At 42.7% G+C, this 57,671-nt stretch carries 51 protein-coding genes, 2 tRNA genes and 4 pseudogenes (2 of these 57 cut by a window edge); 27 read left to right on the top strand and 30 right to left on the bottom strand.

The genetic code is table 11. The features are described 5' to 3' along the window. The 11 genes from FTU42_RS10780 to FTU42_RS10730 all read right to left on the bottom strand — a co-directional run. On the bottom strand, positions 1-9 hold the start of the coding sequence (locus FTU42_RS10780) for a DUF2846 domain-containing protein (protein WP_180072504.1). Its footprint begins 477 nt before the window's first position; 9 of the gene's 486 nt are visible here — the first part of the coding sequence; the start codon lies at positions 7-9; the stop codon falls past the left edge of the window. A gap of 134 nt (positions 10-143) precedes the next feature. Beyond that, entirely contained in the window at positions 144-563 is a 420-nt protein-coding gene (locus tag FTU42_RS10775) for a F0F1 ATP synthase subunit epsilon (protein WP_180083383.1), read from the bottom strand. 26 nt (positions 564-589) lie between these two features. After that, on the bottom strand, positions 590-1,984 hold the full coding sequence (atpD, locus tag FTU42_RS10770; RefSeq protein WP_004280997.1) for a F0F1 ATP synthase subunit beta: 1,395 nt from the start codon (positions 1,982-1,984) through the stop codon (positions 590-592). Positions 1,985-2,010: 26 nt separating this feature from the next. Continuing rightward, a complete protein-coding gene (atpG, locus tag FTU42_RS10765; RefSeq protein WP_004280996.1) occupies positions 2,011-2,880 on the bottom strand; it encodes a F0F1 ATP synthase subunit gamma in 870 nt (289 codons plus the stop codon). 89 nt (positions 2,881-2,969) lie between these two features. Then, entirely contained in the window at positions 2,970-4,514 is a 1,545-nt protein-coding gene (gene atpA / locus FTU42_RS10760) for a F0F1 ATP synthase subunit alpha (protein WP_074383695.1), read from the bottom strand. 43 nt (positions 4,515-4,557) lie between these two features. Continuing rightward, positions 4,558-5,094, bottom strand: coding sequence for a F0F1 ATP synthase subunit delta (locus FTU42_RS10755; protein WP_005173826.1), 537 nt, complete (start codon positions 5,092-5,094; stop codon positions 4,558-4,560). Between the two features lie 12 nt (positions 5,095-5,106). After that, positions 5,107-5,577, bottom strand: coding sequence for a F0F1 ATP synthase subunit B (locus FTU42_RS10750; protein WP_005173825.1), 471 nt, complete (start codon positions 5,575-5,577; stop codon positions 5,107-5,109). A gap of 39 nt (positions 5,578-5,616) precedes the next feature. Next, positions 5,617-5,862 carry a F0F1 ATP synthase subunit C gene (gene atpE, locus FTU42_RS10745; RefSeq protein ID WP_000424060.1) on the bottom strand — a complete coding sequence of 82 codons (246 nt, stop codon included), beginning with the start codon at positions 5,860-5,862 and terminating at the stop codon, positions 5,617-5,619. 85 nt (positions 5,863-5,947) lie between these two features. Then, complete coding sequence (gene atpB, locus FTU42_RS10740) at positions 5,948-6,823, bottom strand: F0F1 ATP synthase subunit A (protein ID WP_005094552.1); 876 nt, start codon at positions 6,821-6,823, stop codon at positions 5,948-5,950. Positions 6,824-6,933: 110 nt separating this feature from the next. Further along, positions 6,934-7,326, bottom strand: a complete 393-nt coding sequence (locus FTU42_RS10735) for an ATP synthase subunit I (RefSeq protein WP_005173819.1) — start codon at positions 7,324-7,326, stop codon at positions 6,934-6,936. A gap of 174 nt (positions 7,327-7,500) precedes the next feature. Beyond that, positions 7,501-8,337 carry a metal ABC transporter solute-binding protein, Zn/Mn family gene (locus tag FTU42_RS10730; RefSeq protein WP_100329707.1) on the bottom strand — a complete coding sequence of 279 codons (837 nt, stop codon included), beginning with the start codon at positions 8,335-8,337 and terminating at the stop codon, positions 7,501-7,503. Between the two features lie 146 nt (positions 8,338-8,483). Between FTU42_RS10730 and FTU42_RS10725 the strand changes: the two genes are divergently transcribed. Genes FTU42_RS10725 through FTU42_RS10710 form a run of 4 tightly spaced genes read left to right on the top strand, consistent with a single transcriptional unit; the run spans position 8,484 to position 11,035 of the window. After that, positions 8,484-8,981 carry a transcriptional repressor gene (locus FTU42_RS10725; RefSeq protein ID WP_005173814.1) on the top strand — a complete coding sequence of 166 codons (498 nt, stop codon included), beginning with the start codon at positions 8,484-8,486 and terminating at the stop codon, positions 8,979-8,981. Then, positions 8,963-9,745 (top strand): zinc ABC transporter ATP-binding protein ZnuC, encoded by a 783-nt coding sequence (gene znuC, locus FTU42_RS10720; RefSeq protein ID WP_005173813.1) that lies wholly within the window; start codon positions 8,963-8,965, stop codon positions 9,743-9,745. Before FTU42_RS10725 ends, znuC begins: the two co-directional genes overlap by 19 nt. A 3-nt stretch (positions 9,746-9,748) precedes the next feature. Beyond that, the gene (gene znuB / locus FTU42_RS10715) at positions 9,749-10,549 is read left to right on the top strand and encodes a zinc ABC transporter permease subunit ZnuB (protein WP_100329705.1); all 801 of its coding nucleotides are present in this window, start codon (positions 9,749-9,751) and stop codon (positions 10,547-10,549) included. Positions 10,550-10,552: 3 nt separating this feature from the next. Next, a complete protein-coding gene (locus tag FTU42_RS10710) occupies positions 10,553-11,035 on the top strand; it encodes a DUF523 domain-containing protein (protein WP_180083382.1) in 483 nt (160 codons plus the stop codon). A gap of 328 nt (positions 11,036-11,363) precedes the next feature. Here FTU42_RS10710 and FTU42_RS10705 read toward each other — a convergent pair whose 3' ends face one another. Continuing rightward, positions 11,364-11,984 (bottom strand): LysE family transporter, encoded by a 621-nt coding sequence (locus FTU42_RS10705; RefSeq protein ID WP_180083381.1) that lies wholly within the window; start codon positions 11,982-11,984, stop codon positions 11,364-11,366. Between the two features lie 161 nt (positions 11,985-12,145). Between FTU42_RS10705 and FTU42_RS10700 the strand changes: the two genes are divergently transcribed. Further along, positions 12,146-13,066 (top strand): Dyp-type peroxidase, encoded by a 921-nt coding sequence (locus FTU42_RS10700; RefSeq protein ID WP_100329703.1) that lies wholly within the window; start codon positions 12,146-12,148, stop codon positions 13,064-13,066. A 44-nt stretch (positions 13,067-13,110) separates the two neighbouring features. Here FTU42_RS10700 and FTU42_RS10695 read toward each other — a convergent pair whose 3' ends face one another. From FTU42_RS10695 to FTU42_RS10685, 3 genes are read right to left on the bottom strand one after another with little or no spacing between them, the layout of a single operon-like run. Beyond that, on the bottom strand, positions 13,111-13,797 hold the full coding sequence (locus FTU42_RS10695; protein ID WP_100358038.1) for a hypothetical protein: 687 nt from the start codon (positions 13,795-13,797) through the stop codon (positions 13,111-13,113). 14 nt (positions 13,798-13,811) lie between these two features. After that, a complete protein-coding gene (locus FTU42_RS10690; RefSeq protein WP_180083380.1) occupies positions 13,812-15,812 on the bottom strand; it encodes a peptidoglycan DD-metalloendopeptidase family protein in 2,001 nt (666 codons plus the stop codon). Positions 15,813-15,829: 17 nt separating this feature from the next. Then, a complete protein-coding gene (locus FTU42_RS10685) occupies positions 15,830-18,667 on the bottom strand; it encodes a type VI secretion system Vgr family protein (RefSeq protein WP_180083379.1) in 2,838 nt (945 codons plus the stop codon). Positions 18,668-18,912: 245 nt separating this feature from the next. Here FTU42_RS10685 and FTU42_RS10680 point away from each other — a divergent pair, with 245 nt between their 5' ends. Both FTU42_RS10680 and FTU42_RS10675 read left to right on the top strand, forming a co-directional pair. Beyond that, entirely contained in the window at positions 18,913-20,067 is a 1,155-nt protein-coding gene (locus tag FTU42_RS10680) for a methionine aminotransferase (protein ID WP_180083378.1), read from the top strand. A gap of 128 nt (positions 20,068-20,195) precedes the next feature. Further along, complete coding sequence (locus FTU42_RS10675; protein WP_180072489.1) at positions 20,196-21,560, top strand: MATE family efflux transporter; 1,365 nt, start codon at positions 20,196-20,198, stop codon at positions 21,558-21,560. A 97-nt stretch (positions 21,561-21,657) separates the two neighbouring features. On the opposite strand, the gene FTU42_RS10670 is transcribed toward FTU42_RS10675, so the two are convergent. Further along, a complete protein-coding gene (locus FTU42_RS10670) occupies positions 21,658-22,506 on the bottom strand; it encodes an SDR family oxidoreductase (RefSeq protein WP_074383703.1) in 849 nt (282 codons plus the stop codon). A 223-nt stretch (positions 22,507-22,729) separates the two neighbouring features. Between FTU42_RS10670 and FTU42_RS10665 the strand changes: the two genes are divergently transcribed. The 3 genes from FTU42_RS10665 (at position 22,730) to phoR (ending at position 25,751) form a co-directional block, all read left to right on the top strand. Then, positions 22,730-23,407, top strand: a complete 678-nt coding sequence (locus tag FTU42_RS10665) for a TetR/AcrR family transcriptional regulator (protein WP_180083377.1) — start codon at positions 22,730-22,732, stop codon at positions 23,405-23,407. Between the two features lie 249 nt (positions 23,408-23,656). After that, on the top strand, positions 23,657-24,367 hold the full coding sequence (gene phoB / locus FTU42_RS10660; protein WP_005094589.1) for a phosphate regulon transcriptional regulator PhoB: 711 nt from the start codon (positions 23,657-23,659) through the stop codon (positions 24,365-24,367). 25 nt (positions 24,368-24,392) lie between these two features. Then, a complete protein-coding gene (phoR, locus tag FTU42_RS10655; protein WP_005094591.1) occupies positions 24,393-25,751 on the top strand; it encodes a phosphate regulon sensor histidine kinase PhoR in 1,359 nt (452 codons plus the stop codon). A gap of 39 nt (positions 25,752-25,790) precedes the next feature. Here phoR and FTU42_RS10650 read toward each other — a convergent pair whose 3' ends face one another. Next, positions 25,791-26,441 carry a glutathione S-transferase family protein gene (locus FTU42_RS10650; protein ID WP_180083376.1) on the bottom strand — a complete coding sequence of 217 codons (651 nt, stop codon included), beginning with the start codon at positions 26,439-26,441 and terminating at the stop codon, positions 25,791-25,793. Positions 26,442-26,600: 159 nt separating this feature from the next. After that, positions 26,601-27,548, bottom strand: coding sequence for a pirin family protein (locus FTU42_RS10645; RefSeq protein WP_179999847.1), 948 nt, complete (start codon positions 27,546-27,548; stop codon positions 26,601-26,603). 511 nt (positions 27,549-28,059) lie between these two features. Between FTU42_RS10645 and FTU42_RS10640 the strand changes: the two genes are divergently transcribed. Further along, positions 28,060-29,397, top strand: coding sequence for a GGDEF domain-containing protein (locus FTU42_RS10640; RefSeq protein WP_180083375.1), 1,338 nt, complete (start codon positions 28,060-28,062; stop codon positions 29,395-29,397). 481 nt (positions 29,398-29,878) lie between these two features. Here the strand turns inward: FTU42_RS10640 and guaA are convergent, their stop codons facing one another. Together guaA and FTU42_RS10630 are read right to left on the bottom strand one after the other, a co-directional pair. Then, the gene (gene guaA, locus FTU42_RS10635) at positions 29,879-31,447 is read right to left on the bottom strand and encodes a glutamine-hydrolyzing GMP synthase (RefSeq protein WP_005094597.1); all 1,569 of its coding nucleotides are present in this window, start codon (positions 31,445-31,447) and stop codon (positions 29,879-29,881) included. A gap of 191 nt (positions 31,448-31,638) precedes the next feature. After that, a complete protein-coding gene (locus tag FTU42_RS10630) occupies positions 31,639-32,001 on the bottom strand; it encodes a NirD/YgiW/YdeI family stress tolerance protein (protein ID WP_005173783.1) in 363 nt (120 codons plus the stop codon). A 271-nt stretch (positions 32,002-32,272) separates the two neighbouring features. Here FTU42_RS10630 and FTU42_RS10625 point away from each other — a divergent pair, with 271 nt between their 5' ends. Continuing rightward, positions 32,273-32,911 carry a DedA family protein gene (locus FTU42_RS10625; RefSeq protein WP_074383709.1) on the top strand — a complete coding sequence of 213 codons (639 nt, stop codon included), beginning with the start codon at positions 32,273-32,275 and terminating at the stop codon, positions 32,909-32,911. A 21-nt stretch (positions 32,912-32,932) separates the two neighbouring features. On the opposite strand, the gene FTU42_RS10620 is transcribed toward FTU42_RS10625, so the two are convergent. The 5 genes from FTU42_RS10620 to FTU42_RS10600 form a co-directional block, all read right to left on the bottom strand. Next, positions 32,933-33,526 carry a hypothetical protein gene (locus FTU42_RS10620; RefSeq protein ID WP_005094603.1) on the bottom strand — a complete coding sequence of 198 codons (594 nt, stop codon included), beginning with the start codon at positions 33,524-33,526 and terminating at the stop codon, positions 32,933-32,935. A gap of 194 nt (positions 33,527-33,720) precedes the next feature. After that, entirely contained in the window at positions 33,721-34,113 is a 393-nt protein-coding gene (locus FTU42_RS10615; RefSeq protein ID WP_180083374.1) for a hypothetical protein, read from the bottom strand. Between the two features lie 13 nt (positions 34,114-34,126). Next, positions 34,127-34,963, bottom strand: a complete 837-nt coding sequence (locus FTU42_RS10610) for a ParA family protein (protein ID WP_100355408.1) — start codon at positions 34,961-34,963, stop codon at positions 34,127-34,129. Between the two features lie 95 nt (positions 34,964-35,058). After that, positions 35,059-35,451 (bottom strand): SirB2 family protein, encoded by a 393-nt coding sequence (locus FTU42_RS10605; protein WP_180083373.1) that lies wholly within the window; start codon positions 35,449-35,451, stop codon positions 35,059-35,061. A 9-nt stretch (positions 35,452-35,460) separates the two neighbouring features. Continuing rightward, the gene (locus tag FTU42_RS10600; protein WP_005094610.1) at positions 35,461-35,769 is read right to left on the bottom strand and encodes a BolA family transcriptional regulator; all 309 of its coding nucleotides are present in this window, start codon (positions 35,767-35,769) and stop codon (positions 35,461-35,463) included. A 233-nt stretch (positions 35,770-36,002) separates the two neighbouring features. Between FTU42_RS10600 and FTU42_RS10595 the strand changes: the two genes are divergently transcribed. The 5 genes and pseudogenes from FTU42_RS10595 (at position 36,003) to FTU42_RS10575 (ending at position 38,225) form a co-directional block, all read left to right on the top strand. Then, positions 36,003-36,075, top strand: a tRNA-Gly gene (locus FTU42_RS10595). 48 nt (positions 36,076-36,123) lie between these two features. Beyond that, positions 36,124-36,199, top strand: a tRNA-Gly gene (locus FTU42_RS10590). Between the two features lie 155 nt (positions 36,200-36,354). Further along, a pseudogene (locus FTU42_RS10585) lies at positions 36,355-37,512 on the top strand (site-specific integrase); the annotation flags it as partial. Between the two features lie 128 nt (positions 37,513-37,640). Beyond that, positions 37,641-38,003 (top strand): MbcA/ParS/Xre antitoxin family protein, encoded by a 363-nt coding sequence (locus tag FTU42_RS10580; RefSeq protein WP_180083372.1) that lies wholly within the window; start codon positions 37,641-37,643, stop codon positions 38,001-38,003. Next, positions 37,963-38,225 (top strand): annotated as a pseudogene (locus FTU42_RS10575) (helix-turn-helix domain-containing protein). Before FTU42_RS10580 ends, FTU42_RS10575 begins: the two are co-directional and overlap by 41 nt. 267 nt (positions 38,226-38,492) lie before the next feature. On the opposite strand, the gene acnA reads toward FTU42_RS10575, so the two are convergent. Continuing rightward, positions 38,493-41,249 carry an aconitate hydratase AcnA gene (gene acnA, locus FTU42_RS10570; protein WP_180083371.1) on the bottom strand — a complete coding sequence of 919 codons (2,757 nt, stop codon included), beginning with the start codon at positions 41,247-41,249 and terminating at the stop codon, positions 38,493-38,495. 354 nt (positions 41,250-41,603) lie between these two features. On the opposite strand from acnA, the gene FTU42_RS10565 reads away from it, so the two are divergent. Continuing rightward, the gene (locus FTU42_RS10565) at positions 41,604-41,912 is read left to right on the top strand and encodes a helix-turn-helix transcriptional regulator (RefSeq protein WP_005173768.1); all 309 of its coding nucleotides are present in this window, start codon (positions 41,604-41,606) and stop codon (positions 41,910-41,912) included. Between the two features lie 48 nt (positions 41,913-41,960). Here FTU42_RS10565 and FTU42_RS10560 read toward each other — a convergent pair whose 3' ends face one another. Beyond that, entirely contained in the window at positions 41,961-43,052 is a 1,092-nt protein-coding gene (locus FTU42_RS10560) for an ATP-binding protein (RefSeq protein ID WP_074383713.1), read from the bottom strand. A 346-nt stretch (positions 43,053-43,398) separates the two neighbouring features. On the opposite strand from FTU42_RS10560, the pseudogene FTU42_RS14915 reads away from it, so the two are divergent. After that, positions 43,399-43,536, top strand: a pseudogene (locus FTU42_RS14915) (type II toxin-antitoxin system HipA family toxin); the annotation flags it as partial. A 166-nt stretch (positions 43,537-43,702) separates the two neighbouring features. After that, positions 43,703-43,939: a VF530 family DNA-binding protein gene (locus FTU42_RS10555; protein WP_005173763.1), complete on the top strand. Its 237-nt coding sequence runs from the start codon at positions 43,703-43,705 to the stop codon at positions 43,937-43,939. A 497-nt stretch (positions 43,940-44,436) separates the two neighbouring features. On the opposite strand, the gene FTU42_RS10550 is transcribed toward FTU42_RS10555, so the two are convergent. From FTU42_RS10550 to FTU42_RS10545, 3 genes and pseudogenes are all read right to left on the bottom strand, one after another. After that, the gene (locus FTU42_RS10550; protein ID WP_180083370.1) at positions 44,437-47,784 is read right to left on the bottom strand and encodes a DEAD/DEAH box helicase; all 3,348 of its coding nucleotides are present in this window, start codon (positions 47,782-47,784) and stop codon (positions 44,437-44,439) included. A 279-nt stretch (positions 47,785-48,063) separates the two neighbouring features. After that, a pseudogene (locus FTU42_RS14985) lies at positions 48,064-48,368 on the bottom strand (hypothetical protein); the annotation flags it as partial. A 656-nt stretch (positions 48,369-49,024) separates the two neighbouring features. Continuing rightward, positions 49,025-50,725 (bottom strand): NAD-dependent malic enzyme, encoded by a 1,701-nt coding sequence (locus FTU42_RS10545; RefSeq protein WP_005094687.1) that lies wholly within the window; start codon positions 50,723-50,725, stop codon positions 49,025-49,027. A gap of 366 nt (positions 50,726-51,091) precedes the next feature. Here FTU42_RS10545 and FTU42_RS10540 point away from each other — a divergent pair, with 366 nt between their 5' ends. The 7 genes from FTU42_RS10540 to thiL all read left to right on the top strand — a co-directional run. Beyond that, the gene (locus FTU42_RS10540) at positions 51,092-52,054 is read left to right on the top strand and encodes an alpha/beta hydrolase (protein WP_180083369.1); all 963 of its coding nucleotides are present in this window, start codon (positions 51,092-51,094) and stop codon (positions 52,052-52,054) included. Between the two features lie 347 nt (positions 52,055-52,401). Further along, entirely contained in the window at positions 52,402-53,913 is a 1,512-nt protein-coding gene (locus FTU42_RS10535) for an aldehyde dehydrogenase family protein (protein WP_180083368.1), read from the top strand. 155 nt (positions 53,914-54,068) lie between these two features. Further along, a complete protein-coding gene (locus FTU42_RS10530; protein ID WP_180083367.1) occupies positions 54,069-54,650 on the top strand; it encodes a hypothetical protein in 582 nt (193 codons plus the stop codon). Between the two features lie 306 nt (positions 54,651-54,956). Then, positions 54,957-56,072, top strand: a complete 1,116-nt coding sequence (ribBA, locus tag FTU42_RS10525) for a bifunctional 3,4-dihydroxy-2-butanone-4-phosphate synthase/GTP cyclohydrolase II (RefSeq protein ID WP_180083366.1) — start codon at positions 54,957-54,959, stop codon at positions 56,070-56,072. 18 nt (positions 56,073-56,090) lie between these two features. Beyond that, entirely contained in the window at positions 56,091-56,561 is a 471-nt protein-coding gene (gene ribE / locus FTU42_RS10520) for a 6,7-dimethyl-8-ribityllumazine synthase (RefSeq protein WP_004280926.1), read from the top strand. A 4-nt stretch (positions 56,562-56,565) separates the two neighbouring features. Further along, on the top strand, positions 56,566-57,015 hold the full coding sequence (gene nusB / locus FTU42_RS10515; RefSeq protein ID WP_004728813.1) for a transcription antitermination factor NusB: 450 nt from the start codon (positions 56,566-56,568) through the stop codon (positions 57,013-57,015). Positions 57,016-57,033: 18 nt separating this feature from the next. Further along, a protein-coding gene (thiL, locus tag FTU42_RS10510; RefSeq protein WP_074383718.1) for a thiamine-phosphate kinase crosses the window boundary here: on the top strand, positions 57,034-57,671 show its 5' portion. 280 nt of this gene lie beyond the right edge of the window; only the first 638 of its 918 coding nucleotides appear in the window; the start codon lies at positions 57,034-57,036; its stop codon lies beyond the right edge, outside the window.

Below are 57,671 nucleotides of genomic sequence, written 5' to 3'. Positions count from 1 at the left end.
ATTTGACACCCCGGAATCCCCTTATTTATTTTTAAGAAACCGAAATATAACAAAAATATAAATTATTTCCTAATAAAGGATATTAATTTTTACGCATAAAAAAACCACCCTTTCGGGTGGTTTTTTCAATCTCAAACCGTCTCTTACTGAGCGCGGTTTTTGATTTTGCGGATCGTTTCCAGCTGAGCAGCAGTTTCTGCAAGAGCAGCCAAAGCAGCAGCAGCGTCCAAATCGCCCTTTTGATTCGCTAGCAATTGTTCAGCGTGTTTACGCGCTTCAATAATTGCCGCTTCATCCAAGTTGTCGGCACGGATTGCAGTATCTGCAAGAACCGTAACAACATGCGGTTGAACTTCTAGAACACCACCAGATACATAGATCAACTCTTCTGTACCGTTTTCCAAAATAACGCGGATCGCGCCAGGTTGGAGCAAAGTTACCAGCGGAGCGTGACCAGGCATAATACCTAACTCACCGCCAGCACCTTTAGCAATTAGCATAGTTACAGTGCCTGAGTACAAAGACTCTTGAACACTTACAACGTCACATTGCATAGTCGCCATGAGAATCTCCTAAATTAGGGAACTAATTAAAGTTTCTCAGCTTTAGCAATCACTTCGTCAATACCACCAACCATGTAGAACGCTTGTTCTGGGATGTGATCGTATTCACCAGCTAGAAGACCTTTAAAGCCACGAATCGTTTCTTTAAGAGATACTAATTTACCAGGAGCACCAGTAAATACTTCAGCTACGTGGAACGGTTGAGAGAAGAAACGCTGGATTTTACGCGCACGGTAAACAACCAGTTTATCTTCTTCAGCAAGCTCGTCCATACCAAGAATCGCGATGATGTCTTTAAGCTCTTTATAACGTTGCAATACGTTCTGTACAGAACGTGCAATTTCATAATGCTCTTGACCAACAACTAACGGATCTAATTGGCGTGAAGTTGAGTCTAGTGGATCGATCGCTGGGTAAATACCAGAAGATGCGATGTCACGGCTCAATACAACAGTTGCGTCTAAGTGAGCAAACGTTGTAGCAGGCGATGGATCTGTCAAGTCATCGGCAGGTACGTATACCGCTTGGATTGACGTAATAGAACCAGACTTAGTCGATGTAATACGTTCTTGAAGAACACCCATCTCTTCTGCAAGTGTAGGCTGGTAACCTACTGCAGATGGCATACGACCTAGAAGTGCTGATACTTCAGTACCCGCTAGTGTATAACGATAAATGTTATCTACGAACAATAGTACGTCACGGCCTTTACCGTTTTCGTCTTTCTCGTCACGGAAATATTCAGCCATAGTAAGACCAGTCAACGCTACGCGTAAACGGTTACCTGGTGGCTCGTTCATCTGACCGTAGACCATTGCTACTTTGTCTAGAACGTTAGAATCTTTCATTTCGTGATAGAAGTCATTACCTTCACGAGTACGCTCACCAACACCAGCAAACACAGATAAACCTGAGTGAGCTTTCGCGATGTTGTTGATCAATTCCATCATGTTTACAGTTTTACCAACACCGGCACCACCGAACAGACCAACTTTACCACCTTTAGCGAACGGGCATAGCAAGTCGATGACTTTAATACCAGTTTCTAAAAGGTCAGTAGAAGCTGCTTGTTCTGCATAAGAAGGTGCAGAGCGGTGAATTGGTAAACGCGCTTCAGTCGCAACAGGACCAGCTTCGTCGATCGGGCGACCAAGAACGTCCATGATACGGCCTAGAGTCGCTGTACCTACAGGTACAGAAATCGGCGCACCAGTGTTAACTACGTTCAAACCACGCTTAAGGCCTTCAGTAGAACCCATTGCAATAGTACGAACTACGCCATCACCAAGCTGTTGCTGAACTTCTAAAGTAGTTTCAGTACCATCTACCTGGAGAGCGTCATAGATCTTAGGAACGCTGTTGCGTTCAAACTCGACGTCGATAACCGCGCCGATGATCTGAATGATACGACCGCTATTCATTGCTGTCTCCTCAATTCAAAATAATGTTAAACGGCAGCGGCACCACCAACGATCTCAGAAATTTCCTGAGTAATCGCGGCTTGACGCAGCTTGTTATAAATAAGTTGCAGGCTCTTAATGATCTCGCCTGCGTTGTCTGTCGCTGCTTTCATAGCGACCATACGTGCAGACTGCTCACATGCGATGTTTTCAATCACACCTTGATACACCACAGACTCGATATAGCGAACCAACAAGCCATTTAAAAGCTCTTCAGCTTCAGGCTCGTAGATATAATCCCAACCGTATTGACGGTTAAGAGTCTTGTCTTCTTCAGCAGCAGCCAAAGGAACAAGTTGTTCGATCTTTTGATTTTGAGTCATGGCATTGACAAAGCCGTTTGACACTAGATAAATACGATCTAACTCGCCTTTATCATAAGCATCCAACATCACCTGTACAGAACCAGATAACTGCTCAAGACTTGGAGTATCACCGACTTGCGTCGTCGCCCCAAGCACTTTACCGCCGTAGTTTTTAAAAAACGAAACCGCTTTTTGACCAATTAAAGCAAATTGAACTTCAATTGACTGCTCTTGTTGCTGTTGAACGTGTTTAACCACTTTTTTGAACAGGTTAATGTTCAAACCACCAGCAAGGCCACGATCTGATGACACAATAATATAGCCAACGCGCTTAACTGGGCGTTCAACCATATAACGGTGTTTGTATTCAGGATTCGCTTGGACCAAATGAGCAATTACACGGTGCATATTTTCGGCATACGGACGGCCTTGAGCCATGCGCTCTTGCGCACGACGCATCTTAGAAGCTGCTACCATTTGCATCGCTCGAGTAATCTTCTGCGTGCTCTTGATACTAGCTACTTTGGCGCGAATTTCTTTTAAATTTGCCATACGCTTAACCTAGTATTCGAAAGCCCTTGCGAGCCCTCGAAGGTTGATTCCGTGAACCAAACCAACACTAAATTCAACTAAGGTTGAACTTAGTAAGTTTGAGTCGCTTTAAAGCTTTCAATACCTGCTTTGATTGCAGCTTCGATGTCTTTGTTGTAATCACCAGAGGCATCGATTTGTTGCATTAACGCAGCATGTTCTGAACGGAAGTAAGAAATCAACGCAGCATCAAAGTCTACGATTTTCTTAACGTCTACGTCAGCCATGTAGCCTTCGTTAGATGCATAAATTGAAACAGCCTGGTCAGCAATTGAGTATGGAGCATATTGTTTTTGCTTCATTAACTCAGTTACACGTTGACCATGTTCAAGTTGCTTACGAGTTGCTTCGTCAAGATCAGAAGCGAACTGAGCAAATGCTGCCAATTCACGGTATTGCGCCAAAGCAGTACGGATACCACCAGACAATTTCTTGATGATCTTGGTTTGCGCTGAACCACCAACACGAGATACAGAGATACCCGCGTTCACAGCAGGACGAATACCTGCGTTGAATAATGATGTTTCAAGGAAGATCTGACCATCAGTAATCGAAATTACGTTGGTTGGTACGAATGCAGATACGTCACCCGCTTGAGTTTCAATAATCGGCAATGCAGTTAATGAACCAGTTTGGCCTTTAACTTCACCGTTAGTGAATTTCTCAACGTAGTCAGCAGATACACGAGAAGCACGTTCAAGTAGACGTGAATGTAGATAGAACACGTCACCTGGATACGCTTCACGACCTGGTGGACGGCGTAAAAGCAATGAAATTTGACGATACGCAACAGCTTGTTTAGACAAGTCATCATAAATGATTAACGCGTCTTCACCACGGTCACGGTAGTATTCACCCATTGTACAGCCAGAGTACGGAGCCAAATACAGCATTGCTGCTGGATCAGATGCACCTGCTGCGACAACAGTGGTATACGCCATAGCGCCAGTTTCTTCTAGCTTGCGTACTACGTTAGCGATAGTCGATTGTTTTTGACCGATGGCTACGTATACACATTTAATGCCAGAGTTTTTCTGAGCGATGATCGCGTCGATCGCCATTGCTGTTTTACCAGTTTGACGGTCACCAATGATCAACTCACGCTGACCACGGCCTACAGGGATCATTGTATCTACTGATTTATAACCAGTTTGTACAGGTTGATCCACTGACTGACGCCAAATTACGCCTGGTGCTACTTTTTCAACAGCATCAGTTAATTTAGCATCGATCGGGCCTTTACCATCAATCGGGTTACCCAAAGCATCGACTACACGGCCTAAAAGTTCTGGACCAACCGGAACTTCTAATACACGACCTGTGCAACGCGCTTTTTGACCTTCTTGAAGGCTTAAGTAGTTACCTAAAACAACGACGCCCACTGAATCCTGTTCTAGGTTCAGTGCCATACCATAAAGGCCGCCGTCGAATTCGATCATTTCACCGTACATTGCATCAGCAAGGCCGTGAATACGCACAATACCGTCGGAAACCATAACAATGGTCCCTTCGTTCTTAGCGGTTGCGCTGGTGTCCAGATCGCCGATACGCTGTTTAATGAGCGCACTGATCTCGGATGGATTCAGTTGTTGCATTGCGCTATACCTCAATCTTTTTAAAGTTCAGTCTTCTTATTTCTTAAGCAAGAAGACGAGTACGCATTTTCTCAAGCTTGTTAAGCGCAGAATCATCTATCACTTGGTCGCCTGCACGAATAACTACACCAGCAATAAGCTCTGGTTTCACTTCTACAGAAACACTTACTGCAGCTTCGAATTTCTTCTCTAATGCATGCGTCAGTAATTGTTCCTGAACAGAAGTTAATGGGAATGCTGATTCAATCACAACATCCACAGTATTGTTATTCTGTGATTTGAGCTGTTCATATTCTGCAGCAATTTCAGGAAGAAGCGTCAAACGGTTGTTTTCAGCAAGCAATGTCAGGAAGTTAGACACTGCTGCAGTTTGGTCTTCACCTAAAACTTTGGCAAAAAGAGACACCTGCTCAGCAGGTGTAAGCTCCGGGCGATTTAGATAAGCTGAAAATGCTTCGTCTTGCACCGCAGCACTGAGCAATTCAAGTGCAGTTGACCAAGAGTCAGTTGCACCCTGCTCAGAAGCGTAAGCAAATGCTGCTTTTGCATAAGGGCGTGCTAACGTCAAGAGTTCAGCCATAATCTGCCTCTCTTAAAGTTTAGCAGCCAGCTGAGTCAGCATGGCATTGTGAGCTTCTGCATCAACTTGCTGGCTAAGAATTTTCTCAGCACCAGTCACTGCAAGAGCAGCCACTTGTTGACGCAATTCTTCGCGAGCAGAATTGATTTCGGTATCAACAGCTTCTTTCGCTTGTTGACGAATACGCTCACCTTCAGCAGATGCTTGAGTACGCGCTTCTTCTACCAACTGTGCTGCACGACGGTTCGCTTGTTCGATCAATTGAGCCGCTTGTGCTTTTGCCGTGTCCAGTTCAGCTTTCACTTGTGCTTGCGCATCTGCAAGGTCAGCTTTCGCTTTTTCAGCAGCATTTAAGCCATCAGCGATACGACGCTGACGTTCACTAATCGCATTGATTAGTGGTGGCCATACAAACTTCATGCAGAACGCGACAAAAATCGCAAACGCAATCGCTTGGCCAAACAATGTGAGGTTGATATTCATTGCAAATTCCTCAAATAGTGAATTTCGGAATTAAGCTGATTAACCTACAAATGGATTAGCGAAGATGAAGAACAAGCCAATACCAACACCGATCATAGGCACAGCATCAAGAAGACCTGCGATTAAGAACATACGAGTTTGAAGTTGCGGAGCCAATTCTGGTTGACGAGCAACAGCTTCAAGGAAACGGCCGCCTAGAAGACCAAAACCAATCGCAGTACCTAAAGCACCGAAAGCGATCAAGATAGCAGATGCAATTGCAACTAGACCTAAAGTGAGTTCCATGATAATTCCTCAGAGGTTAGGTTTTATACCAAATTAAGTTAAAAAATTGTGTGCCCAACCATCCGTTGACAGTTAGGCAATACCATTAATGCTTTTCGCTTGCCATACTCATGTACACGATAGTCAACATCATGAAAATGAATGCTTGTAGCGTAATAATCAAAATGTGGAAAATCGCCCAAGGCACAGACAACGCCCACTGGATCCAGAACGGTAATAACGCGATAAGAATGAAGATTAACTCACCCGCATACATGTTACCGAACAGTCGTAGAGCCAATGAAACTGGTCGCGCCAAGAAAGTGGTCAATTCCAACAATAAGTTGAATGGAATCAAAAGCACTTTAGCAACTGGGTTACTTGGGTTAAATGGGTTAAGTGCTAACTCACCAACGAAGCCGCCAACACCTTTCTCACGAATACTATAGAAAATGATCAAGAAGAATACAGAAATAGACATACCGAGGGTAACGTTTGGATCTGTAGTCGGAACAATTTTAAAGTAAACCTGATGAGGGTCTACACCCAGCATAGAAGCAATCGCGTGTTGAGCTACATAAGGAATAAAGTCAACAGGGATCAAATCCATCAAGTTCATGAGGAAAATCCACACGAAAATGGTTAAAGCTAAGGGTGCAATTAATCGAGACTTCCCGTGGAAGGTATCACGTACACTTGAATCTACAAACTCGATAATCATTTCAATTGCAGACTGGAACTTGGTAGGAACACCAGCATTAGCCGCTTTCGCAACCAACCAGAACAACAAACAGAAAATCAGACCCAGTCCGATAGACCAACCCATTGAATCCAAGTGAATAGCAGTGAACCCCATCTGTTGAGCTTCAGCACCGCTCTCGGCCAATTTCCATGTACCATCTGGCATTTTGCCATAGGTCATGTTGGTCAAGTGATGCTTGATATACTCGGTCGAAGTAAGGGCATGTTCTTCAGCAGCCATAAATCACACCTGGTCAATGTCAAAAAACTAATAGAACAAACGAATATCGCGTGCTGCTTGATATCTCGCCTGCTCCTGAAAAACTTTTCAATTTCTTGTTGTGTCTATACTCATTTTTGTAGACGTGACGCCCAAAACGGAGCGACCCACGACATGGCTTGAACAAGTATAAAACCACAAAACAACGCCACCGCTGACAACGGTTCGACATTGCTTAAAATTAAAATGAAACCAACAATCACAATTGCAAACTTTCCCATTAAGCCTTTATACATGTTCGAAAGAACTTGTTTAGACGCGCGGGCTCCTGCTGCTCGAAACGATTGCCACGAAAAATAACAAGTCGCAAGCCAACAAACGAGCGCACCTAATGCTGCACTCAGGGCTGCGGTTGAGTCTTTCACGACCCAGCCGATCAAGGCTGAAACAGGGATCATACAGGCTTGCAGGAGGACCAAAGCTTTCGCTAATCGTCGGTCAATCAAGCGACTAGTTCGGCTCATTATTTATTCACTCACAGCAATCATGCTTGACAAGTTTAACAGGTGATTATTTTTAATCGCAGGCATTATAGAGTTACACCCCTGAACATGCAATCTTTTCCCGACCTTAGTCGTGTTTTTTTAAATCGGGGCAATGCAGTTAAACTAATCAAAATCTGTCTATTTTTTAAATCATTAGCGTGCATTTAATACGCACTTCTGGGTTTCTGCTGCTAATTGCTGCCAGGCTTGCACAAAGTCCCCTGCCCCGCTCATGCTTTCATCGACATGCTGAAACACCACCGGTTTCAGTTTTCGGTACTGATTTTCACTGGCATGACCTTCGGCCAGAAGGCACATTTTAGGCTGTGGGCGATGATCCTGTAAGAACTTGATTTGTGCCACAGTTGGCGAGACATGTGGATCATCGGTCAGTGCGCCCATGAACTTCAGATTCAAGGGACGTTCCAGATATTGATAGGCATCATGATACGACCAGTAAGCTTTGGCTTTAGTGCTGGAGCTATAACGCTGGGCCGTCGCAAACATGCTTTGCGCAAAGTCGCGTGCATTTTTCCAGTACAGTTCACGGTTCTCCGGCAATTGTTGCGAACGCAGCGCCGCAATAAAGAAGCCAATCCTTACGGCATTGTTTGGATCGAGCCAGACATGCGTATCTACCGTATTTTTTAAGGCCTCACCACGCGGGTTACGCATCGGCAATGTGGTCAAAATACCGGATTCCAAAATAGCGATACCTTTATGACTGTCATTCAGCACTTTGGCCAGCGGTGCTTCATGCGCCTGACCCAACCAGATCACCAGACCGGCATCCTGAATGATTTTACGATGTGCCGGGGTCAGACTGACATCATGTCCGCTCTGATTGGCCAGTAATAAAGTCGGCTGTTCCACGCCCTGGGTAATTTTCTTGGCAATCAGATAGATCGGCTGAGTCGAGACCACCAGACTTTGTGACCAACTGAGTGTGCTGAACAAAGCCAAAAGACCCATTGCAAGGAGACGGAACATGAGTAGAAATCACTTAAAAACGAGAAAATTAGTAAGTGTTATAATATAACAAAAATACAAAAATACCTATGCCCAATCGAAACTCTGAACGCTTCATGTTAAGATTTGAAATCTATTAATTTTCAGTTTCGCACTTGAGGTGAACTATGGGTTCTTGTTCGCACGAACACCACAACGCATTGCACGGCGTGCACGACCATCCCAATGTCGCACAACGTCTTGCTGAAGCGGAAAGTCTTTGTGCAGCAACAGGCGCACGCCTTACCCCTTTGCGTAAAGAAGTGCTGGAACTCATTTTAAATGCGACTGGCCCGATGGGGGCTTATGATTTACTGGCACAAATGAAAAATGCCAGTGATCGTCCTGCGGCGCCACCTACGGTATACCGAACTCTGGATTTTTTATTGGGTAAAGGGCTGATTCACCGCCTGACCTCGATCAATGCCTATATTCCTTGTTGCCATCCACGTGAAGGGCATCAGGCGGCTTTTTTAATCTGTACCGAATGTAAAGCGGTGACAGAAGCATCAGCGCAAGGTCTGCTTGACCAACTTGATGCACTTGCAAGCTCGGATGACTTTAGCGCACATCACAGCATTATTGAAATTTCAGGAATCTGTCAGCAGTGTCGCAACAAAGCTTAAGTGCCTCCCCCCTGATTCAGCTCTCCCAGATCTGGGTCAAGATTGATGAGCGTGATATTTTAAAAGCCATTGATTTTTCATTGCAAGAAAAAGAGATTGTCACGCTGATTGGCCCGAATGGTGCAGGCAAGTCGACTTTAATTAAAGTCATGCTCGGCATCTTGAAACCGCAATCCGGTGAGATCAAAACTGCACGTAAACTGAAATTCTCTTATGTGCCGCAAAAATTCAATCCATCGCATAGCTTGCCGCTGCGGGTCAAAGATTTACTGGCGCTGGAAAAATGTCCATCCAAAATCAAAACTGAAATTATTCGCGATACTGGCATTAGTAAACTGCAAGATTCCAAAGTTCAGCAACTCTCAGGCGGTGAGCGTCAGCGGGTGCTCTTGGCACGGGCCTTATTACGCCAGCCGGATATTCTGGTGCTGGATGAACCGATGCAAGGTCTGGACATTCAATCCGAAGCTGAACTGTATGAATATGTGCGTAACTTGCCGGAAAAATATGGCTGTGCCGTATTAATGGTGTCACATGACCTGCAATGGGTGATGCAAGGTACGACTCGGGTGGTGTGCTTGAACAAGCATATCTGTTGCAGTGGCCTGCCAGAAAGCGTACAGCAGCATCCGGAATATCAGGCAATCTTTGGCACCAACCGGGTGTTCTATCAGCATCATCATGATCATTGTGCGCATGGCGATTCTGCTACGCCGTGTCAGCATGATACGCGCCCTCATATTCACCCCGAGCCGGAAGCTTAAACCATGATGGATTGGTTACAACTCCTTTTACCTGCATGGATTATGGGCACGCTACTGGTGTTTCTGACGGCGCCGCTAGGCTGCTTGATGCTGTGGCGTCGTATGTCATTTTTTGCTGATACTATGGCACATGGTACTTTACTGGGTGTTGCGATTGCAGGCGCCTTAAGTCTACCGCTATGGATGGGCGTGACCTTCTTGGCATTATTGCTGGTTGCCATTCTGTGGGTGCTACATGATCCACGCCTCCCCAATGATGCCCTGCTTGCGCTGTGTTCAGCGACCTTACTTTGCTCGGGTTTATTGTTTATTCAACATTTACCAAGTTTAAGACCTGAACTGCTCAGCTATTTATTTGGTGATCTACTGACCATTTCCTGGACGGACTTGCCCACGTTCGCCATTGTGATCATTCTGGCCTTAGGTGTTTTATATAAAAGCTGGCAAGCCCAGATTCAGATCGCGATTGATCCGGATATGGCGGTCAGTGAAGGGGTAAATGCCAAATGGCAACGCCTGATTTTTATGTTGCTATTGGCACTGTTTACCGTACTGGCTTTACGTGCAGTCGGCTCCCTATTGATGGGTGCATTGTTGGTTATTCCTGCCCTGACTGCTCGCCTTCTGGCAAACTCTCCACGCCAAATGGTGATCTGGGCATTCGTGATTGCACAGATTGGTGTGACAGTAGGCCTCTGGTCGAGCGCAGGCCTTAATACTTCAACTGGGCTGACCATTGTGCTGACCATGGCAGTGTTATTTGCAATGATGTTTATCTTTCAGAAATTTAAAAAGCTGAGCTAGGACATGGGGACTAAACGCTACTTTGTGAGTGCCTGTTTGCTCGGTCAAAAAGTTCGTTACGATGGCAAGGATTGCCTTGTCAAAGAAGTGCTCGAATCTTTAGTTCCAAATCAATATATCAGTCTGTGTCCTGAAATCTCAGGCGGACTACCGATTCCACGTCCACCTGCCGAAATTCAAAATGGTTCAGGCTTAGATGTACTTGCGCAAAAATCTTTAGTTATAGATATTCTAGGCAATGATGTTTCTCAAGCTTTTATACAAGGTGCATATCTCGCTTTAAAAGTTGCGCAAGACTTTCACGCCACACATGCAATTCTTAAAGCCCACAGTCCCTCTTGTGGTAGTGATTTGATTTATAACGGATCATTTTCAGGACATAAAATTCAGGGCGATGGTGTTACCCCTGCACTCTTTAAACAACATGGCATTGTTGTGATGACTGAAGATGAATTCTTGGCGCAATTATCACAGACTATTCTTTAATTTATAAAAGCGAAATTCAGGATTAAACAGCCCAATCAAAAATAAAATCGTGAATGCAATCCAAAAGAACCACGCCATCATAATTACCTGATCTTTCGTCCATTCTTCAGATTGAGATATGTTAAACACAAACCATGTTTTCCAGCCTCTAATATATGCTGCCCCGCCCCACGAAATAATCCACTTGGTTAAAATGCAGTGTAAGACATAGATCAAAATCCATAATGGCGTTGACATGCTGCTTTGCCTATTGTTGTTTTCATGCGATCAAACTAGATGAAATACGCTTAAAAATCAATTAATAGACTTAAAAATGTATTCCATACTGTTATTGATGTACCAAACTCAACAAACTAGCAGCACAACCGAATAATACGGCAAATGTACGATTTAGAATTTTCTGTTGTTTTGGTGACTTGAGCAATCGTAAAACTTTTGCAGCAAGCCCCGTGTAGCCCGCCATCACAATCAGATCAATCGTGATCATGGTCAGCGCCATAATCACATACTGAATCCATTGTGGTTTGGATAAATCCAGAAATTGTGGCAATACAGCCAGTAAAAACACAATGGCTTTGGGGTTACTCATATTCACCAAGAAACCATATAAAACCAGTTTCCCCGCAGACTTACGTGCCAATTCATGTTTAATTTCAATGGATTGTAGTGGCGCTTTCCACTGTAAAATAGCCAAATATAATAAATAGCCCACACCAAACCATTTCACCACCAAAAATGCCCATGGCGTGGTCGCAAACAGCACCCCCACTCCGGCTGCCACCACTGCAATCTGCACCAGTAATGCCAGTTGCAGACCCAGTGCATTCCAGTAGCCATGTCGAAAACCATAATTCAGCCCACTCGACATCGAGGCAATTGCCCCTGCACCGGGTGAAACACTAATCACCCAACAGGCCAGCATATAGGCAAACCACATTTGGTAGGACATGAACATTCAACTCTGGAAAACTTGCACAATATTATAGGACTTATCCAATAGATTCAGGCTAAAAAATTGCTTAAATATAAGGCGCTGCACTGTTCACTCTGCAGAGCTTCAGGCACAATATGTGCATTAAAAAACAGGATTTATCATTACAGGAGCCATGAATGACAGCCCAATCGGTAATCTTGCCCCTCCCCTCAGATCATGCTCGCTTTATTGTATTGCGTCTTAAAGACTTAAATATTGAAGCACTCAAAGAAAAATTAGAACATCTTTTTACTTCTCGTGATCGTCTGATTACGCAACATCCTCAAGCACAAATTAAAACAGCGGTCGCTTTTGGTCCTGAGCTTTGGTCAAGACTTTATTCACAAAGCCCTGCGGGTTTCAAACAGCTTGAACCGATTCAGGGTTCATTTGCAATGCCGGTTGTTCCGGCAGATATTCTGATTCATATTGCCAGTGCACGGGCGGATATCTGTTTTGCGCTGAGTCAGGCTTTTTTTGAAGGAATTCAGGATCAGGTTGAAGTTCTGGATGAACGTGTCTGCTTCCGCTATTTTGATGGCCGTGATGTGACAGGCTTTATTGATGGCACTGAAAATCCGCAATTCCCAGATGATCGTGCTGAGGTGGCATTACTTGGTGAAGATACGGGCATTTTCCAGGATGGTTCATTTATTTTTGCCCAGCGTTATGCGCATGATCTGGAAAAGTGGAAAAAGCTGAAAGTCGATACTCAAGAGCAAGTGATGGGTCGTACCAAACTGGAATCGATTGAACTGGAGGATGAGGTTAAACCGGCAAATGCTCACGTTGCACGTACTGTAGTGGAAGATGAAGAAGGCGAAGAAATGGAGATTCTCCGTCATTCCTTGCCTTATGGTGATGGCCGTGGTGACCAAGGTCTATTCTTCATTGCCTATACCAAAGATTTAACTATTATTGATGCTATGTTAGAGCGTATGTTTGGTACGTCTGGCGATGGGATCCATGACCGCTTGCTACACTTCGTCACTCCACTAGATGGAGCATATTACTTTGCACCGAGTGAAGAGTTGTTGGAAGAAGTTTTGGAAGGGTGAAGTTAAAAAAGATTGCTACATTAATGATGTAGCAATCTAGTAACTTATTTTTTCAGTAATTTCTTAGAATTTATATTTTCACAACCTAATGTATAGAATAAACATTTTAATTCTAAATTCAATACTAATTTATAATTATTAATTTTACCGTTACCTTCGCTAATATCCGCCTCATATAGATATTCTCTTTCTTTGACAAAATAAGAAAAATTATCACCAGCCAATATATTTAAATAATTACTTTCTAAACTCTTAGATGAAGAATCTACTACTGGAACCTCGACTACTAAATTTGATAATTTATTATATATAAATATATTAGAACTAAATTTTTTATAAGCTCTTTTCACATAATCTATTTCACTAAATTCTCTTGTTCGAAAAGCTACTATTTTTTCATCTTGATATAGTATCTTTAAATCGACACTAGATTTTAAAGGCACTGTACTTTGGAACAAAGTATATTCTATTTGATTATTAAAGACCTCAACACCATAACTTTTAAGAATATAATTTCCACCAGAATATTTTTTATTTTTATTACCATAATCAACCAAACCTAACTTTAAGTTTTCATTTAATTGAGAAAAACTACCAAATTGATCTAAAAACAAAATTGGCTCATTGGTTTGTATAGCACTTTGCTGATAATCATTCCAATCTATATTATTCGAATGACACGATAATGAAAAAAAAGTACTAATTATTACTAGGAATTTAATTATTTTCATATTTTTTAAAAAGCCTAAATTAATTTATTTAAAAAAAAGGGGATAGGATCAAATCTTCCTTGTAGGCCTTTACCCAATAATGGCGAGCTTCTTGTCTCAAAATGTAAATGTCCACCCTTTGAAATAGTAGTCATTCCACTCGCATTTCCACTAGAACCTGTTTTACCTAAAACTGTTGTAACATCCACAGCATCTCCCTTTTCAACATTTATTGTAGATAGATGTGCATAAAAAAAATAAATAAAATTACTGTTTATAATGTTTTTTAATGCATAATTTTTTTGTTGTATAGGCAGGTCATCAATGTTTACTTCTAATACAACAATTTTACCATATGGCCCTCCACTATCCTTTGCGACAGCAATAATGCCACTACATACTGCAAAAATATTTGTACCTGAGTCAGCAGCTAGATCTATACCCTGATGATTTCTTGTACCTCCATTTCTAACCTTCCCAAAAGTGGCACTTTTGATATTTGCAAGACCAGCAGTTCTTAACTTATTTACTGCTAAAGGATCTACCCATATTTCACTTCCTCCTACAGGTTTATTTTCTTGTACTTCTTTACTTAAGATTGGTGTTGGTGTTGGTGTTGGTGTTGGTGTTGGTGTTGGTGTTGGTGTTGGTGTTGGTGTTGGTGTTGGTGTTGGTGTTGGTGTTGGTGAAGAAGTTTGTTCTAATAAAATTTTTATTGTTTCTTCTAAAGATAAATTTACCCCGGAAGTTTTTGATTTATCCAGTACATAATCATAAATATTAATATGTGCATCAATATAAGCTCTTAACCATGCTCCATAGGCAGCTTTTGCATCATCATTATATCTTTTCAAATAATCTGAGGCTCTTTGTTTACCTTTACTTCCAAATTGTGCAAATAACAAATTCTTCGCTCTTTGTTGAGAAAAACTATTTTGTATGAATGACCTAGTACCACCCGCTCCTTCATGATGTAATAGATAAGCAAATTTCGCTATTGAACTTGGTTCTGTTAATTTTTGATAAGGCAATTTTGACCATTTAAAGTTAACGACTGCATAAGCTGCTGCTGCATCAATAGAGAATTCAGGAATGAATCTCAAATTGAGAAGTTGCTTCTCAGTGAGCTTCTTATTTTTTGAAGCATATTGTCCTATTAGAGTATGTTGATTTTTACAAATTTCAAGCCAAGTACTTTTTAAAAATTGTGTTAGTCCAGCAGCATTTGTACTTGCATTAAAACTTTCCGGATCCCATTCACCATTACTTTTTTTTGCAGCCTCAGCATGAATTAAAGCTGCGAGGCTATGAGGTGTAAAATTATGCCGCTTCGAAGCCTCTATAACGAATTTTCTATATTTATTATTGACGCTACTTAGAATAAAGTTTTCTTCTGTAAATTGGCTTGCAATTATATGAGTACTATTACCTGAATCAGTCCTTTTTTGATCACTTCTTGGCTCCGGCAAAGATGATTTATTAGTATGTAGCTCATCTATTTTTTTACTTCCTCCCATTATAACTGGGTCTGCTAAATTTTTTAATGATTGTTTAATTTCATCTAATGTCTGTTGGGCTATACCAGACTTAGGATAATGTACACCTGAAACCTTCATTTGTCTTGAAGTTAATCTTAAAACTTTTTTTCCTATAGGTAATTTTTTATGATGAGCTATTAGATCAAAGGCACCTTTAATATTTTTATAATAAACTTTTAGTCCTTTTAAATGGTCTAATATTTCTATATTATAGATTACACCATCTTTAAAAATTATTTCTTTTGACTTATCATCATATTCTAGCTTTACAGTACCTTTTGGAATTGACTTAAAAGATAAATCTAATAATATGATTTTTAAAACCACTTCAGCATTAATCTTATTCTTTTCATTAATATAAATTTTTTGACCTATTCTTATTTTATGGATAATAGAAGTATCTAATTCATTAATTTCTGCTATTTTTTTCACAGTAATATTAAATTTTCTCGAGATACCCCATAATGTATCTCCTTTTTTTACGATATAATAATTCACAGAGACTACCTTTATAATTATTCAATATCTTCCAACTGAATTCCATGCTCTCCCACATCAAACTCATCTTCTATATCAGGCACTTTAAATTCCAAATCTTCAAAGCTACTAGACCATTGTTTAAATCCTACTAATGCTTCATAAGCTAATGATTTTTGAAAAATAGATAATTCAGACTTACCCTTTAAATCAGTTTTACCTTCCCATAAAATTTCCTTATTTTCAGGTGTGAACATAGTTACCTCTGCACCTTCAATTCCTGTACCGCCCAAACTAGTAAATAAAAAATCTACAGCATATGGACCAATTTTAGGCAACTCAGGTAAATCATAAAAAGTTTTAGCCCCTCCCATAAAACTATGCTGCCCCGCCTTACACTCAAATTTCCCACCAGTTGTGACACACACTCCACTGCTATTAATCTTTATTTGAGACCCTCCCGCGGTTAGCAGGATCTCTTTCGGACTGGTGATCTCAATCTTGTCTTCAGTTGAAATCAGCTTAATCACCTTCCGTGCAATTGCTTCGATGGCATCATCTTGGGCCTGTATTTCAATTTTACCTTTGCCTGCGTATAAGCGTGCTCCGTTCTGGGCAGCAAATAGGCTGATCTTGTGCTGCGCATGTGCAATCAGAGACTGTTGAGTCGATAGATGGATATTTTCCCCTGCACTGTAATTTATCTGCTGGTCTGCAGATAAATGAATATTTTCATTTGTACTCAGCGCAATCGAATGTGGTGCCGTTAATACCATAACAGCCTGTTTAAATGCAGTGGCTTTGTTCGCATCTTCAGTTTCAAGTTGATTCAGAAATTGTTTTAAGCTATTAAAAAGCTCAAGCGGATCAGTTTGCTGAGCTTCTGCCATGTCACTCAGAACTTTGGTGTTATTCAGATTTGATTCCATCTGGTTCTTGGTAGGCTTAGCATCCAGGTGATTACCTGCTGCTGTATCTTGCGAATAGGTCGAAATCAGTAAGCCTTGCCCTGCTCGTACCACCCCCCACTGATCTGTCCTTAGTTCAAACCCTTCCCCACGACCTTCACTCGATTCTGTTTCTTTAGGATGACTGAGATTTCCTAAATTCAACTGGCTAGCACCATGACTACTGTGTAACTGTGCACTAATCTGATCCGTCGTATCATCAAAACGCAGCTGGTTGAAACCCTCACCCTCTACTTCTTGGGAACGGATCCCACTGAGTTTTCTGGTGGCTGGTAATTGTCCCTTCGCATCAAACATCACTGGATGTCGTTCTGCTTCGTGAATCCGTCCCATAACAAAGGGCCGATCGATATCGCCTTCAAAAAAATCAATCACTACCATTTCACCAACTCGTGGATGCAATCTGACTCCATAACCTTCACCAGCCCAAGGGGTTAATACATCAATCCAGGCCGAATCGCTATCATTGTCATTGCTGCCTGCACCAGCATCATGTTGATGGTCATCACTTCGGGTAAATAGAAAACGAACTTTCACTCTTCCCCAAGCATCGACATGGATTGTTTCACCTTCAGGCCCGACCACTCGAGCTCGCTGCGGATATGCAACGGGGCGATGCATAAAAGGCTGATATTCAGGTACGACGGGGATGTCACGGCGGACGATATACAACTCATTGGCCTGCCGTTCTTCCTCCGAAATTTGCCAATCACTTTGACCGAGCAAGCTGTCTAGCTGCAATAAAATATCTTTAGGTAAATTATTCTGGTTATAGAAGCGTTTACCCAAAATCAAAAATTCACGCTCATGCACGGGATGCTGATCAATTTCAGCATGCTGTTTTAATTCAAACCAATACCCGACCTGAGCATCACGTACACTGCTGCTGGCTTTAAAATATTTGGATTGCAGCGCATGATAATGATTGAGCTGCTGATTCAGTCGTTCCAGTTGTGCCGTACCAGATGCCGTCACCTGATCCTCGGCATTCAAATCACCTGTCCAGGCCGGACTAATGTTCCAGGCATCTTCAAGATTCAGACTGGCCGTATCCTGCACGCTACTTTGCTGATGAGTATTTAATAAGGACTGGCTTTGATCCTGCGCAAGGTGCTGCGCTTGCCAGCGCTGGGTATGGGTACTGTTGGAATTAAGCTGACGTACGGCAATCAGACTGGTCAGCGTATCAAACTGCTCGGTGGCATGACTGCGATGGAAGCGGATTGAACGGCGTTTTAAAGCTGAAAAGGCTTGAGAATGATCGATTAAACGCAGGTTCTGCGGCTGAATCTCAGTAGCGGACACCGGAACAATGGAGTGCTTTTCATCAATCAGCCAGTTTATTCCTTCACTACGCCATAAACGCGTTAAAAAATCATAATCCGACTCATTGGACTGCATCACAAAAGGGCGTACATCGTAATCCCGATTTAATCCGGTCAGGTCCAGACTAAGACTGGCTGCAAATAATGCACTTCTACTTTGCCATTCACTAAATAATATTTCACTGATTTCGCGCACGCTCTTATTCATAAACACCCGACTATTACGGCGTTTGTGCCAGAGTGCAGTAGCATCCTGCATGGTCAGTTTATACAGACTCAAGGCACCGTCGCTGTGTCCCTGACTGGCTGCGGTAATAATGCCACTGGTTCGAAAAAGTTCGCCACGATCTGTTACCTGATCTACTGCCACCTGACAGCCTATAAATTGCTTTAAAGCAAGATTGGCCTGCGTAGAAAGGCAGATCAGTTCTGCCTGCAGACCCTGATTAATCTGATGCTGGCCATCAATCCGCTGAATCAGGACCTGATGATTTAAGAGCAGATGTGAAAACTGCAGATGCAGCGCACGATGCTGCCGGTTCAGCCCAAGTTGCTCCAGTAGCAGATGAATATGTTTTGGCATTTTATAGTTATAGTTTTAAGCATTATTATTGTGGAGCAAATTCTAGGAAAAGTTGTCCATTTCGTCCAGCTCAGTGTGCATTTCACATAATTAGGCATTTGATTTTCAGTAATTCAATTGCACCTATTCAATAAATCTCTGAAAAATAGAAGTAAAAATAATGCCAAATATTTCAGAATTTTCTGATTATCCAGAGTAGAACTTGCTGCTACACTGGATTCAATCTTATTTTCAAGGCCAAGGACATGCTGGAATTCCCCTCTAAACTGCCTGATCTAGGCATCACGATTTTTAGCACCATGTCGGCCCTGGCACAAAAACTCGGCGCATTGAACCTTTCACAGGGATTTCCAGACTTTCCTGCGCCACCGGCATTGATTGAGGCTTTGAGCCGGGCCAGTCATAACGGATTTAACCAGTATGCACCTGGAGATGGCTTGCCGATATTGCGTGGGCTGGTGGCCGATCTGTATCAACAGCGCGATCAATTGAGCATTGACCCGCTAGAAGAGATCACGATTACTTCCGGCGCCACAATTGCGATTTTTTGTGCGATTCAGGCCACAGTTCGTGCGGGTGATGAAGTGATTATTTTCGATCCGAGCTATGACAGTTATGCACCTGCAGTACAGCTGGCTGGTGCAACGCCCGTACATATTGCATTACAGCATCCAGAGTTTTCTGTGGACTGGAATCAGGTGAAAGATGCCATCAATGACCATACCCGCATGATAGTGGTCAATACCCCACATAATCCCAGCGGTAGTGTCTGGTCAAGAGCAGACTGGCAGCATCTGATTGAGCTGATCCGTGAGCGCAATATTGTGGTGTTATCCGATGAAGTCTATGAACATCTGGTTTTTGACGGCGTTCAGCACCATTCAGCCTGGTCATTTCCTGAACTGCGCGAGCGTAGCTTCGTGATTGGTTCTTTTGGTAAAACCTTTCATGTCACCGGCTGGAAAACCGGTTTTTGTATTGCGGCACCGCCACTCATGAAAATGTTCAGACAGATTTATCAGTTTGCCAGCTTCTGTGGCGTGACTCCGATTCAGGTGGCTTTGGCGGAATACATGCAACAGCATCCTGAACATATACGCGAACTTTCCCGGTTCTATCAAAACAAACGTGATCTATTTAATTCATCAATAGAAACATCACGTTTTAAATGGACGCCCTCTCAAGGAACTTATTTCCAGAATCTCGATTATTCGGCTATCCGGCCTGATTTAAATGATGTAGAGATGTGTCATTTTCTGGCAGAGCAACACGGGATCGTGGCAATTCCAGTCTCTGTGTTCTACCAGCAAGCGCCTGCCGATTTACGCCTGCTCAGGTTCTGTTTTGCAAAAAAAGAACAGACCCTGATTCAGGCAGGTCAAATTCTTTCAAAGGTTTAATTCAAATTTTAACTAAAATTCTTATAAAATAAATGCCTTAGTTACTTAAAAGCTAAGGCCTTTATTTCTGCTTTATTCAATAATAGCGACATAATTAAATAGATGAAAAATCAATAACAGGATAGGGCATGGCACAGCAATCACTGATCCAACAACAGAATTTATGGAAGGCCTTTCTGGTATTTCTGTTGCCATTAATTGCAACCAACATCCTGCAAAGCCTTTCAGGCACGATTAATACGGTTTTTGTCGGGCAAATGCTGGGAGTCAATGCCATTGCTGCGGTTGCGGTATTTTTCCCGATCCTGTTTTGTTTGATGGCTTTTGTCATTGGCTTATCTGCCGGTTCTACTGTACTTATTGGACAGGCTTGGGGCGCAAAAAATATCGAAAAAGTGCGCTGTGTGGTCGGTTCAACTTTATTTATGACCTTGATTGGCGGAAGCTTGATCGCGCTGTTTGGTGTGATTTTTGCCGAAAATATCCTCTTGGTGCTCGGTACAGATCCGGAGGTGATGCATTTATCCTTGCCCTATGTGCAATGGATGCTGGCAGGTAGTCCCCTAATTTTTATTTATATTATTTATACCTCTATCTTGCGCGGTGTAGGCGACAGCACCACACCGCTGTTTGCTTCCGCACTCACCATTGGCGTGGGCTTGGTAGTCACCCCGATATTAATTGCCGGATATTTTGGCTTTCCCCAAATGGGTATTATCTCGCCGGCAATTGCCACCATTTTGGGTAATCTGGCCGTATTGTTGTTTCTAGTCCTGTATTTAAATTATAAACAACATCCGCTCAGGCTCGACTGGGCATTATTAAAACATATCCGCCATCAGCCTAAATTAAGCAAAATTATTTTAAGTCTGGGCGTTCCGACTGGAATACAGATGATCACGACTTCTGTCGCCGGTCTGGTGATTGTCGGCTTGGTCAACCGCTATGGCGCAGAAGCAACGGCTGCCTATGGTGCGGTCAACCAGGTGTTAAATTATATCCAGTTTCCTGCTCTGTCGATTGCGATTGCAGCTTCTGTGTTTGGTGCACAAGCGATTGGTGCAGGAAAATCCGATTTGCTGAATAAAGTCACACGGACTGCACTCAGTATGAATATTCTGTTTACTGGCAGTTTGGTAGTTTTGGCCTATCTGTTCTCAAAATATTTAATGGCACTGTTTATTACTGATCCTCAGGTCGTGGTGCTGGGTCAGCAACTTTTATTCATTGTGCTTTGGTCTATTTTATTCTTTGGTGCCAGCGCCATTTTTGCGTCAATTATGCGTTCAAGTGGTACGGTAACTGCACCGATGCTGATCAATATTTTTGCAATTCTCTGTATTGAAGTTCCTGCCGCTTATCTGTTTAGCCGGTGGTGGGGGCTGGAAGGGATCTGGTATGCCTATGCATTGGCCTTTGTCAGCATGTGTATTTTGCAGGGACTGTATTATCAGTTGGTCTGGAAGAAAAAAACCATTAAAATATTGGTTTAGCTTCATTATTTTACATGCCTACAGCCTTACAGCAACTCACTCCTGATCTACAATAAAAGATTAAAAACCCGCTTTTGCGGGTTTAATATCCAATGATTTAAGCAGATTTTTTCTTCTTTTTGCCGAATTGGCTTGCCAGTGCAGTGACATGCTGATAGCCGCTTGGCAAGATCCGTTGAATCAAATCAACAGCTTTGGCATCGTTACCAATTAATAAACGGCGTTTGTCTTTCTGTACCGCCTCCAGAATCTGACGAGCGGCTTCTACTGGCGGGCAACGCAGCAGTTTATTAAAATTACGGGCGGCTTTTTCCGGATTCATGCCCAAGGTCAGCATACTGTCATTCATTTTCGCAGCATTGGCAATATTGGTACGAATTCCCCCCGGATGTACACAAAGTGCACTCACACCGCAATTTTGCAGATCCAGTTCCTGACGCAAGGATTCGGTAAAACCACGCACTGCAAACTTGGTCGCGTTATATGCCGACTGGGTCGGCTGCGCGGTTAAACCAAACAGACTGGAAATATTAATCACATGACCATCGCCGGTTTTCTTGATTAAAGGCAAAAATTCTTTGGTGCCATACACCACGCCCCAGAAATTAATGTCGACGATCCATTCCAGATCTTCATAGCTCGCACCTTCTACGGTGCAGCCAAGTGCCACGCCGGCATTGTTAAAGATCATGTTGACACTGCCATGATCCTGCTCCACCTGTGCTGCCCAGCTGCGTACCTCTTGTAGCTTGGCCACGTTGACTTTTTGAATCGTCACCCGAACATCACTGCCCTGCAACAATTCAACCGTTTGTGCAAGTCCCTGTTCATTAATATCACTTAGTGCCAGATGACAGCCTTGCTGTGCCAGCAAAACTGCCAGCTGCTGACCGATCCCTGAACCGGCACCGGTAATGGCAGCAACTTTATTCTTAAAATTTTTCATTGAATTTCCTTATGTAAATAACTGCTCTTCCATGACAGCAGGATCTTGTTCTGTTGTTTCAGGAGTTAGCACAGATCCTCAATATAATTTTGACAATATAGATTGTCAATAATTATCCGATGTCCTTAGCGGCCAAATTCCTCTGCTGAATTTCGACATAGGTCAAAGCGTGATTTATTGCTAAGATATTCAAAATCTTCATGCAGATGAGTAGCCAGGCTTTATGACCGATTCAATCAATGCAGCAACACCATCACGACCACCCAAAAGCAAGGAACGTCAGTTTAAAGGCCTGTCGATGGCTGAGCGACAGCAGGTACGTCGTGAAAAGCTGATTGAAGCCGGTATTGAAGCTTATGGCAGCCATGGCTTTTTTTCAGTAACCGTGAAAGATATCTGCAATGAAGCCAAACTGACTGAACGTTATTTTTATGAATCTTTTAAAAAAAGTGAGCACCTGTTTCAGACCATCTTTTTAAAACTGATTGATGAACTGCAACAGAATGTCATGCAGGCCATGATGCAGGCATCCACTGATCCGAAAAAAATGATTGAAGCGGGGCTGACCGCCTTGCTTAGCACCTTGCGTGACAATCCGCGTATGGCACGGATCATTTATATTGATGCCATGCTGGTACAGGAGTTGCATAATCAGGCCACCATTCATGAAACCATGTCGCGCTTCGACCGCATGATTCATGCCTTTGTCATGTTAATGATGCCGCAGTTAAATCGTAGTGAGCAGGAAATTTCACTGGTGTCGACCGGGTTAAATGGCTATGTCACCCAAATTGCCATTCGCTGGGTGATAAGCGGATTCAAGCAGTCATTGGAGGAAGTTTTATCATCGTGCAGTGTGGTATTTTTGGCATTATTGGAGTCATTTTCCGACAAAAAATAGCTGTTAAATCGAAGGCTTAATCAGATTTTCTGCATTCTAAAACAGGTTGCTAATTTCTGCTGAAGCACCGATAAAAGTAAAATTAATTTATGATTTTTTAACAAGTTTCTTTACTAAAATTGTCACAAATCTTTGCGAATTTCAGCAGTTTTTCCCTTTCTGCAATGATACTGTCATAATTAGTCTTTGTAATAAGCCTGTCATAAATATAAAACGGTTCACCGTTTACATGAAATAGGGTATTGCGTTGTGAAAGATGACTACATATTAATCGTCGATGACGAACTCCCGATTCGGGAAATGATCCATACCTCTCTGGATATGGCCGGTTTTCAATGCTTACAGGCCGAAGATGCCAAGCAGGCGCATCAGATGATTGTGGATCAGCGTCCGGCACTGATTTTGCTGGACTGGATGATGCCGGGCGGGATCAGCGGTGTAGATCTATGTCGTCGTCTGAAACGTGATGAAAGCCTGTCAGAAATTCCGGTGATCATGCTGACCGCACGCGGTGAAGAAGACCACAAAGTACAAGGTCTGGATGCCGGTGCCGATGATTACATGACCAAGCCGTTCTCGACCCGGGAACTGGTGTCACGCATTAAAGCTGTCCTGCGCCGTGCCAATGCACTCAGCGGTGAAAAAACCATTGATGCCAATGGCCTGATTCTGGATCCGGTCAGTCAGCGGGTTAATTTTGGCGATAAAATTCTGGAAATGGGGCCAACTGAATACCGTCTATTGGCGTTCTTTATGACCCATCCGGAACGTGCCTATACCCGTGCGCAATTGCTGGATCAGGTGTGGGGCGGCAACGTCTATATTGAAGACCGCACTATTGACGTCCATATACGCCGTTTGCGCAAAGTGCTGGAACCTTATGGCGCAAACCGCTATGTACAAACCGTACGTGGAACCGGTTACCGTTTTTCAACCCGTGCAGATGTGGCTTTAGGTTAACGTCTTTTAAGGTAAATCTTGTTTTATGTATGAACCCTACCCTGTCCCCGAACTGGCACGTGAGCACAAAAGAATCCGTTACAGCAGTTTATGGGATTTTGCCAAACAGGATTTACGCTTACTGGCTTTTTTCCTGATCATCGCCAGCCTTATCGGTTTTGGGATTGGGTATTTCTGGATTTGTATCGTCATTGCCTTTGTGGCGTTCTTTAGCACCCAGATGCGCTCTTTATATCTGGTCAATGAATGGATTTCTAATCGCCCTTATGATGTTCCGCCGAATATCGGCGGGATTTGGGGCGCACTGTTATTCAATGTTTATCGCGCTCAGCGGCAGGAACGGATTGTGCAGGCAGAAATGGTGGAACTGATCGATCGAGCGCAGTCTTCACTGGTGGCCTTGCAAGAAGCAGTGGTTTTAATTGATGAAAACCAGCAGATTGAATGGTGGAATCCAGCCGCCGAACGTCTGCTCGGAATTTCCAGTGATGACCGTCGCCGTAATATTTTAACTTTGCTGCGCCAACCGAGTTTTATTGAATATTATCATCATATTGATGAGTCACCAGATGGCCTGAAAATGCGATCTTCGCTGTTCGAAGATCATTATGTCCAGGTCAAAATGACCCGTTTCGGCGGTGAAAGCCGGGTACTGGTCGCCTATGATGTGACCCGGATGCACAATCTGGAACAGATGCGTAAAGATTTTGTCGATAATATTTCGCATGAGCTGCGCACGCCTTTAACCGTACTCAGTGGCTATATTGAAACCTTTACCGACCAGGAAGATATCAATCCGCGCTGGAAACGCGCCTTTGATCAGATGCAGTCGCAGACCCGACGCATGAACGCGCTGGTGAATGACCTGCTGCTGCTGTCACGTCTGGAAAATGACAAAAATATTGCCAAAAACCAGATCATCGAAATGCCAAGTCTGATGAATCAGCTATTTGATGATGCACAGGCCTATAATATTGATTATGGGCATACCCTGAATCTGGACATTGACAGTCATTGCGATCTGATCGGTTCAGATATGGAACTGGCCAGCGCCTTTAGCAACCTGATCACCAATGCGATTAAATATACGCCTAAAGGTGGAATCATTACCATGGGGTGGCATGATGATGGTGAATCTGCCTATTTTGTAGTAGAAGACAACGGCATCGGAATTGATCCCAAACACTTGCCACGTCTGACCGAACGTTTTTACCGGATCGATTCAGACCGTAGCCGGCGTACTGGTGGCACCGGTTTAGGATTGGCAATTGTTAAGCATGTCCTGATGCAACATCAGGCACATCTCGAAATTGAGTCCAAGGAAAACCAGGGTTCCACTTTTAAGGTGATTTTCCCCAAAGAGCGCCTCAGCTTTCCAGACTGATATCCCCCATTAAAAAAGCTGCCATCGGCAGCTTTTTTTTCAGGATGCTATCTGTTTTTCTTTGGCCAGTGCACGCGCATAGGCTGCACGTTGCGATACCCGTTTCAGATAAGCCTGAATCGCTGGATAACTTTGGCCAGTCCGGCTTTGCATGGCCTCCAAAGGAAAACTCATCTGAATATCGGCAAAACTGAAGTGTCCGGCAAAATAGTCATGCTCGCTCAAATAGTGTTCCAGAAACTGGATATGATCTTTTAAGCGGCTTTGTACAAACTGTTTCTTCACTCCCTCACAAATTTTCTTGGCTACTGGTCGAATCAGTAAAGGGGTATGTTTCGGTACAGTAGTCATCACCAGTTGCATCACCAGCAGCGGCATTAATGAACCTTCTGCATAATGCATCCAGTAACGGTACTGGGCCTTATCGGCAGGATCTTCTGGGCGAAACTGCTGCTGTTCATCATAGCTTTCCTGTAAATACTCCAGGATCGCCGCAGATTCCGCCAGTACCTGCTCCTGATCGGTCAGAATTGGCGCCTTACCCAAGGGATGAATCTGTTTTAAGGCCGGCGGCGCGGAAAGATTAGGCTGGCGCTGATAATATTGCACTTCATAATCCAGTCCTAACTCTTCCATGGCCCAGAGAATACGAAACGATCGTGATTGTTCGAGATGATGTAAAACACGCATATTAGACTCATGATTTTATTGTTCTTGCTTGCTGAGCATAGCAAAAAGCAGCGGAATGTAGCGCAATTTTTGATGACTGTAATTCTCTGTTCCCTATGTTGCAGATTTGCCATTTTCAGTTCAAATCCGGGTTCCACCCACCCCTGCAATTCTGATCGTTTATCTGGAAGCACGCATCCGGTCTGGAAATGCGGGAGCTTCTAAACGTGGTCCATCATAGGCCGGAATCGAACCGAAGCGTTCATGGCCTTCAATCCATTCTTGCCGCGCAATTTTAAGTTCCTCGGTGGTACGTCCGACCAAATTCCACCACAGTAAAATCGGGCTTTCAAATGGTTCACCACCAATGAGTAGCACACGGCTCCCGGCATGAATATCAGCATTAACCTGCTCTAATCCCGGTTCAAGGATCAGCATGTTATCTTCCGTCAGTTCATGTCCATTAATGCTGGCCGTGCCCTCAAGTACCATAAAACCATATTCAAATTTTGGATTCAGGGCTAAGCGCGCACTGGTACTTTCTGCTGCATACAGGTCTACCCCGAGCAGTTCACTATGCACTTTTACCGGTGAAACGGTTTTTAAATATTCACCGACTAAGACGGTAAATTCGATGCCCTGATCATTAACCACAGGCAATTCAGGATAATGCTCAAAAGCCGGTGCCATATTGATCTTGTCATCCGGTAAGGCAATCCATAACTGCGCTGCATGCATATGCGTTTCGCTTTCTGGAGAAACTTCCGTATGTGAAATGCCATAGCCCGAGGTCATCAGATTGACCTGTTTGGGACGAATCAGCTGCTGAGTACCTAAACTGTCATTGTGCATCATGGTGCCTTGCAGCATCCAGGTAAAGGTCTGCAGACCAATATGGGGATGTGGCCCAACATCTAGGCCATCGCCTTGTGGAAAGCTGGCCGGACCGGCATGATCCAGAAAACACCAGGCACCAATCATGCGTTTATGTCGGCTGGGCAAGGCACGTTTGATTACGGTACCCTGTCCGATTTCGGCACGGCGTAAAGGAAATTCCTGAATAAACTGATTGACATATTTTTCACAATCATCCGAATTGGACAGTTCAATATCACTATTATTCGACATGGCTGAGCTCACCTCGGCATTTTCATTCTAAATCTTAAATTATATGAAACATTCTTCCCTTGGACTGCTGCAAGATGTCTCCCTATTCAGGACAATGTACAGGGTCTATTTGCAAAATCTATCTTTGGAAATATTTAGATACGTATAAAACCCTTAACATCGCTTAATCGATCTAACTCCTGTTCAAGCGATAAAACCTGAATTTCGCAGTGTAACAGCCTGAGTGGAAGTGGCTCAATGCTGATTAGGGTGCTCTCAAGCCTGCGCTAGAAGCCATTTCGACATTGCTGGCCCAATTACCCAATGTTTCACGTGAAACGAATGATTTTAATTTAAAAATTAAAGCAATTAAAAATTATTTTTATGGATTTCAATCACTTTCGTAGCTAAAAAATATAATTTTTGTTACGTTTTAAAGTCAAATTTAAGTCAGATACCCAATTTTAGGGAGGTTATTTTTCATCCAATCACGGCATAATAGGCACCTATAAAAATAATACTGGACCAGGACATGTCTGCTCAGCATGAGAATATATATTCAACGGCGAATATATCTTTTCAAAACTCAACGACCGATAAATCACTGAAATTATCTGAATGTGATCTGCAAAACCGTCAGCTGATCGAACAGGCGCTGACAGACTCTCATGCCCGTATTCCTGCCCCGTTTCAGCAATATTTTCACGATTATGTCTATACGCATAGTCATACTAATTTACGTCAAATCAATTATCTGGCACAAATTGCCTTTTTGCTGTATTTCTTTGCCGATATTCTGATTATTCCAGACATGTTTTTTATTTCTGGTCTGATGCGCGTCATCTTGGTTCTAGGCGCTATGCTTTGCTGTTATTACTTGTTTAAAACATATAAAAATATTCAGATTCTAGATAGAATCCTGCCGATCGCCACTACTGTGGCTGCAGCTGCATGGATTGGCCTGCTGGTGCTTTCAAGCAGCCCCCATGTTGCTACCTATATTTATGCCTCTGCGATCTTTATTCTCATCGCCAATCTGTGTATACAGACCCAATTTAAAGTTGCGGTCTATTGTTCCATCTTGATTGCCCTGTTTATCATGATTGGAGTGATCCAGTTAATGAGCGCATCTCAAGCCTTTATTTTTACTGTCGTGTTTAGTCCACTCTGGTTTTTTAGCATTTATATTAACTGGAATAATATTCTGAATGTACGGCGCTCTTTCCTGCGCTCTTTGCTGGACGAATGGAACTATCAAACCTTAAAAAATCTGGCACATACGGATGATTTGACCCAGTTATACAACCGCCGCCATTTTGTCGATATGGCTGAACGTTCTATTCATCAATGGCCCAAACATGCCAGCACCTGCCTGCTGATGTTTGATGTCGATCATTTTAAAAATATCAATGACAACTATGGGCATGACATCGGCGATCGCGTACTACAACTGATTGCTGAAGTCACCCGTAAAGAAATGCGCCATAGCGATGTACTGGCACGTTTTGGTGGTGAAGAGTTTATTGCTCTCTTGGAAGATACCCAGCTGCCAGACAGTCTGGTGATTGCAGAGCGAATTCGTTGTGCAATTCAGAAACAATTTGTTTATGCCAAACCGAACCAGCCCATTCGTTTTACCATTTCGATTGGTATAGCAGAACTGGAGTCGCCTACGCAAAAGCTGGAGGAGCTGATCAAGCAAGCCGATATCGCTTTATATCAGGCGAAAAAATCAGGCCGAAATCGGATTGAAGTTTATCATTCCAAAATGCTGGAAAAGCCCAAACCTGCTCCAGCCAATCCCTGGAATGCCTTTAAGCCCGTGACCCAGCAAGGTCATGCAAAGGCCAATCAAACCAAGCAATTCTGATCTGCCCTTTAAATAATGAAATCAGGAATATTAGTGAAAACTTAAATTTTTATAAACTTTACATGGAAAAGTTGCATATTCTATCACGAAGAAAAAATCCTCATAAAAACTCATAAAAAAGAGCACCGAAGCGCTCTTTTTTTATCGGGATATCTCCGATCAACCAGATATTTACTACGTGCATAGCGCTTGGCATCATTCAGGCAAGAAGCCGTGCTCCTTGAAACACTGACTGGCGCAGCCATAGCCTTGGCAGTAATTCAGGCAAGAAGCCGTGCTTCGTGAAATCCCTCACTGCCGCGAGCATAGCGCTTGGCATCATTCAGGCAAGAAGCCGTGCTTCGTGAAATCCTGATTGGCGCGAGCATAGCGCTTGGCATCATTCAGGCAAGAAGCCGTGCTTCGTAAAATCCCTCACTGCCGCGAGCATAGCTCTTGGCGTAAAATCGGCTAAAAGCTATCGCTTTTAGAAATCCCGATTTTACTCCCATTCAATAGTTGCAGGTGGCTTAGACGATACGTCATACACAACACGAGACACATCTTTAATTTCATTCATGATACGAGTAGAGATTTTATCGACTAGATCATAAGGAAGATGCGCGAAACGAGCAGTCATAAAGTCCACAGTTTCTACCGCACGCAGTGCAATCACCCATGCATAACGGCGACCATCACCGACAACACCGACAGATTTCACCGGCTGGAATACCGCAAATGCTTGAGCAGTCTTGTCATACCAACCGCTGGCACGAAGTTCCTGCATGAAAATGTCATCAGCAAGACGTAAAATATCTGCATATTCTTTTTTCACTTCACCCAAGATACGCACACCTAGACCTGGGCCTGGGAATGGATGACGGTAAATCATGCTGTGTGGCAAGCCCAAAGTGGTACCCAATTTACGTACTTCATCTTTAAACAAGTCACGTAATGGTTCAACCAGTTCAAAAGCCAAGTCTGCTGGTAAACCACCCACGTTGTGGTGCGATTTAATCACATGTGCCTTGCCCTGTTTGCTTGCAGCAGATTCAATCACGTCTGGATAAATCGTACCTTGAGCCAGGAATTTTACCCCATCTAATTTACGTGCTTCTTCAGCAAAGACTGCAATAAACTCACGGCCAATAATTTTACGTTTTGCTTCAGGATCAACTTCGCCTGCAAGTGCAGTCAAGAAACGCTCTTCTGCAGCAGCACGGATGACACGAATCCCCATATTGTCAGCAAACATTTGCATCACTTGATCACCTTCGTTCAAACGAAGCAGACCATTGTCGACAAACACACATGTCAGCTGATCACCAATCGCTTTATGCAACAGCGCTGCAACGACAGATGAATCCACACCACCTGAAAGACCAAGTAATACTTTTTCATCACCGATCTGTTGGCGAAGCTGTTCTACACGTAGATCAATAATGTGTTCTGGCGTCCATAGACCGCGGCAACCACAAATTTGATGAACGAAGTTCGACAGTAATTCTGCACCTTTAGAGGTATGTGTCACTTCAGGATGGAACTGAATGCCATAGAAACCACGAGTTTCGTCAGACACCATCGCAATTGGACAGCTTGGAGTTTGTGCAGTGATCTGGAAGCCTTCTGGAATACGGGCAACCTTGTCACCATGACTCATCCAGACATGCAACTGGTTTTCACGGTCCTGTAAATTACCGATCAGCTTGTCACGTACCACGATATCTACTTCTGCATAACCGAACTCATGCACAGTACCTGGCTCGACTTTACCGCCAAGCTGTTCGCACATGGTTTGCAGGCCATAACAAATACCCAATACCGGCACACCGAGCTCGAATACCACTTGTGGCGCACGCGGGCTGCCTTCAAGGTGAACGCTCTCAGGTCCACCAGACAAGATGATACCGTTTGGATTAAATGCACGAATGTCTTCTTCAGACATATCATAGGCATACATTTCAGAATATACACCAGCTTCACGGACACGGCGTGCAATGAGCTGACTATATTGAGAACCGAAATCCAGAATCAGGATACGATCTTCAGTAATTTGAGTATTGGTAGTCATGACGAACAACTATGAAAGGCAAACGAAAGATAAGCGCCGTATTCTAGCATTTTTCTTGTGTTTAAGCACACTATTCCAATTGGTTTAAATATTAAACAGTTAAGAAATTTCAGAAAATAATGCCCTCATTTTTGACTGGTTCACAGGAGAGCAGAGTTTCGCTGCTTTCCTGTTCCAGCCAAATGAATGGTTTATTTCACGCGTTCAATCTGAATCACTTCAATATCGGTGGGTTTGTTGCGGTGCGTATCGACCTCGCCCCAAACTTCTACCCGATCGCCTGCTTTGAGTTTTAATCTTTTCCAGTGGTCGTCATCTACATCAATCATGATGCTGCCGGTTTTATCTCTTAATTCAAATTCGTCACTTTGTGCTGCACGCTGTTTGACGATCTGCCCCCTTAAGGTCACGCCAGTTTCATCTTTCATTTTATGTGCCTGAGCAATACTGACTACATTCTGTTTTGCTTCCTCCAGAATAGCCTGATCTGATTTAGCCCAAAGTGCCGGACTGGCAGCTGCCAGAACCAGTGTCGCCAGAATATATTTTTTCATGTGTTTTGACCTGCCATTTTTATGATGATTCTATGATCTAAACAGAAAGCCGAAATAGATGCCGCAGACGTTGTGTAACGCCATGATGAACTTGTGTTGTCTGCTCAAAAAGCCCCAATAAAAATATGCTCATACCCTGATACATCCATTTTAAAAGTGAAGGGATTCGCCCGACAGCAGAAAAATAAGCCGCAAAATAGTCGACTTTTATTACTGACTTTATAGGTGATCGCTGTTAGGATTTGAGCACACTTTTGCTTGTACTGGGCTCATGGAACTGATTGATTTTATCTTGCATGTTGATGATCACTTGCTTGAATTTATCACCAATTACGGGATCTGGATTTATGCCATTCTTTTCCTGATTATCTTTGTGGAAACAGGTTTGGTGGTGATGCCGTTCCTGCCCGGCGACAGCTTGCTATTTGCAGCAGGTGCTTTGGCAGCGTCTACAGGTGTGATGGATCCCTGGGTACTGATTCCGCTTTTATTTGTTGCGGCAGTATTGGGCGACACCCTGAATTACCATATTGGCAAATATATCGGGCCGCGGGTTTTCGAGATTGAATCGCGCTTTATCAATAAAAAACATTTATTGGCAACTCAGCAATTCTTTGCCAGACATGGTGGTAAAACCATTATTTTTGCGCGTTTTGTGCCTTTTGCTCGTACCTTTGCACCTTTTGTCGCTGGTGCTGGCAGCATGAATTACAAATATTTCCTGAGCTATAATGTAGTAGGTGGATTTATCTGGATCAGCTCATTTGTCATTCTGGGCTATATGTTCGGTAATATGCCGATCGTCAAAGATAACTTCACCTATTTGATTTTCGGTATTATTATTTTAAGTGTCTTGCCAGGTGTGATCGGCTTTATTCAACAAAGACTCAAAAAAAGTAAAACAGCTTAAGATTTTTTATAGCCTATGCATTTAATCCCAAAGCTTGATCAGTAATGGGATCAGACAAAGCAGTACAAACAGAGCCGAGCCTTTATAAATAAGGCCGGCTTTTATTTTTTCAGAGTGACTGCTCAAAATTGCCTGACCAAAGACCATCCAGAAAATCCCTACTGGAACGGTACTCAAGCAAAAGGCAGCAAACACCAGAACAAAGTTGGTCGGACTTTGCCAAGTTTCCATGGGTAAGATCCCGGAGGCCAACAATGCTGCTTTAGGATTGCTTAAGGTGACAGTAAACATTTGCCAGGGACGAATCTGCGGATGATTTTTGCTATAGCGTTCTAACTGCTGGGCCTTATATAAATGCAGCGTCATCCAGCCCACACAGATGGTACTCAGGACATACAGCAAGCTTTTGAAGTTTGGCCAGATCGGTAAAGCCAGATGAATCAACAAAGCCCAGACATTAATCGCATAAAAATAGCCCATCAGAATGGCAGGAATATAAAGGCTGGTTTTGGCCTGACCCTGCTGATACGCAGAGCTGGCGACCAAGGCATTCGCCGGCCCTGGAATCATCAGAACGGCGATTAGCCCCAATACAAATAACCAATTTTCAATCATCGTGATGAACTATTCCGGGCCTAGCTTATAGCTTAATCAATATTCTTACGCCAGAACAGCTCTATAAATCTAGGATGCTGAGACGATACGCGCCATTTCAAGTGATATTAAGCGGAATATCAGCTCGGCTATTTTGAAAAAAGCATAAAAAATGCTGACCCAAGATCAGCATTTATGAAGAGATCAGGAATTCGTTATTTAGCAATATTCTGACGAACCACAATCGGACAATTTTTGTAACGGGCGGCCTGAACAATCGCTTCCTGTTCACCTAAAAGCCGCGCCAGTTCGGTTCGCTTGGTATTGGATGACTGTCCCATATTGACGGAAACACTCGGACCAATTCCCCAACCACCGCGACTGCCCCAGCCACCACCCAGACCGACGCCCACACCTACACCCGTACGTTTTGGTGCTTCCACACCATTGTCGATATATTTCTGAATACGGTTATATTCGCCTTGTAGCTGCTGACAACCCAAGGTCTGATACTGGGTCGGGGACACATAAGTGGGTTTTACCGTTGTTGCACAAGCACTCAGCAATGCAAGTGCTGCAATACTTAGGCTTAATTTCACAAGTTTCATAGTTAACTCGATCTTAGTTCTGCTCTATCTCATTGAACAACGATTGATAGGCCTGAGTCAATTTATGATCAGTAGCCAAATGAATCAGGGGCTGATTTTTATGATGAGATTCTTTCATTAAGATGGAGGGCGGTAACATACTATTGAGTACGGGCAATCCTTCATCTTTCAGTTGCTGCACCACTTCACGCGGTAATCTGGCCTGTGCCTGAAACTGATTCACCACAATACCTTCAATTTCCAGTCTTTCATTATGGTCATCTTGGGTTTCAATGACATTTTCAATCAGGGTCTGTAAGGCGCGTTTAGAAAACACATCACAGTCAAATGGAATCAGCACGCGGTCTGCCGCAATCAAAGCCGACAGTGTAAAGAAATTAAACGCCGGCGGGGTATCAATAAACACCCGATCATATTGCCCGGACAATTGTTGTAAAGCATCTCGCAGTTTGTAGATTTTATGCTTGGACTCCAGTGCATGTGCCAAAGCGCCCAGTGTCGGGCTGGCTGGAATCACATCCAGATACTTAAAGGGAGACTGATGCACATAACTTTCCAGACCTTTGCTACGGCTTTTCAAAATCGAGCCAATTGCATTGCCGAGCAAGCCTTTATTTTGCTGATTGCCCAGCACATTTTCAAAATAGTTTTCAATATTCGGTTCTAATGCCGGCTTGTCACTTGAATAGGTCGCATCGTCACCTAATACGTATTGACTGGAATTGGCTTGTGGATCCAGATCAATGAGTAAAGTTTTTAAACCCTGATGTGCGCTGATCGCGGCCAGATTAACGGTAATACTGGACTTACCCACCCCACCTTTTTGATTAAATACCACACGTGTATGCATGTCCCCTCCTGTTATTTTTAACTACTTTTATCACACTTGTATTTTTTAATTATTCACATAGGCAGACTGCGCTTGAAGTCACAGCCTGCTTGCTTTTAGCCAAAATTCGGCTTGATCATCACCAAGATCAAAATAGAAACCAATGAAACTACCGCAATAAATAAGCCAGCCCGGCGTTGTGCCAGCAAGATTGAATCATCTTTTTTATAGGCTTTAGCTAAAGAGGATACCAGCACAAAAAATAAAATAACCTTGGCATAAAACCAGGGTTGCACATCAAAATCCTTGATCACCAATGACACAATACCTGTAAGCGCGATCACCGTAATGGCCAGATGCTGTAAAGCCACCAGCGCAATTCGTGCCTTTGGATTCGGTAGGTTGCCTTGTGTACCAATAAACAAAGTCAAGGCACGGGCAAGAATGGCGACAATCGCCAATCCTGCTGCTGACATATGAATAATTTTGACTAAAAGTTGAGTTTCCATCATTTCCTCTTAGTTTTTTGGTGCATGTGCACAAGCTGGACTGGTCGTGTCCTGCCCTGCCCATTCTTCAGGCAAAAATGCATGGATTGCCAGCGCATGAATCTTGTCTTTGGCCAGTAAATCACCAGCAGCAGCATAGACTTTCTGATGACGCTGGACTGGACGTAAACCGGCAAAGGCCTGACTGACAATCACAGTTTTAAAATGAGACTCTTTTCCAGGGAAATAACCGCCATGACCCGAAGATTCATTCACCACGTCTAAATGGGTCGGAGATAATTGTGCTAAACGATCTTTCAGTTGTTGTTCTAAGCTCATGGCCTGACTCCAATCTTTGAAAATATAAAGTCAGTATACCTTGTTCTGCTGAGTATTTTGGTAATCTGTCACAGCGCAATCTGTTGATTGTGGCGAAGTTTCATGAATTCCCACATGAATATTGGCGATTTATTGTCTGGTCTAAAGTATTTTGCTTTTATTTTATGCAATTGATACAAGATTTTTAACAAAGGTGTTGACCACATTTTTTCATGCTGTATTATACACGGCATGCGGGAATAGCTCAGTTGGTAGAGCATAACCTTGCCAAGGTTGGGGTCGGGAGTTCGAGTCTCCTTTCCCGCTCAAAATTTTTTCATTTAGTTTTTTCATTTAAAAAACTTTATAGACTCCGCGGGAATAGCTCAGTTGGTAGAGCATAACCTTGCCAAGGTTGGGGTCGGGAGTTCGAGTCTCCTTTCCCGCTCCAGATTCAAAAAGCCCTCATCGAAAGATGGGGGCTTTTTTATTGTTGATTTTATTATATTTTTAAAAATCCCCCTTCCTTTGTTATTCAATTTAATAAAAAATATTCTTAATGTAATTTATATTTTGTGACCAAGATGTGACCATGGCGTGCCCACGACCTTATCCGTTGTTCTGAACTGTAATTACGCTCCACTGGTCAAGAATGTGACGGATTATACCGAAGAAGAATATCAGTCCATTCGGACAGAGTTACTCCGTAATACGCATGGTCAAAATCATTGGTTTATGATTGCCCATTTACTGGGTCACATTGACCCTACAGAAACCTTTAAAAGCTATATTCATCTGAGCTACCTGATCGCTGGGCATAAAATACTGCAATATCATCCAGACATAGATACTCAATTAGTAAAGAAGATGATGGGCTACCTACCTTCTTTCAAATTTTTAAACACAGTAAAAGATACTGCTCCATTCAATTTTGAAAAGCATGCTATTCATTTAAGTCAGGAGTTACTCAACGACCAAACTGACTGGTTAAAAAGTAACATAGAAGACATTCTGGATGAGGTTTCATTTAACTCACAGCCTCATGATTTTTCTAAATATTTCGCAGGAACAAAGGAATCCAAAATCTCATTTGCATGGTTTTTTAAGTGCCTAAATTTACTGGAAATTCATCATGATCCAGATCAGGTCTCACAGGAAATGAGCTTACCTATAGAACTGGTTGAGTACTGGTATAAAAATGCCAAACAACTGGGCCAACTCAAGTCTCAAAAAAACAACCCAAGGTTATTTGATCTCAACAACACGAATCATCTTGATAAACCTTTAAAACCCGCCATGATTGATACCATTGAAGAGTGCACAGCAAGGAACTATTTCTTTGAAAATATTCAAAATATCTTTGAAAAAAAGCCAGATCAAATAAAAGCGGTGCTTGAGACATTTTTAAGTCGTGTTACGGTTTCGCATACTGGCATTCATTATCGATGGAATAAAATCGATCAATTGGAATCATTTTATTCCAAGGTAAAAGACCTGTTTCCCCATCAATTTTGGCATTTGCTTGGACAAGACTTGGTACAATTGCTAGATAAAAAGAAACAGCCTTTATTACTGAAGCTGGCTAAATCGAGCACAACAGAGCATCCTAAGACTCAAGAAGATTATGTTCGTCTCCAGCTTTACTCAACAAAAGATGCCAAAGCACTGGCCGCATTTAAATTCTGTTTACATTTAGCCTGTATCGGTAGACCACGATCTCTTGAACTTAAAGCTGAAGGTCTAAAAATAACTACATGCTGTTAAATAATTTAACCGTTGCTTCTTTATGTAAAGCCAAATTTAATATATTTAGTAAAAATTGAGTGTCTGATCAACGATAATTAAGTAGTATAAACCCTATGAATTAGCAGCGTCTGAAACAGGGATCGGTCATGCGTACAACATCAGAAAAAACTGCAAAAAAGAAAATGATATTAGCTAAGGTAGTTTTAGCTGCTGCTGAACGACTTGGTCTTGCACAGGATCAACTAGCCTTAATACTCAGTATAGATTCGGTGAAAACTTTAACCTCTCTTGAATTAGATCCCACTTCAAAACAGGGAGAAATCGCCCTCACTTTAATCCGTATTACCACATCATTAGATGCTCTGACAGGTGGGGATACAGCCTGGATGCAGCATTTTATGAAATCACCCAATAAATTGATGAATGGCATTCCAATAGAACAGATTCAGAACCCTCAGGGATTGGCCTCTGTTTTACAATTGGTGGAAGGTCTTCGGGCTAAACTTTAAGATAAGCAAAGTATTAGGCTATACACAGAAAAGTCTTTCAGAAAAGACTAAAGTGAATAAAACAACAATTTCAGAGATAGAGAATGGCCATTTTACAGGTTCATTTGACATATTTGAACGTGTACTTGATGGCATGGGTTTACAATTCGAAGTGAATAAAAAAAGTTTAACTTGCCCCAATGGGATGAAATTGAAGAAACATTTGCGGAATATGATGAATAAATTAGATTAGATCTATGTTCACATTTGATATCTACACCTAATAATGTAGGCATAGTTCCAATGGTCAGCGCTCTCCATTAGATTATGAAAAGGCCCATCAAAAGATTAATACCAGTCAGTTAAGGAAATTTGGATGAAAAAAAATCTAAATTTCCTTATATTTGAATTTAAATTGATCTAAATTTATGTCTTAATTGAGCATAATTTTAGTTTTTCAATTCTTAACTGACCGGCATTGTGGTAGGTATCGGGCTTTCATAATTCAATTTAGGAAGCGAGCAAATTGCGCAAGACATAGTGCAAGATACCACCGGCCTTAAAGTATTCCACCTCATTCAAGGTATCAATACGACACAACACTTGAAAATGGCTACACGTACCATCGGTATGTTGCACATCTACTTTCAGCATTTGATGCGGATGAATATCATCAGACAAGCCTAAAATTGACAGTGTTTCATGGCCCGTTAGGTTCAAGATCTGCCGGTTTTGACCCTCTACAAACTGTAAAGGTAACACCCCCATGCCAACCAGATTGGAACGGTGAATCCGCTCAAAACTTTCAGCAATCACCGCTTTCACCCCCAACAGGTTGGTGCCTTTGGCCGCCCAGTCACGTGAAGAACCGGTACCATATTCTTTCCCAGCAATCATTACGAGTGGGGTTTGTTCTGCCTGATAGCGCATTGCCGCATCATAAATCGAGAGTTTTTCTGCACTTGGAATATGCAGGGTATTGCCACCCTCCTCGCCACCCAGCATTTCGTTTTTGATGCGGATATTGGCAAAGGTACCTCGCATCATCACTTCATGGTTGCCACGGCGGGAACCATAAGAGTTAAAGTCTTTTACATCAACCCCCTGTTGCTGCAAATATCGGCCGGCCGGACTATCTTTTTTGATATTACCCGCCGGGGAAATATGGTCCGTCGTGACTGAATCGCCTAATATAGCCAAAATCTGTGCCTGTTTAATCGGCTGAATTGGTCGCACCGGCTGATCAATTTCTGCAAAAAAGGGAGGATGCCGGATATAGGTTGATTGTTCATCCCAAGCATAGGTTTGACTTTGTGAAATCTGGATCGCTTTCCACTTGGCATCGCCTTCAAACACTTCCGCATATTCTTTCTGGAACATCTCGGTATTCACATACTGCAGTGCGGCATCAATTTCCATCTGTGTCGGCCAGATATCTTTTAAATAAACTGCTTGGCCATCAAAACCTTCACCTATCGGCTCAGCAGTGAGATCAGTTCGAATATTCCCGACCAGACCATAGGCAACTACTAAGGGTGGCGAGGCGAGCCAGTTGGTTTTCACCAAAGGATGCACCCGTCCTTCAAAGTTACGGTTTCCGGAAAGCACTGAGGCTACATTCAAATCAAAACATTGCACAGCTTCTTCAATCACTTCAGGTAAAGGTCCCGAATTACCAATACAGGTAGTGCAACCATAACCCACTAGGTTATAACCCAGTTGATTCAAATAAGGCGTCAACCCTGCTGCATCAAGATAATCGCTGACCACTTTGGAACCTGGAGCCAGTGAACTTTTCACCCAAGGTTTCCGCTGCAAACCTTTTTCGATTGCTTTTTTGGCCAATAGGCCTGCTGCCAACATGACACTGGGATTCGAGGTATTGGTACAGGAGGTAATGGCTGAAATCACTACATCACCATGCTGCAACGGATATTTTTCACCATCAATCATACAAAAAACATTTTCATGTGGCAGGTTGGCCTGTTTCGCTTCAACAGCCGTACCTCCCCCTCCTTCATTTTCCAGACGCTCTTTTTCTTCTTTGACCGGCTTCAAGGTCAGATCCATGAAGGCATGAAAGGTTTTTGGCACTTGCGACAATAGCACACGATCCTGCGGGCGTTTCGGGCCCGCCAGACTGGCTTCTACTGTCGACATATCTAAAGCCAGAGTGTCGGTAAAGACGGGTTCATCCCCCGGATTACGCCATAATCCTTGCAACTTGCTATAGGCCTCTACCAAGGCAATTCTTTCCGGCTGACGTCCGGTTAAACGTAAATAGGAAAGCGTTACCTCATCAACCGGGAAAAAGCCACAGGTAGCACCATATTCGGGTGCCATATTGGCAATAGTGGCACGGTCAGCCAAGGGTAAATCGGCCAGGCCATCGCCATAAAATTCGACAAATTTTCCAACTACGCCTTTTTGGCGCAGCATCTGGGTAATGGTCAGCACCAGATCAGTTGCTGTAATACCTTCTTTGAGTTTACCTATGAGCTTAAAGCCGATCACTTCCGGAATCAGCATGGAGATCGGTTGGCCCAGCATGGCCGCTTCCGCTTCGATGCCGCCTACTCCCCAACCTAACACGCCTAAGCCATTGATCATGGTGGTATGTGAATCGGTACCGACTAAGGTATCAGGAAAGGCAAAGCGCTGCCCATCGACCTCATTGCTCCAAACTACTTGTGCCAGATGTTCCAGATTAACCTGATGGCAAATCCCGGTTCCTGGCGGCACCACGCGAAACTGATTGAGCGCAGCCTGCCCCCAACGTAGAAATTGGTAGCGCTCGCCATTGCGTTGCATCTCAATGGCGACATTCTGCTCAAAAGCTTGCGGACTGGCAAAGTAATCGACCATCACCGAGTGATCGATGACCAAATCCACCGGTGACAACGGATTAATTTTTTCCGGATCACCGCCGGCTTTGGCCACCGCTGCACGCATCGCGGCAAGATCAACCACTGCGGGAACACCGGTAAAATCCTGCATCAGCACCCGTGCCGGACGATACTGGATTTCCTGTTCTGAGGTTTGGTTGTTTAACCACCCTGCCAGCGCATGAATATGCTCGGTTTTCACCGTGAGCTGATCTTCAAAACGTAGTAAATTTTCCAGCAAGACTTTTAAAGATTTTGGCAGCCGGGACAGGTCGCCCAATTGCGCTTGCAATTTGGACAGGTTGAAAATCTGATAGTGTTCTGAACCGACGGTCAATGTTTCTAAGGTATTAAAACTATTGATATCACTATACTTGGCCATCTAGTTTACCTCCGGCTTGAGATGTTATTTTTATGATCACAGTCCACCACTTCTTTACTTACTGTATGCCAACTGCGCGGCGGGTTTGTTATTATTTATTATCGGATTGTGCTAGGCAGTTAAATGCAGGGCTGCCAGGAATTTTTGCCAGAGAGTTGTCGACAGTTCAGATCCGGCATCGACAATCTTTCTGCCAATTCCGTAAGGAGATAAGTTAAATTGAACCGCGTATTTTCAGAGTGATTTCAGATCACTACGTAGCTAGGGCTGTTTTACAGATCGAAATGATAAATTGCTTTAAAAAAGAAACTAATATGTTTCTTATAGAACCTAAAAGAAATAAATGTGTCTACAATGAATGAATCTTTACTTCAGCAAATCAAAAAAAGACGAACCCTATTGGGCTTAAAGCAAGTTAATATGCAATCCCGTACAGGCATTTCAAGACAGCAGTACCAAAAACTGGAAAGTCAGGGCAATCCACGATTAGAGACCTTAGAAATTATCGCGGCAGGATTAAATGCTCAACTGATGCTCATTCCAGATGATAAAGTTCATTTAATCAGACAATTATTGAATGATGAAATTAAAATCACGATCGAAGATCAGGATGACTTAATGACCAACCCATGGAAGGGTCTTCTCGGAGATGAGGAATCATGAATCCTCTTAACGAGGTATTTTACCGGGTACTGACCATTATTAAAAAATTTATGCTTCATCCATAATCCATTCTTTAAAAAGAGCATCCTCGATTTCATAAGTACCATTTTCTGGTTTAAAAATAATTTGTTTTTTTGATAAAGAACGTAGGGCAGATTGAATACTTGATACTGCAATGCTGTCTACACCGATGGAGTCAGCAAGATGCTGTCTAAATTGAATACTGTAAAGTTCAACTTGTGATTCAGCTATGGCTTTTAAGAGCAGCTGTTCTAATAACTTAAACTCTCCCCATAATCCTGAAAAGTCACGGTGCCCCATTGTATCGGCTATAAGCTGTTCCTTTGCAAAATCTATAGCCAGCATTGGGTTTAATGCTAAACGCTCAACCAATGACCTCACCAATTGAGGACTTTGCTTCATATCTAAAAAAGCACACCATAAAATTTCTTTATCCAAACTACGTCCTGTTGTTTGATTAAATACATCTGCCAGATGATCTGTAAATGCTTTTGTTAGATTTGGAAAAGGTAAATTCTGCCCATAATGAAAAAATGGAGCACTACTCACAGAAAACATTTGTCTCAAGCCCTCTCGACTTGAACCAGTAAAAATTACCTTTATCGTTTCTTTATGCATATCTAAAGCAGTACGCAAACTGGCAATAGTTGTTTTATATTTTGAACTAGCTAAAGCCTGAATCTCATCAAGTAGCAATAAAATAGGTTTACCCTGCTGAGCCAGTTTTGTAATACTAGATAAAATACTGGAATTCACTTGCCCTTGTGCAAGAGTCACTTCGGCTTTTACACCTGCCACCTCTGTACTTAAAGAGCCAATATTTTTAATCCAATGATTGGCTTTACCAATCAAGCCATTTTGCTGTGAAAACTCATCAAGAGCTTTTACAAACTGTCCTTCACTATGCAGGCCTGCATCTAAAAAACTGAAATAAAAAACGCGCCATCCAAGCTGTTCTGCTAAGGGCGTAATATCTTTTCGTAAAAATTCAGTTTTTCCCATCCGGCGTGGGGCAAAAAAAGTCAGAGAACTAGCTAGTCCAGTCTCAAACATGCCTAAAATTTGTTTAGCTAGTTCTGTACGTGGAAAATGCCAAGGGTCATTGGAGATGCTACTCATTTTAATTACTCAGCAATGATTCTTTATTGCTATAGATTGTATTAGATTCCATTAGATTGTAAATGTCTAATTAGACTTCTTTAATCTAATAGGATCTAATCATCCAATAAAGCACCTTTGCACCGATCAACCGACACATTTTATAACTCCATTATTTTGTGGCTTAATAGCCATATCTAAACATAAGACCCAATATTATGGATTTAAGATTCAGAAAGACCTGAAGAAGTTGTTGCGTTTTATGTGAGAGGCTTCGTAAAGAACGACTTTATCTGGAAATAAATCCACGCTCAAAAAACTTAATGCTTACTATAATTGATGGGGTGAATATTGGCTTTGGGGTACACTGGTCTCCTCAACAGCAATCACAGGTCGACCATTAATTGCCTTTGAATACAGTGCTGAAGCGATCCGTAAAGGTTTAGAACTCTCCTCGTACCTACCCCCATTAAAAGGTGACCCATTAAGAAAAAACTTTCCTACATAGCACATGGGATTACCAAGTCATATATATGATGCCTCATCCGATTGCTAGGCGTGCTCCAGAATTTTGGTGGCTATTCAGTCCATCATTACCTACATTCAAACGCTCTAGTTTTCCAATTAGCTCAGGTTATAATAATGGCCACCCAAAATACGATTGATCTATTATGAACACCCCCAATGACCCTTTACACGGCAAAAAACTTGCTGACATTTTGGATGAATTATTGGATTACTACGGTGGCTTTGAAGGTTTAAGTCGTAAAATTGAAATTAGATGTTTTTGCATAGACCCAAGTGTTAAATCATCATTACGATTCTTGCGTACCACACCATGGGCACGTGAAAAAGTAGAAAGCTTATATTTGTACGTCTTACGCCAAAAGGCAAAACAGAAACCGTAGACCCAGGCCCCTCTCTCATCATCAAATTATACCAGTCAGTAAAATATCTTTAGATTAAACATTTGTATGTTGGTTATTATTGTTGATTAAAATATTAAATTAGTGACCAAGAATTAAAGCACCCTACCCTATCTTAAATTACAATAATTTTCAATATGCTTACTTTGAAAAACTTAAAAGACTTTATTCAAGAAAAGAAGATCGAAAGTTTGGCATGACCACACCTTGCAACAGGTGTGGGGAGTATGGACTGGGAAGATGCATGCCCACTCATCTACAAGCACTTAGAATACTTAGATATTCCGATTTATCTCTACACTTTGTAGCAAAAGGCGTAACAGTGGACAAACCAATCTAAGTATCGGCTAAAAACACCAGCTTCGCCATCTGTCTGATCAGCCCTGATGGAAATCCCACACTTATGCTTAAGTGGGGGATTTCGTTTCTATTCCGCAAAAGCCAATCGATGTAATAAAAAGATGGGCCAAAAATAAATGCTAAAACTTCTCAAACAATTTCATCACATCATTTTCTGTCAGTTTCGCTTCACCCTCATGATCGGCACTTAAAATTGACTGTGCCAGTTCGGCTTTATTCTGCTGCAAAGCAATAATTTTTTCTTCTATGCTTTGGTTGGTAATCAGCTTATACACAAATACCGGCTTGTCCTGTCCAATCCGCCACGCACGATCTGAAGCTTGATCTTCAGCAGCAGGGTTCCACCATGGATCATAGTGAATGACCGTATCCGCTGCTGTCAAATTCAAGCCTACACCTCCGGCTTTCAGGCTGATTAAAAACACAGGCACTTGCCCAGACTGGAATGCAGTAATAGCTTCATCTCGTTTCTTGGTCTTTCCAGTCAGTTTCACATAACCAATTTTTGCGTTATTAAGTTGCTGCTCAATCAACTCCAGCATTGAAGTAAATTGCGAAAAGATGAGAATTTTTCTTCCTTCTTCGACCATCGGAACGACCATGTCCATCAATTGTTCAAGTTTGGCAGAATGCGCTTGCCCGGTTTTAACCGAATCCAGTTTCAGCAAGCTAGGATGGCAACAGACCTGACGTAGCTTCAACAAAGCATCTAAAATTTGAATTTGACTACGCTTAAAACCTTTTTCTGCCACAATTTTCTGAATGCTTTCCTGCATCGTAGCGCGAACAGCTTCGTATAGCTTGGATTGCTGTTCATTCATATCAATATTGACTTCAATCGTGGTTTTTTCTGGCAATTCTTTGGCGACGTCAGTTTTCAAGCGACGTAAAATAAAGGGTTTAATACGGTTCACCAATTGTTGCCTTAACTGCTGATCACCCCGTTTTTCAATAGGATGACGGTATTTTTTATTAAAGATTTCTTGTGAATATAAAAATCCTGGCATCAGAAAATAAAATAATGACCACAGCTCACCCAAGTGATTTTCCATAGGTGTGCCGGTTAAACATAGACGATGTCGTGCTTTTAATTGCCGTACCACCTGTGCGGCTTTGGCACGCGGATTTTTGATATTCTGCGCTTCATCTAAAATGAGTTGATGATACTCATACTGGTTCAGTTGCTCTTCATCTCTTGCCAAGAGTGGGTAGGTGGTTAAAACAATGTCGTAGTGTGAAATCTGTTCAAAATACTGATGGCGGTCTGGCCCCTGTAGGAGTAAAACCTTGAGTTCGGGGGTAAATTTCTGCGCTTCTTTGAGCCAGTTATGCATCAGCGATGTTGGCGCAACAATTAAGGCAGGCCTGTCCTGCAAATGTCCTGCCTGCTTTTCCAAGAGTAAATGCGCTAAAGTTTGTGCGGTTTTCCCCAAACCCATATCATCTGCCAGAATCCCGCCATGCTGGGTTTCTCTTAAAAACTGCAACCAACCTAAGCCCTGCTGCTGGTATGGCCGTAATTCACCTTGGAAACCTTTGGGTGTCGGCAATTGTTGCTGATAGCTTTGTTTAAATCGCTGCGCAAATTGCTGCAGACGATCACTAACCTGCCACGCCATCCCAAGATGATGCTGTAATTCCAATAGTTGACTTGCATCATAGCGATCTAGGCGACGTTCATCCTGCTGTAAAATACCGCGGAGATTTAACAATACCGGCTTAATGTCCTTGACGGATAGAGCCAAATCGGGTTTATTCAATGCAGTTTTCAGGGTGAAAATTTGAGTGTCATCAAGATCATTAAAAGCCTGCGGATCAAGTAACTCAGGCTGCTGTTGCACCAAAACTGCGATTACATCAAGCAGGTCATAGCAATTGCCTGCACTGTCCTGAACGGTCGCCCCGATATTGAACCAGTCCTGCTGGCTTTCAGATTCAGTGATGGAAATATTTAAATTTTCTACATATTGCAGATTAAATGGGCTGTGTTCCAGATGCTCTATCTGCCAACCCATCGACTCAATTTGATTGATGGGCATCAGCTGTTTGATCCAGTCTCCATAGAAAGCAAAAACCATAGAATCGAGACGTTGTTTATCCAGTTTTAATGGCTGATCATAGCTAAGATCTTTCACCCACTCCAGCGATTCGACTGACAGCTGTAAACGCTGGATTGCCTGTTGTTCCTGAATTAAGTCCCGAAGCTGTCGCACTATTTTTCCATGCTGCTCACCAATAAAACTGTCACCTGATGTACCTGCTTTTATTCGCCCACCTGCATAGGAGAATTCAATTTCAGCACAAACAGACTCCTCTAATTTCCAATCAAATTTACCTAAAACACCAAAGCGTAAAATTGGCTGGGGGCTACCCGCTAGTATCTCAACATGCTGAATAGACTCAGGCAGAGGCAGGTTCCCCACATCTGAATGTTGATGAGTCAACTGCTCAAATTCACTCAATAATGTGGAGGGTAGATCCGGCATCTGCAAAAAATGGTAGAGTAGATTTGCCGTATATTCACCATATAACTGGCCCACGGTGTTCTGTTGAATATCGACATAACATGGTGGCTGGCTGGCAAGAATGTAGATATGTGGATTTGATTTTAAATCGAGTCGAATATCACCATTGACCAATTCAATATTTAAATGCTCAGTCTGTTTTTTGACACCTTGTTCCCATATAAATTCGATGTTGTAGCCTTGCTCTGACCATTTAAGTGCGGCATGGTTCTTTTTTTGCCAATAAACATCGCCACTTTGAATAAAAGACTTGAAGTGCTCCAATGAAATCCAGGAAATATCAAGATTACTCTGATAAAAGCGCTCCTCGCTGTTTATTTTGGCGTAATAATAAACCTGGTTAAATAATTTTCGTTTTTGTTCCGGTAAAGTCAGATGTTTTCTGGTGATATTTTCATATTGCGTATAATCACTTTCACCGGCAATCGAGCCATTTTTATTGCGTCTGGCCTTCTGCACCACAAGGGTCAATTTCTTTGAGCTGACAGACTGATTTAACAGGTAAATTAAACATGTGTTTGTTTGGGCAGGCTGCTCAGGTTCAATCTGTTGTAAATACCGTTTAAACTCATGCAACCAGCGTTGCGCCTGATCATACCCCTGTTGGCGGTTTGCGATTGCCCATGGTGATTGAGATTCAGCATAACGCTGCTGAAATTCCTGGCGATATTCCTGAAAGAATAACCGCGCTAAAGCAGCAGCATGTTTACAGTTATATCCAACCGGACAATTGCAGTCATCATCAACTAAACGGTCTTTTTTAAGATTATAGGTAATCGCGGTATCATAATAATCTGTTCCTTCAATTTGGGCATACATCGTGACACCGTCTTTTTCCTCAAAGAACTCAATCGTTTCCCTATCAATGTGTTTAGCATAGCTAAGACTGCGCTGAATAGTTGCGGTGCTGAAGCGGGATAAAAAATTGGTCAATGAGGACATAACAACTCGGCGGCTAAAAAGGCAATAGGATTATACTGCTAACTTTTCAAACATATATGAATGCAACGTACCGGATTTGTCGGAGAGCACTTCCGGAGAAAATGTCACGATGAAAAATACAAAAACATACCCAGGAAATCAAAGATAAAGCTGTTCAACTTATCATTGGATCAGAAATATTTGAATCCGCAGCATCCAGTTAAAGTACAATTCCTCTCAGATCAGCAACGTATCAAAAATTGGAATCTGAGATTAAAAAAATTATACTTCATCTGTAATCTATTTTTTAAAAAGAGCATCCCCGATTTTATAATGACCATTTTCTGGTTTAAAAATAATTTGTTTTTTGATAAAGAACGTAAGACCGATTGAATATTTGATACTGTAATGCTGTCTACACCGATAGAATCAGCTAGATGTGGTCTAAATTAAATACTATAAAGTTCAACTTGTGATTCAGCTATGGCTTTTAAGAGCAGCTGTTCTAATAACTTAAACTCTCCCCCTAATCCCGAAAAGTCACGATGCCCCATGGTATCGGCTATAAGCTGTTACTTTGCAAAATTTATAGCCAGCATCCGGTTTCTTCAACTGCTCCATTACGACAGAAGTATTTTAAGGGTTGGATTGAGCACGGTCTCTTGCCAGAATTAAAAGAGAAGAGTGTGCTGATCATGGATCATGCGACGTTCCGCAAAGGAAAAAGTTTAGGGTTAAAGATATTAATATCTTATTTAAAGATTATTGTGTGGAGTTATTTAGAGTTTAAGCTATAGGTGAAGTCGTGGATATTTCTCGATAAGCGATTGTAAGAAATTGATCTTTAAGAAGCTCGATCTTTTTTTAAGATGGCGAGAAAATTATTGACTCGATTTGTGAGGTTGCCAGCCGATTCATCAGGATTGCTCATGATCTATTACTTGGAAAAATTCAAGCAGAAACTCTCCACATGATCCAAAACAAAGAGAATAAAACTACATTAAATGACTAAAATCCCAGCCAATAAAAATTAAAATATTTTACATTAAATCATATATTTAAAATTAATATTATTTAATAAAATAAATCTCAGCGACTTTATCAAAATTGGAATCAGAGAGCTCGAGTCTCCTTTCCCGCTCCAGATTCAAAAAAGCCCTGATCGAAAGATCGGGGCTTTTTTTAGGCATTGCCTATTTTAACCAATAAACGCTGACCAGCCCAAAACGAGTGCTTAGTCAGAGTTTGTCTTCATTTAAAATTAGAAAGTGACCCGCTGATAATCACGATATTGCGGTGTCCAGAAATTATGCTCAATCGCTAACTGCAAGTCCTCAATACTTACTTTAGGCGCCACCCCATCCTCAATGGCAGCAAGGGCGACTTTCAACGCAATCTGCTTTGAAATAGACTGCAAATAATCGAGACTCGGCAATAAATCCGCTTGTGGGTCTTGCAACTTAGGCGAACAATCCGCCAGAGCATTACTAGAAGCCATCAGCATATTATCTGTAACACGCTTCGCACCCGAAGCAATCACCCCCAACCCAATTCCGGGGAAAATATAAGAATTATTGCACTGTGAAATATGATGGATTTTTTCCTGATAATTCACCGGTGCAAAGGGGCTACCTGTGGCAATCAGCGCTCTACCCTTAGTCCATTGCAAAATATCTGCCGGTACTGCTTCTACCTGTGAAGTCGGATTGGATAAAGGGAAAATAATTGGCTGCACGCTATTCTCAGCCATAGCTTCAACCACTTCCTGTGTGAATAATCCCGGTTGCCCCGAAACCCCAATCAGTACTGTTGGCTTAGCATGCTTCACGACATCTGTTAATGAAATCATGGCTTCAGCATCTGCCCAGCTTTCTACATGTTCAGCAGGCTGTGCCAATTTACGCTGAAAATTCAGTAAATTCGGCTGGTTTTCAGTGATCAGACCAAAGCGGTCAACCATAAATATCCGTGCACGTGCTTCGCTATCGCTCAAGCCTTCCGCAATCATTTGTTTAATGATCTGTTCCGCAATCCCGCAACCAGCTGAACCAGCCCCCAGAAATGCCACCACCTGATCTTTCAACTGCTTACCTGCTGCACGCGAAGCGGCAATTAAACTTCCGACCGAAACCGCAGCGGTTCCCTGAATATCATCATTAAAGCAGCAGATGCGATCACGGTATTTTTCCAGCAAAGGCATGGCATTTTTCTGCGCAAAGTCTTCAAACTGAATCAATGCATCCGGCCAGCGCTGCTGAATGGCCTGAATTACCATTTCGACAAAAGCATAGTATTCATCGCCGCTGATCCGCGGTTCACGCCAACCCATATAAATCGGATCATTCAGCAATTGCTGATTATTGGTGCCGACATCGAGAGTGATCGGTAAGGTATACGCTGGGCTGATTCCACCACAGGCAGTATAGAGCGCCAATTTACCAATCGGAATCCCCATTCCGCCAATCCCCTGATCGCCTAAACCCAAAATGCGTTCGCCATCGGTAATCACAATCACTTTCACGTTCTTTTTATTAATATTGTGAATAATCTGTTCGATCTGATCGCGATCCGGATAGGAAATAAAGATTCCGCGATGACGGCGATAAATATCAGAAAAGCGCTGACATGCCTCCCCCACAGTCGGGGTATAAATAATCGGCATCATCTCGCTAAGGTGATTTTCAATCAGGTGATAAAACAGGGTTTCATTGGTATCCTGAATATTACGCAAATAAATATGCTTGTTGATATCACTATTAAAAGCACAATATTGCTGATAAGAGCGCTGACTCTGCTCCTCGATGGTCTCGGTCACATGAGGAATTAAACCATGCAAATTAAAGCTTCTGCGCTCTTCTTCAGTAAATGCAGAACCTTTATTGAGTAACGGGAGTTCTAATAAGGTATTTCCGGCATACGGAATATATAAAGGGCGTTTACTGTTCAAATTTTCTCTGGGCATTATTTAACTCTTCTAATCAATCCTCGGCACTTCGCCGAAAACAATGACATCACTATCGTTATTTTATATAGCCTATCCTGATTTTAGCCTTTTGGGGTATTTAGTAAATTGATAATACTTTTAGCAGGATTTTATAATCTGATAACGTAGCGTGATAGGAGAGATTTTGGTTAATTTTGTAATAAATTTCTTTTATCCATCAAAAATGCTTGTTCTATTTTAAAATCTCACTGATTTAAAATGGGTTATGGCCTATTTATATAGTGTTGATCTTTTTCATACTGCTAAGGCAGAAGATTGATTTGACAAAAAGTCAAAGCTCATCAAGGATAAAGTATAAATTCAATAATATAAATGAGTATAAAAATGAGTGAATTCCAGCCCCTTTATCAAGCTGATATTTTAGGCATCGGCTATGAGCAAGCCACCTTGAGCTTTCCAGATGACTATGAGGGCAAAGTTGTAGCAACCCTGATACGTAAAAAAGCAGCGCAGCCTACTCCTAAAGCAGTTTTGTATATTCACGGATTTATTGATTATTTTTTTCAGACTGAAATGGCGGAACGCTTTAATCAGCAGGGTTTTGATTTTTATGCGCTGGATTTAAGAAAATATGGCCGTTCGATTCTGCCGCATCAGAACTATTATAATGTGCATGAGCTGTCTGAATATGATGCAGAAATTAGCCAGGCACTGGATATTATCGCAAGCGAGGGCCATGATGCTGCCCTGCTCTGTGGTCATTCTACCGGCGGCCTCATCACCACATTGTACGCGGCACATCACCCTAATCATCGGTTAATCAAAGCACTCTGGGTCAACAGTCCATTTTATAACTTTAATATGAATCCGATAAAACGTGCGCTCGGCATCCCGCAGTTAAGCAAACTGGCAAAAAATTTTCCCGACCTTAAATTTCCGAGTGAGTTAAATAAATGGTATGCCACCAGTCTGCACAAGGATTTAAAAGGGGAATGGGACTTCAGTCTGGACTGGAAAAAGACCCGCTATCCAAGGGTACGGATCAGTTTTATTCGTACCATCTATGAAGCACAAAAAGAAATTCATCGCGGCATCGAACTCGATATTCCGGTTCTGGTCATGCATTCGCATCAGACTTTATATCCCAAAAAATGGGGCAAGGCAGCGCAAACTAGTGATGTGATTTTGGGAGTTAAAGACATTCAGAAATATGCCAAAAAAATTAAAGCTGATGTCACGGTTCAAAGCATTCAGAATGGTTTACACGATCTGGTGCTTTCAGACAAATCTGTACGTGAACAGGTCTACCAGCAGCTGTTTCAATGGCTCAACAGCAAAGGATTATAATGCCGGCAAACAGGAAAGATGATTTTAGGCTCCTGTTTTCTGTTAAGTGTTTTGATTGAATAAAATAGCCCTCCTGAATGTAATCCGCAACCATCAGAAATACATGAATCCTTCGATTTTTTAAGCGCCTGTTAAATGCTTATTTCTTAGGATAAGCTTCGATTAAATATAAAATTTAATTCCTATACTTCATATTCCAAATGTTGTCTTTTGTAGCAAGCGTGTAATCAAAGCACCACCTGTCTTTTTCCCTCTTTATAGTAGAGCTGACTGCTGAAACTGTAACATTTTCAATTGAGAAAATAGGGTCAGCGTGTACCAATAACAATCATATAAAGGAATAGATTATGCGTTATGCAGACCCCAATACTGACGGTGCAAAAATTCAATTTAAAGCCCAATACGACAACTTCATTGGCGGCGAATGGGTCGCTCCAGTTAAAGGCGAATACTTTGACAATATCTCTCCGGTAGATGGCAAAGTCTTTACCAAAGTGCCGCGCTCTTCTGTAGAAGACATCGAATTGGCCCTAGATGCAGCGCACAAGGCCAAAGCACAGTGGAATACATCCTCAGCCACCACCCGTTCCAATATCCTGCTAAAAATTGCAGATCGTCTGGAACAAAATCTGGAACTGCTGGCGGTGGCAGAAACCTGGGACAACGGCAAGCCGATCCGTGAAACCTTAGCGGCCGATATTCCGCTATGTATTGATCATTTCCGTTATTTTGCCGGCTGTATCCGCGCTCAGGAAGGCGGCATTTCCGAGATTGATGAAGATACCATTGCCTACCATTTCCATGAACCATTGGGTGTGGTGGGTCAGATCATTCCGTGGAACTTCCCGATCCTGATGGCGGCCTGGAAACTCGCACCTGCCTTGGCAGCAGGCAACTGTATCGTGCTGAAACCTGCGGAACAAACCCCGGTCAGCATTTTAGTTTTAGCTGAACTGATTCAGGACATTTTGCCGCCGGGTGTACTGAATATTGTCAATGGTTATGGTATCGAAGTCGGTCGTCCACTCGCGACCAATCCGCGCATTGCCAAGATTGCCTTTACCGGTTCAACCGCAGTCGGTCAGCAAATCATGCAATACGCCACCGAGAATATTATTCCGGTAACACTGGAACTTGGCGGAAAGTCACCGAACCTGTTCTTTGCCGACATTATGGATCAGGAAGATGATTATCTGGACAAGGCACTGGAAGGCTTTGCCATGTTTGCTCTGAATCAGGGTGAAATCTGTACCTGTCCTTCTCGTGCCTTGGTGCAGGAAAGTATTGCCGATGAGTTTCTGGCGCGTGCGGTAGAACGGGTGCAACGCATTAAAACCGGCCATCCACTCGACACCGACACCATGATTGGCGCACAAGCTTCGCAGGAACAGCAGGATAAAATCTTAGGCTGTATTGCTACTGGCCGCGAAGAGGGTGCACAAATTCTGACCGGCGGTGAAGCACGTCAGGAAGTGGGACAAGGTTTTTATATTGAACCGACCATTTTCAAAGGCACCAATGACATGAAAACCTTTCAGGATGAAATCTTCGGGCCGGTGCTGGCGGTGGCGACATTTAAGGACTTTGATGATGCCATTAAAATCGCCAATGACACTATTTATGGTTTAGGTGCAGGTGTGTGGTCACGTTCAGCACACACGTCTTATCGCGCAGGTCGTGCGATTCAAGCTGGTCGTATATGGACCAACTGTTATCATATGTACCCTGCCCACGCTGCATTTGGTGGTTATAAGAAATCTGGGATTGGGCGTGAAAACCATAAGATGATGCTCGATCATTATCAGCAAACCAAAAACTTGTTAGTGAGTTATTCGACTAAACCTGCTGGTTTCTTCTAAGTTAAAGATATTGATAAAAAAGCGGACTTCGGTTCGCTTTTTTATGTATTGTTTTTACTACCTTAGTCGAAAACATCGATTAAAGTGCTTTCAAAGTCGATTCGATATTTTTATGCTTGTCGTTTCAATCTATATCATGAACAAAGTACATATAAATGTCTGAGAAATATTGCGTTACTTGTGGAGAAAAAGCACTACCCCACTATCGGTTTTGCAGTGGCTGTGGTCATTCATTTGAGAATACTTTACCTGATAATACCTATAAAAAGCGAGCTCCTATATTTAAGCCCAATCAAGATGATATTAAGGCTTACGAAGATCATCGCACCTATCTCAACAAAATCGATTCTTTCCAAAGTAAAGTATTTTACTTTTTCTTCTTTGGGGCATTTGTGACCATGTTTTTTCATCTAGGAGGTGTATTTTCAGGTTGGTTTACCGTTTCTGAAGCATTTGAATCAATATGGTTGTTTCCATTTTGTATTATTAGCTGCCTCATTATCAAATTCACAAGTTTCGACTATTGGCTTGCCAAGCAAATATATGGTCGAGGTTATCGTTATAAGGATAATGGTTTAAGGTTTGTCTATCAAAAATTATCAAGTGCGAAAAATCATAAAGATGAGCCAGTTTGTATCTTTTGTGGGAATAAACGTTTCTTTCGTAAAGGCATTTATGCAAGTGATGCATGCACAGTCAACTGCACTAAATGTCAGCATTATTTATACACTGAATAAGATTCTTCAGCTGGCTTTTAACTTCTCAAAGAATATAGAAATTAAATTCCGATAACTGAAATCACGGCTTTTCTCGATCTTAGATAAGGATGTCATTTTTTCTAATTTTCAATTGCTTAAAAATAACACTGAAAATCACATGAATCATTTATAGTTGGCTTTCCATGTTGAAAAAGACTGTGTATAACAATGAACCATACAGGGAAATTGATAAGCATAGGCAAAATCGCTCAAAAAGCGTTAGACTATGTACCCAATAATGTCATGATTCGGTCTGATCAAGATCAAAAAAGAAGGTGAAGGTTGATGCCGCTCAATACTGTTGAAGAGCTTGTAGCAGATATCCGTGCAGGAAAAATGGTCATCCTGATGGATGATGAAGATCGTGAAAATGAAGGCGACTTAGTGATTGCTGCCACGCACGTACGTCCTGAAGACATCAACTTCATGATCACCCATGCACGTGGTCTGGTCTGCCTGACTTTAAGCAAAGAGCGTTGCCAGCAGTTGAATCTGCCTTTGATGGTCGATGCAAACGGTGCCCAGCATGGAACCAATTTTACCCTGTCAATTGAAGCAGCCAAAGGTATTTCTACCGGGATCTCACCGGCTGAACGTGCGCACACGATTCAAACTGCGGTGGCTGCTCATGCCAAACCGGCAGATATTGTACAGCCAGGACACATCTTCCCGCTGATGGCGCAGCCGGGTGGCGTATTGCACCGTGCCGGGCATACCGAGGCAGGTTGTGATCTTTCTCGTTTAGCAGGACTGGAACCGGCATCAGTCATTTGTGAAATCATCAATGAAGATGGCACTATGGCGCGCCGTCCTGATCTTGAAGTGTTTGCTGAAAAGCATGGCCTGAAAATCGGAACGATTGCCGACCTGATTCATTACCGCATGACCAATGAACAAACGGTTGAGCGTATTGATCAGCAAAGTATCGATACTGAATACGGCAGCTTTGACCTGTACCGCTATCGTGAACTGGGTAACCCGGATATCCATCTGGCCCTGGTTAAAGGTGAGCCTAAAGAGGGCGTGACCACGGTGCGTGTACATGGTTTTAACCCGACCCGCGACTTGCTTAAACTGAAGAAACAGGATGGCGAACCGGCCTGGAACCTGGATCGTGCCCTGAAAGAAATTTCCAATAGCGATCGTGGTGTACTGGTCTGGATTGGCCAGCGCCATTTACAAGATTTGGGCCCGGCTTTAGATACCTTAAATGCACCAAAAAATGTAAAATCAAATTCTGCACTGTCTCAGCAGTATCAGACCATTGGTGTGGGTGCACAAATTTTGCGTGATTTAGGCGTTGAAAAAATGAAGCTGCTGAGCTCTCCATTGCGCTTCAATGCCCTGTCAGGCTTTAACTTAGAAGTGGTGGAATACATCACCGCACAACAAACATCTTAAGAAATCATCGAGGTTGTTATGGCAGTTCGCCGTATTGAAGGTATGTTACATCTCGCGAACGAAGACCGTTATGCGATTTTAGTTGGTCGTTTTAACAGCTTTGTGGTTGAACATCTGTTAGAAGGTGCCATTGATACATTGAAACGTCATGGTGTATCAGAGGATAATATCACTGTTGTTCATGCCCCTGGTGCCTGGGAACTTCCTGTAGTTGCGAAAAAACTGGCAGCTTCAGATCGTTTCGATGCCATCATCGCGCTTGGCGCCGTGATTCGTGGTAGCACGCCTCACTTCGATTTCGTTGCAGGCGAATGTGCCAAAGGTTTAGGCGTGGTTGGCCTGGACACTGGCTTACCTGTCATTAACGGTGTACTCACTACGGACAGTATTGAACAAGCGATTGAACGCTCTGGAACAAAAGCAGGCAATAAAGGTAGCGAAGCTGCCCTGACTGCGATTGAAATGGTTAACTTGTTAAAGGCTATTTAACGCTATGTCGCAAACACTTCAAGCAACTTATGCAGCAAAACGTAAAGCACGTCGCTTTGCTGTACAAGGAATTTATGAATGGCAAATGAGCCACAATCCGGTGCATGAGATTGAAGCACGTACGCGTGTGGAAAATGCCATGCATAAAGTGGATCTGAGCTATTATCATGAATTGTTGACTCAAGTGGTTGCCAATCATGAAGCATTGGATGCGCTCTTAATTCCGGTACTCGATCGTGAACTTTCAGCACTGGATGGTGTTGAACTCGCAACCTTGCGTCTAGGCGCGTATGAACTCAAAGAACATCTTGAGATTCCATATCGTGTGGTTCTAGACGAAGCGATCGAGTTGGCTAAACATTTTGGCGGTGCCGACAGCCACAAATACATCAACGGTGTATTGGATCGTTTAGCGACAACTTTACGTGCAGCAGAAAAGCAACAAGCCAACTAATTAAAGTCGAATTGTTGTATGGCTGAATTTTCGATTATCGACACCTATTTCAATCGCAAGAATACCCATTCTGTCGATTTAGGCGTCGGTGACGATTCAGCCTTGCTCACCCCTCCGCCTCAGCAACAACTGGTCATCTGTGCCGATACACTGGTTGCTGGACGACACTTTCCTCTCGATACAAATCCGCATGCCATTGGCTGGAAATCGGTTGCTGTTAATCTTTCCGATATTGCCGCGATGGGTGCAAAACCGCATAGTATTCTTCTGGCATTGAGCCTACCCCAAATTGATCATGACTGGCTCAAAGCCTTTAGTCAGGGTTTGTATGATTGCTGCGATCAATTTGGCGTGAGTTTAATCGGGGGTGATACCACCCAAAGTCCGCATCTCACTTTATCTGTGACAGCCTTAGGCTGGGTCGATATCGGCCAAGCGGTGCCACGCTCAGGTGCAAAACCAGGTGATCTGATCTGTGTCAGTGGAACTGTCGGCGATGCTGCTTTTGCCTTAAATCATTTAGGTCATCCGCTACAGAAACGTCTGGACTATCCGACGCCACGCTGTCAGCTCGGTGCCGCCTTAAAAGGTCTGGCGCATAGCATGATTGATGTCTCGGATGGTTTAGCCCAAGATCTTGGACATATTCTCAAAGC

The sequence above is a fragment of the Acinetobacter sp. YH12102 genome (assembly GCF_013419125.1).
In the GTDB taxonomy this organism is placed as follows: domain Bacteria; phylum Pseudomonadota; class Gammaproteobacteria; order Pseudomonadales; family Moraxellaceae; genus Acinetobacter; species Acinetobacter pseudolwoffii.
Note: the sequence above shows the minus strand (reverse complement) of the source record. Positions and strands in the feature narration are given on the sequence as shown.

Bases quoted from the DNA above. Each gene is read 5' to 3' on its own strand.
- FTU42_RS10630 (WP_005173783.1), bottom strand. From the start codon at position 32,001: ATGAAAAAATATATTCTGGCGACACTGGTTCTGGCAGCTGCCAGTCCG.
- FTU42_RS10775 (WP_180083383.1), bottom strand. From the start codon at position 563: ATGGCGACTATGCAATGTGACGTTGTAAGTGTTCAAGAGTCTTTGTAC.
- FTU42_RS10600 (WP_005094610.1), bottom strand. From the start codon at position 35,769: ATGAGCTTAGAACAACAACTGAAAGATCGTTTAGCACAATTATCTCCG.
- phoR (WP_005094591.1), top strand. From the start codon at position 24,393: ATGTATGAACCCTACCCTGTCCCCGAACTGGCACGTGAGCACAAAAGA.
- FTU42_RS10620 (WP_005094603.1), bottom strand. From the start codon at position 33,526: ATGATTGAAAATTGGTTATTTGTATTGGGGCTAATCGCCGTTCTGATG.
- atpD (WP_004280997.1), bottom strand. From the start codon at position 1,984: ATGAATAGCGGTCGTATCATTCAGATCATCGGCGCGGTTATCGACGTC.
- FTU42_RS10735 (WP_005173819.1), bottom strand. From the start codon at position 7,326: ATGAGCCGAACTAGTCGCTTGATTGACCGACGATTAGCGAAAGCTTTG.
- FTU42_RS10675 (WP_180072489.1), top strand. From the start codon at position 20,196: ATGGCACAGCAATCACTGATCCAACAACAGAATTTATGGAAGGCCTTT.
- ribBA (WP_180083366.1), top strand. From the start codon at position 54,957: ATGCCGCTCAATACTGTTGAAGAGCTTGTAGCAGATATCCGTGCAGGA.
- FTU42_RS10645 (WP_179999847.1), bottom strand. From the start codon at position 27,548: ATGTCGAATAATAGTGATATTGAACTGTCCAATTCGGATGATTGTGAA.
- FTU42_RS10580 (WP_180083372.1), top strand. From the start codon at position 37,641: ATGCGTACAACATCAGAAAAAACTGCAAAAAAGAAAATGATATTAGCT.
- FTU42_RS10705 (WP_180083381.1), bottom strand. From the start codon at position 11,984: ATGTCCTACCAAATGTGGTTTGCCTATATGCTGGCCTGTTGGGTGATT.
- FTU42_RS10670 (WP_074383703.1), bottom strand. From the start codon at position 22,506: ATGAAAAATTTTAAGAATAAAGTTGCTGCCATTACCGGTGCCGGTTCA.
- FTU42_RS10545 (WP_005094687.1), bottom strand. From the start codon at position 50,725: ATGCCCAGAGAAAATTTGAACAGTAAACGCCCTTTATATATTCCGTAT.
- FTU42_RS10530 (WP_180083367.1), top strand. From the start codon at position 54,069: ATGTCTGAGAAATATTGCGTTACTTGTGGAGAAAAAGCACTACCCCAC.
- FTU42_RS10730 (WP_100329707.1), bottom strand. From the start codon at position 8,337: ATGTTCCGTCTCCTTGCAATGGGTCTTTTGGCTTTGTTCAGCACACTC.
- atpG (WP_004280996.1), bottom strand. From the start codon at position 2,880: ATGGCAAATTTAAAAGAAATTCGCGCCAAAGTAGCTAGTATCAAGAGC.
- FTU42_RS10555 (WP_005173763.1), top strand. From the start codon at position 43,703: ATGAACACCCCCAATGACCCTTTACACGGCAAAAAACTTGCTGACATT.
- FTU42_RS10755 (WP_005173826.1), bottom strand. From the start codon at position 5,094: ATGGCTGAACTCTTGACGTTAGCACGCCCTTATGCAAAAGCAGCATTT.
- FTU42_RS10750 (WP_005173825.1), bottom strand. From the start codon at position 5,577: ATGAATATCAACCTCACATTGTTTGGCCAAGCGATTGCGTTTGCGATT.
- znuB (WP_100329705.1), top strand. From the start codon at position 9,749: ATGATGGATTGGTTACAACTCCTTTTACCTGCATGGATTATGGGCACG.
- FTU42_RS10640 (WP_180083375.1), top strand. From the start codon at position 28,060: ATGTCTGCTCAGCATGAGAATATATATTCAACGGCGAATATATCTTTT.
- guaA (WP_005094597.1), bottom strand. From the start codon at position 31,447: ATGACTACCAATACTCAAATTACTGAAGATCGTATCCTGATTCTGGAT.
- FTU42_RS10685 (WP_180083379.1), bottom strand. From the start codon at position 18,667: ATGCCAAAACATATTCATCTGCTACTGGAGCAACTTGGGCTGAACCGG.
- acnA (WP_180083371.1), bottom strand. From the start codon at position 41,249: ATGGCCAAGTATAGTGATATCAATAGTTTTAATACCTTAGAAACATTG.
- FTU42_RS10700 (WP_100329703.1), top strand. From the start codon at position 12,146: ATGACAGCCCAATCGGTAATCTTGCCCCTCCCCTCAGATCATGCTCGC.
- FTU42_RS10605 (WP_180083373.1), bottom strand. From the start codon at position 35,451: ATGGAAACTCAACTTTTAGTCAAAATTATTCATATGTCAGCAGCAGGA.
- FTU42_RS10695 (WP_100358038.1), bottom strand. From the start codon at position 13,797: ATGAAAATAATTAAATTCCTAGTAATAATTAGTACTTTTTTTTCATTA.
- atpA (WP_074383695.1), bottom strand. From the start codon at position 4,514: ATGCAACAACTGAATCCATCCGAGATCAGTGCGCTCATTAAACAGCGT.
- FTU42_RS10665 (WP_180083377.1), top strand. From the start codon at position 22,730: ATGACCGATTCAATCAATGCAGCAACACCATCACGACCACCCAAAAGC.
- FTU42_RS10540 (WP_180083369.1), top strand. From the start codon at position 51,092: ATGAGTGAATTCCAGCCCCTTTATCAAGCTGATATTTTAGGCATCGGC.
- FTU42_RS10625 (WP_074383709.1), top strand. From the start codon at position 32,273: ATGGAACTGATTGATTTTATCTTGCATGTTGATGATCACTTGCTTGAA.
- atpE (WP_000424060.1), bottom strand. From the start codon at position 5,862: ATGGAACTCACTTTAGGTCTAGTTGCAATTGCATCTGCTATCTTGATC.
- FTU42_RS10650 (WP_180083376.1), bottom strand. From the start codon at position 26,441: ATGCGTGTTTTACATCATCTCGAACAATCACGATCGTTTCGTATTCTC.
- FTU42_RS10615 (WP_180083374.1), bottom strand. From the start codon at position 34,113: ATGAAACTTGTGAAATTAAGCCTAAGTATTGCAGCACTTGCATTGCTG.
- FTU42_RS10610 (WP_100355408.1), bottom strand. From the start codon at position 34,963: ATGCATACACGTGTGGTATTTAATCAAAAAGGTGGGGTGGGTAAGTCC.
- FTU42_RS10535 (WP_180083368.1), top strand. From the start codon at position 52,402: ATGCGTTATGCAGACCCCAATACTGACGGTGCAAAAATTCAATTTAAA.
- FTU42_RS10680 (WP_180083378.1), top strand. From the start codon at position 18,913: ATGCTGGAATTCCCCTCTAAACTGCCTGATCTAGGCATCACGATTTTT.
- atpB (WP_005094552.1), bottom strand. From the start codon at position 6,823: ATGGCTGCTGAAGAACATGCCCTTACTTCGACCGAGTATATCAAGCAT.
- FTU42_RS10565 (WP_005173768.1), top strand. From the start codon at position 41,604: ATGAATGAATCTTTACTTCAGCAAATCAAAAAAAGACGAACCCTATTG.
- FTU42_RS10725 (WP_005173814.1), top strand. From the start codon at position 8,484: ATGGGTTCTTGTTCGCACGAACACCACAACGCATTGCACGGCGTGCAC.
- ribE (WP_004280926.1), top strand. From the start codon at position 56,091: ATGGCAGTTCGCCGTATTGAAGGTATGTTACATCTCGCGAACGAAGAC.
- FTU42_RS10710 (WP_180083382.1), top strand. From the start codon at position 10,553: ATGGGGACTAAACGCTACTTTGTGAGTGCCTGTTTGCTCGGTCAAAAA.
- nusB (WP_004728813.1), top strand. From the start codon at position 56,566: ATGTCGCAAACACTTCAAGCAACTTATGCAGCAAAACGTAAAGCACGT.
- FTU42_RS10560 (WP_074383713.1), bottom strand. From the start codon at position 43,052: ATGAGTAGCATCTCCAATGACCCTTGGCATTTTCCACGTACAGAACTA.
- FTU42_RS10550 (WP_180083370.1), bottom strand. From the start codon at position 47,784: ATGTCCTCATTGACCAATTTTTTATCCCGCTTCAGCACCGCAACTATT.